This is a genomic window from Streptomyces eurythermus (genome assembly GCF_014649115.1).
Taxonomy (GTDB): domain Bacteria; phylum Actinomycetota; class Actinomycetes; order Streptomycetales; family Streptomycetaceae; genus Streptomyces; species Streptomyces eurythermus.
Window position 1 is genome coordinate 39,367 of record NZ_BMSK01000006.1, and the last position, 56,251, is coordinate 95,617.

The following is a 56,251-nucleotide window of genomic DNA, read 5'->3' on the forward strand; positions in this document are numbered from 1 at the left end:
CGTCGCACCCGACAGCGCCCTGGGACAGGCGATGCTGAACACCCGCCGCGCGTGGGTCAACCGCCTCCTGGGCGGCTGACACCGGCAGCTCCGGTTCCGGGCGGCCGACCCCTGCGGCCGTCCGGAACCGGCATCAAGCCCGCACTGCCACCCGCCGAGGTGTCCGCCGAATCCGCGATCACGCGCACACCGGGCACCGCCGGCCGAATCCACGTCATAACAGCCATCGCCCGCATCGTGATCGCGGATGCCAGTGCCAGTGCCAGTGCCAGTGCCAGTGCCAGTGCTGGGCAGGGCGGACTGGCGGCGCCGGTACCGCCCTGCCGGCCCGCGACCACCAGGGTCTTGGCTGATCGGCCGAGTGCTGATCCGCCCCGTCGCCGCCCTGTCCGGGCCACGGATCCGACCGGTTGCTCCTGGAAGAGCGCGCCCCCTGCCCCCACGCCGGCGGCCCCCGCCAGGCGGCCCGGCCGGCCGGCAGACCGCGGGGGGCCACGACCACCGTGCGCGTCCACCCCGACGGACACCTCGGACCGCACCGCCACGGCGCCCAGGACCGGCCCTGCACCACCGCCGACGACTACCTCGGCCACCTCACCAACCGCTGCACCGATCCGCGTCGGCTGTCCTGCCCCCTGCCCCTCCCACTCCGGGTGCCCGGTCGGTGCTCCGCGAACGTGGCGGCGGAGGCTGTTTGTTAGGCTTGCCTCGCCTCCCGTGGGGGAAGTCCGGTGAGAGTCCGGCGCTGACCCGCAACGGTGTGCACGGCACCGCGATTCAGGGGTGCCGTGCGAGCCCGATCGCCTGCGGGGGCGTGTCGACCCGTTGACTGCTCGCCGTGGACTGCGAGAGAGGATCGCCCGGCCGGGTACGGCCGCGCGGGCTGCTCCTGCTCGACGTTCAGCAGGCGGCCCGTGTGAAGGACGGCCCACCCGTGCGCCGAAGGACGGCCCCCAGCCGCATCCCCGTGCTGCCGCTCAGTCTGTCCCTGCTGCTGTTGCTCCTTGTGTCGCTCGTCGGCGGTGTGGCGCTGGGCGCCGCCGGGGTCGGCTGGGCGGAGGTGCCGCGCTTCCTGTGGGCCGGGCTCACCGGCGGCACCGTACGCGCGGGCGACGCGGCCGCCTACACCATCGTCTGGGAGATCCGGCTGCCACGGGTGCTGATCGGCGCCACGGTCGGAGCGGGTCTCGCGGCCGTAGGTGTCGCCGTGCAGGCCCTGGTGCGCAACGCGCTGGCCGACCCGTTCGTCCTCGGCATCTCCTCGGGCGCGGCGGTGGGCGCCAACGCCGTGATCCTCCTCGGCGCGTTCGCCGGGCTCGGGGTCTGGGCGCTGTCGGCCTCGGCCTTCGTGTCGGCACTCGCGGCCATGGCGCTCGTGTACGCCGTGGCCCGCTCCCCGCAGGGCCTGACACCGCTGCGGCTGATCCTGACCGGCACGGCACTGGCGTACGGCTTCCAGGCTGTCACCACCGTCATGGTGTTCGGCGCGGCCCGGGGCGAGGCGGCCAGGTCGGCGATGATGTGGCTGCTCGGCAGCCTGGGCGGCGCCACGTGGGCCCAGGTGCCGCTCGCCGCCGTCACCGTGGCGGCCGGATGGGCCTGGCTGCGCCGACGGGCCGAGGCGCTCAACGCGCTCGCCATGGGAGACGAGACCGCGGCCGCCCTGGGCGTGGGGCCGGCCCGGCTGCGCCGGGAGTTGTTCGTCGTCACCGCGGCCGTGACCGGGACGGTGGTGGCGGTCAGCGGTGCCATCGGATTCGTCGGGCTGATGGTGCCGCACGTCGCACGGATGCTGGTCGGCGCCGACCACCGGCGTGTGCTGGCCGTCGCCCCGCTCGCCGGGGCCGTACTGCTGGTGTGGGCCGACGTGCTGTCCCGGCTGGTTCTCGCCCCGGCCGAGCTGCCGGTCGGAGTGATCACCGCGGTGGTCGGCGTGCCCGCGTTCCTGCTGCTGATGCGGCGGGGCGGCTACGCGTTCGGAGGGCGCTGAGCATGCGACTCGACATCGACGACGTCACGATCGAGACCGCCGGAACCCGCCTGGTCGAACACGTCGACCTCACCGTGGGCAGCGGGGCGTTCGTCGGACTCGTCGGCCCCAACGGCAGCGGCAAGACGACCCTGTTGCGCTCCCTCTACCGGGCCCTGCGGCCGTCCGGGGGAGTGGTACGCCTGGACGGCGGTGACCTGCACGCCATGGACCCCCGGGCCGCCGCCCGGGTACTGGCCGCGCTGCCGCAGGAATCCTCGGCCGAGTTCGACTTCACCGTCACCGAGGTGGTCGCCATGGGACGGCTGCCGCACCAGGGCCGCACGGCCGCCTCGGACCGGGAGATCTGCACCCGGGCGATGGAACGCACCGGCGTCGACCACCTCGCCGACCGCGGGTTCCTCGGCCTGTCGGGCGGCGAGAAGCAACGCGTCCTCCTCGCCCGCGCCCTCGCCCAGCAGCCCCGCGTCCTGATTCTCGACGAACCCACCAACCACCTCGACATCGCCCACCAGTTGGACGTCCTGTCCCTGGTCCGCGGCAGCGGCCTGACCGTACTGGCCGCCCTCCACGACCTCAACCTGGCGGCAGCCCACTGCGATGTCCTGTACGTCCTCGACGGTGGCCGGATCGTCGCCTCCGGGCCACCCCACGACATCCTCGAACCCCCGCTGCTGGCGAAGGTGTTCGGCGTCCGTGCCCACACCGTGCGTCATCCCGCGACGGGCGCCCGCCAGTTGCTCTTCGACCTGCTTCCGCCCACCACCTGAAGGACGCCCATGCGCAAGCGGTTCCTCGCCGCCACCCTCTGTCTCGCCGTGACCGCAACCGGATGCGGCGCCACGGTGGAGTCCTCCCGGGACGCGAAGTCCTCGGCGTCGGTCACCCTGACCAACTGCGGTCGCCGGGTGACGTACGACAAGGTCCCCGAGCGGGTCGTCACCAATGACGTCGGCATCACGGAGCTGATGTTCGCCCTGGGCCTGGAGGACCGCATGGCCGGCTTCGCCATGCCCGATGAAAAGGGAGACCTGCGCGGTGTGCCGTGGAAGGACGGCTACGAGAAGACGACATGGCTGTCCAAGGACCAGCTCACCAAGGAGATCGTCCTCGATGCCCGGGCCGACCTCGTCTTCGCCGGCTGGAACTACGGCTTCCGAGAGGACGGCGGCTTCACCCCCGACGCCCTGGAGAAGCTCGGCATCCCGTCGTACATCCTCACCGAGTCCTGCCACAACGGCCGTTCGAAGTCCTCCCGCGGCATCATGCCACCGCTGGACGCCCTGTACGCCGACCTCACCAATCTGGGCAGGCTCTTCGGCGTCGAGAAGCGTGCGGCCGCGCTCATCGCCGACTTCAAAAGGCAGATCGCACAGGTGCGGGCCGAGGCGCCCCAGGAGGCCGCCCGTCCCTCGGTCTTCCTCTACGACAGCGGCCGGGACGCCCCTTTCACCTCCGGCCGTTACGCCGCCCCGGAACAGATCATCACCGAGGCCGGCGGTGTCAACGTCATGCACGATCTGGCGGACTCGTGGGCCGTGGTCGGCTGGGAGACCGTCGTGCAGCGTGACCCGGAGGTCATCGTCATCTGCGACTACGGCGATGTCAGTGCCGAGCGGAAGAAGGAGTTCCTGCTCTCCTACGCCCCGCTGCGGAACGTCTCCGCCGTCAAGCACCGCAGGATCGTCTCCCTCGACTACGCCGACCTGGTCGAGAGCCCCCGCAACCCGTCGGCCATCGCCCGGCTGGGTGCCTACCTGCGGACGGTACCGACCGGCCTGTGAGCAGCCGTTCGCCGAGTAACCCGAGGCGGGTCGCACGAGTGGCGCTGTTCGGTGGGCGGGCTCATGTGATCCGCGTAGGAACCGTATGGCAACAGTAAGGGCAGGGACGCGGGGGAGCGGGGTGGCACCACGGTCTCCCGGGACCCGGCTCGCCGAGCGGTACGGGCCGGGTCAGGTGACCGGGCTGACGTAGTTGCCCGGGCGGCTGGCGGCCTCCTGCCGGGTGACGCTGCCCCAACGCCACGTGAGGGTCTTCACGGTACCGCCGGGCAGGGTGACCACGGCCTGGTCGGGACGGATGATCTCGTTCCCGTTCTTCCCGGTGTCGCCGAGGAAGGTGATGGTGAACGTCGCGGTCTTGCCGGGAGCGAGATCCAGGCTGGCCCCTCCCCGCTGTTGGAGCAGCGTTTCCGGCACGCCGTCCGTGGTGAGCTCGACCGACGGCGCGCCGAGCAGGGAGCAGGCACGGTCCCCGGTGTTCTTCACCTGGACGCGGGCCGTCTCCTGCCGGTCGCTGCCGCCGCCCTGCTTGGCCGTACCACCTGCCCAGGTCAGGGTGACGTGATCGCAGGCAGGTGAGCCGGGGGCGGCCGCGGCCGGGACGGCGACGGAAAGGGAAGAGACCAGGGCGCCGGCTGCGACCCAGCGTGCGAGGTTCTGGACGCGCTGCATCAGGGCCTCCGATGAGTGTGACGGCAGTGGCTGGCAGGTATCCGGTACCGCGTACGGGACGACAGACCCCTCTTGAACCGCCAACCACTGAACGTTGAACCGCTGAGCGCCGAACTGCTGTGCCCGCTGAGCGAGGGGCTAGGGCCCGGGACCGGCGTCCTCGTTCCAAAGTCCCTGTCGCGGCAGGTCCATCGGCCGATGGACGCCCCGCCCAAGGGGGTGATCATGAGATCCGTCCGCTCGAGCCGAGGAGGAGCCGTGCAGGTGGAGCAAGTGGACTGGGTCGACATCCCGGCCGGGGTGGTGCGCCGGGGAACGCCGGTCGACGAGGTGGCGGTGGTGGCCCGCCGTTACGCGGACACGGGTGTGCCGATGGAGTGGTACCTGAAGGAAGCCCCGCGCGCGGAGATCCACGTCCCGGCGTTCCGGATCGCCCGCACCCCGGTCACGGTGGGCCAGTGGGCATGCTTCGCGGCGGCCACGGGGCGACCGGTCCCCCAGGGGCCGACGGACCATCCGGTCATCGGGGTCGCCTGGGAGGCGGCGACGGCCTACTGCCGGTGGCTCGGGGAGCGGCTCGGCGGCCTCGCGGTACGGCTGCCCACCGAGGACGAGTGGGAGCGCGCGGCACGGGGGGACGACGACCGTGAGTTCCCCTGGGGCGACGAGTACCGCACCGGCCTGGCCAATCTGGTGGACCTCGGCATCGGCACCACGACACCCGTGGGCTCGTTCCCCGAGGGTGCCAGCCCGTTCGGGGTGCTGGACATGGCGGGCAACGCCGACGAGTGGACCTCCACCCGGTACGCCCCTTACCCCGGCGCGCCCGCCGACGTACCGAACACCGAGGGGTGGGCGTTCGACCCGCACGTCACCCGAGGCGGCGCCTTCCGCCACGACCGCGACCTCGCCCGCTGCGCCCGCAGGCACGGCGCCTACGAGCCGGATCTCGAAGCGATCGGTGTGGGCTTCCGCCTGGCGGCCCCGGCCGCGTAGGACCAGGTGCTGGGCACCCCCAAAGGCGGTGGACTCGTCGGAAGCGCAAGGCCTTCACATGCCGGCGGTCACATAGGGCACACAGGGGCTACGCGGGTCAGCGCGATGCGCGCTTCGACGGGGGGCGGCGGGTGCGCACCGGGCAAGGCGGCGCACCCTTCGCCAAGCCGCGCGACGCGGCGGCGGGCACCCCGCGCGCCAAGGACCGCGCGTACACGGTCGAGATGACGTTCGCCTACGGACTGCTGCCGCTGCCCGGCACCGGCGAGGCACTCACCACGGAGCAGACCGAGGCGGTGCACAGCGCGCTCATCGACCGCGCGGCCGGGCGCGGCGTCCACACGCCCGCCGGTACGCGCGTCGCGGGCCCGCTCCGCCCGCCCCGGAAGGGGAAGAGACGGGGGCGACGGGGCCGCGGGCCCGTCGGCCCAGATGAAGGTCGTGGTCACCGGCGCGATGACCGGCCCTCTCGCGGACCTCTCCCGCAGCCGGATGAACGAGCTGATCGAGCGCGCCGGCGGCAAGTCGTCGGGCAGCGTCTCGAAGGACACCGGCCCGGTCGTCGCGGGCGAGGGAGCGGCTCCAAGCATGCGCAGGCCGAGTCCCTCGGCGTCCGCCTCGCCACCCCCGGCGAGTTCGCCGCAATGGCCGCGGAGCCGCTCGGCTGACGGGTCCTCAGGCCGCCGCCACGTCGTCGGCGATCGTGCGCTCCTCGCCCGCCGGGTGCGTCACGTGATGGACGAGCGCCGCGAGCAGACCGCCGACCAGTGGCGCGACGATGAACAGCCACAGCTGCGACAGCGCGGAACCACCGGCGAACAGGGCCGGGCCGAGGCTGCGCGCCGGATTGACCGACGTGCCGGTCAGCGGGATGCCGAGGAGGTGGATGACGGCGAGGGCGATGCCGATGGGCAGGCCGTCGAAGCCGACGACCGCGACCCGGTGCGTCACCCCGAGCACCACGAACACGAGGAGGAAGGTGAGGACGACCTCGGCGAGGAACGCGCCGCCGGTATTGATGTGCACCGCGGACCGGTCCCCGTAGCCGTTGCTGCCGAAGGCACCGTCGGTCTGGACGCCGGGCACCTGCTTGGTGAGCAGGAAGAGCAGGGCCGCCCCGGCGATACCGCCGACGAACTGCGCGACCCAGTAGCCGATCGCGGTGGCCACGTCGATGCGGCGGGCGCACAGCATGCCCAGGGTCACCGCCGGATTGACGTGGCACCCGGAGATCGGCCCGAGCGCGTAGGCGAGGGCGAGCAGCACGAAGCCGAAGGCCAGCGCGATCCCCAGGGTGCCGATGAACTCGACCCCGAGCACCGCGCAGCCCACGGCGAAGAAGACCAGAAGCAGAGTCCCGAGGAACTCCGACGCCAACGCCCGCGTACGCATCGCCATCGCCACCACCCTCACCTACGTCCTTTTCAGTCGTGTCGTAAGGAAGCCTCGGCCGGACGGGGTACGCGCGCCCGTCGGAGGGCCGTGATACGGGGCCGGACGAGTGACGGACGGACCTCGCCGGCCCTGCCGGCCGCCTCGCGACGGCAGCGCGTGCGGCTTCGGCGGGCCGCCCCGTCCAGAGGCGCGGGCGGCTTCGCGGCGGGGCCGCCGGGGCGCCGGGGTGTCCTCCTTCCCATGGCGACGGTCAATAGCGTTGGTGATACCTTCTAACCATCGGTGCCGAGAGAGCGGGGAGACGGCCGTGAGCAAGCCGGAGGCGAGCACGCCCAGGGAGCGCTACCGCGCCCAGGTGCGCGAGGAGATCAAGAAGCACGCCTGGGAGCAGATCGCGTCCGCGGGGGCCTCCGCGCTCTCCCTCAACGCCATCGCCAAGCGGATGGGCATGAGCGGACCGGCCCTGTACCGCTACTTCGCCGGCCGCGACGAGCTGATCACCGAACTGATCAGGGACGCCTACCGCAGCCTGGCCGACACCTTCCGCGCCCGCGCCGAGGCCGGCCCCGACCTCCGGGACCTCGCGCACGCCCTGCGCGAGTGGGCCCTGGCCGACCCCCAGCGCTACTTCCTCGTCTACGGCACTCCGGTCCCCGGCTACCAGGCGCCCGACGACACCACCCGGATCGCCTCGGAGATCATGGCCGTCATCCTCGACGCCTGCACCGCCGGACAGGTCCCCGACGAGCCGGCGTCACCCCTGGAGGAACATCTGCACGCCCACCGGGACTGGGCCGGCCGGCACCCGGCACCCCCGTCCGCCCTCCGGCGCGCCCTCACCTTCTGGACCCGGCTGCACGGCGTGCTGTCCCTCGAACTCGCGGGCCAGTTCACGGGCATGCGCTTCGACCCGGCCCACCTGTACACCGCCGAGGCGGAGTCCGTCGCCCGCGACTGACCGGGGTCGCACACCCCCGCCGTGGTTCGGTGCGTGCCGGAGGCCTCGTGTCACGATGAGCGCATGAGCGATGAACGGCGAAGCCTGCTCGCGGAGAAGACACCCTTCCCCGACGACCTCGATGAAAGACTGCGCGCCCAACTCACCTTCCTGGTGGAGGTGGATCAGCTCAAGACCATCCTCCGGCAGTCCCCCCTGGCCGCCGCGGACCGGCGCGAGAACGACGCGGAGCATTCGTGGCACCTGGCGATGATGGTGGTGATCCTCGCCGAACACTCCGACCGGCCCATCGACGTCGGGCACACCGTCCAGCTCGTCCTGCTGCACGATCTGGTGGAGATCTACGCCGGCGACACCCCGCTGTACGACAGTGCCGCGGGCACCGGTCAGCAGGAGCGTGAAGCCGCCGCGGCCGACGAGCTGTTCGGCCTGCTGCCACCGGACCAGGCCCGGCGGATGCGCTCCCTGTGGGACGAGTTCGAGGAACGCCGCACCCCCGAGGCGAAGTTCGCCAAGGCGATGGACCGGCTCCAGCCGCTCCTGCTCAACTGGATGGCCCGTGGCGGCACATGGCGTACCCCGGGCATCACCGCGGACGACGTCCGCGCCCGCAAGGCCGTGATCGGGGAGGCGTCCTCCTCGCTGTGGCTGGCCGGGCGGCGCCTCATCGACGAGGGGGAGGCGCGGGGCTGGTCGAGAAGCGGCGTGCCCCGGCCCTGACGCAGGGTGTCGTGCCGCCGGCCCGGAGCCGTGCGTCCGGCACACCCGTGGACGCCCCGGTGTTCGACTGCGGGCTGTCGCGGCACCGGATGATCCGCCACCCGCAGCCCTCCGGCCGGAGCACCGGTGGTTCACTCGGCCCGCTGCCCGTGGCCGGTGAAGAAGTCGACAAGGCTGTACGGGGCGTTGTCGTCCAGGAGCAGGTCGTGGATGCGGACAGCCATGGTGGCAGCGGTGGCGCTGCGGGGGAAGAGGGCCTCCTCGTACGAGGCGAGTGCCGCCTCGGTGTCGTGCGGGTGCGCGGCGAGGGCGTTGCCGAGTTCGGCGCCGTCGTACATGGCGAGGTTGGCTCCCTCGCCGGACGGGTGCATCAGGTGGGCGGCGTCGCCGAGCAGCGTGACGCCGGGCACCCGGTCCCAGCGGTGTCCGGTCGGCAGGGCGTGGAGGGGGCGCGGCACCGGCGGAGTCTCTCCGTCCGTGATCAGGGAGGTGAGTTCCGGGGCCCAGTCGTGGAACTCGGCGGCGATACGGGCGGTGACGCCCGCGGTGTCGCGGAAGTCGAGGGAGTCCAGCCACTCCCGCGGCTTGCGGAGCGTCACGTAGGTGTGCAGGACGCCGTCCGGCTCGCGGTGCGCGGAGATGCCCCTGCCGGGGGCGAGCGCGAAGAGCGAGCCGTCGCCCACGGCCCGGGCGGCGGCCGGATGGCGGGTGTCGCTGTCGTACAAGTAGGTCTCGAGCAGGCACGTTCCGACGTACTCGGGCGTGGCCTCGGACAGCAGTGGACGGACCCGCGACCATGCTCCGTCCGCGCCGACGAGCAGGCCGGCCGTCACGGTGGCCCCGTCCGCGAACGTCACCTCGTGCCGGCCGTCGCCGAGGGCCCGTACCGACGTGACCTTGCGCCCCCACCGGACCGTACCGGCGGGCAGCGAGTCGAGCAGGATGCGCCGCAGCTCGCCGCGGGGCACCTCCGGGCGCTCGCCGGTACCGTCGTCCGGCTCGTCCAGCAGGACCTTCCCCTTCTTGTCGAGGACCCGGGAGGCTTCGGCGCCCTGGTGGATGACGCCGAGGAACTCCTCGTGCAGCCCGGCGGCCTTGAGGGCGAGCTGCCCGTTGTGGTCGTGGATGTCGAGCAGGCCGCCCTGGGTGCGGGCCGTCGGTGAGGACTCCGCCTCGTAGACCGTCGCCGGGATGCCGTGCACGTGGAGGACGCGGGCGAGCGTGAGTCCGCCGAGTCCCGCTCCGATGATCGTGACAGGAGTGGTCATGGGTGTTTCCCTCCGGATCGCGGACCGTCGGGCGGACGCCCGGCGGATCGGCGGAGCACCGCTCGAGCGATGCCCCACAGGCCGACTGGAACGCTGTTCCAGAAGGCTCAGACTGGAACGGCGTTCCATGCCTTGTCAAGCTGGAATGGTGTTCCAGTGCGCCTAGACTGAAGACATGGCAAGCAGGAAGAGTCGTCCGGAGCGACGGCAGGAACCACTCTCCCGGAAGCGCATCGTCACCGCCGCGGTCGAACTCCTCGACACCGTCGGCGAGGGCGGTCTCACGTTCCGCGCACTGGCCGAGCGCCTCGCGACCGGCCCCGGAGCGATCTACTGGCACGTCACGGGCAAGACCGAACTCCTCCTCGCCGCCATAGACGCCGTCATCGCCCCCACCCTCGCCGGCGACGACACCGGCAAGACGCCGCAGGAGGCGATCCGCGCGCTCGCGCTCGGGGTGTTCGACGCGATCGACGCCCACCCGTGGGTCGGCGCCACGCTCGCCCGGCTTCCCCGCACGCCGGGGAAGTCACCGATGCTGCGGGTCTTCGAGCGCATCGGGCGCCAGGTCCAGGCGTTGCGGGTGCCCGAAGCCGCCCAGTTCACCGCGGCGTCCGCGCTGTTGAGCTACATCCTCGGCGTGGCGGGCCAGAACGCCGCCAACACGCTGGCGGCCCGGGCGAACACGGACCGGGCCGCGTTCCTCGACGCCGTGGCGGCCGCGTGGCGGGAACTGGACCCCGACCAGTACCCGTTCACCCGCGACGTCGCCGGACAACTGCGCGAACACGACGACCGGGCGGAGTTCCTCGCGGGCATCGACCTCATCCTCGCGGGCATCACCGCCGGCCGGGCCGACGGCCGGACACGGCCCTGAGGCGGCCGTAAGGTGAGGGCATGCCGGATGACGAGCACCACGTGGGCGTGGAGGACGACGAGCACCGAGTGACCGTGGACGACGACGTCGAGTTCCCCGTTCCCGCCCCTGACGAGGCGTGGACGGTCGGTGCGGTCGTCCTCGACCGGGACGGCCGGGCCTTCGCCCAGAGACGCGGTCCCCACCGGCGGCTCTTCCCCGACTGCTGGGACATCGTCGGCGGGCACGTCGAGCCCGGCGAGTCGCTGCTGGACACCCTCGCCCGCGAGATCGAGGAGGAGACCGGCTGGTGCCTGCGCCGCGTCCGGCGCCTGCTCGGGATCACCACCTGGACCGGTGACGACGGGGCCGGACCGCGGCACGAGGCCGACTACCTCGTCGAGGTCCACGGCGATCTCGCCCGCCCCGCCCTGGAGTGGCCGAAACACACCGCCTACCGCTGGGTCGGCCCCGACGACCTTCCCGTCCTCAAGGAGAACCGGGCCCCCGGCGAACACCTCATCCACGACCTGATCGCCAAGGCCCTGCGGGAGCACTCCTCCCCGGCCGGGTAATTCGGTCGCGCAGGGTGATCCGCCCCCGCAGACTGAGAAGCGTGGAGCGCTTGACGGAGATCGCGGACCGGCTGGCCGGTGTCGGCGGCGTCGTCGGGGTGTGCCTGGGCGGCAGCCGGGCGAGCGGCACCCATGGCCCCGACTCCGACTTCGACCTGGGCCTGTACTACCGGCCGCCGCTCGACACCGCCGCCCTGCGCCTGCTCGCGGCCGAGCTGACCGGCGGGCCGGTGGAGGTGACCGAGCCGGGCGGCTGGGGGCCATGGGTGGACGGCGGCGCCTGGCTGACCATCGACGGCCACCGAGTCGACTGGATCTACCGGGACCTGGACCGGGTGCACCGCGTCTGGCGGCAGTGCCGCGCCGGGCGGTTCGAGATCGGCGCCCAGCCCGGCCACCCCCTGGGTGTGTACTCCCACTCCTACGCCGGTGAGGTGGCCCTCGGCCGCGTCCTCGCCGACCCCGGCGGTGAGCTGCGTGCCCTGCGGGAGCAGACGCGCCACTACCCCGAGCCACTGCGCGAGGCGCTCATCGGCAACGCCCGCTGGGAGGCACCGTTCATCCTGGCCGGCGCCCGCAAGGGGGCAGCCCGCGGTGACGCCTTCTTCGTCGCCGGCTGTCTCTTCCGCGCGGTCGGACTCCTCGTACACGCCCTCCACGCCCACGCCCGCCGCTGGGTCCTCAACGAGAAGGGAGCGGTACGCGCCGCCGGACAACTCGCCATCGCCCCTGACCACTTCGCCGAGCGGGCACACAACCTGTTCTCCGCCCTCGGCACGACTGCGCGCACCCTCACCACCACACTCGACACCGCCGACCGCCTGACCGCCGAAACATGCGAGAGGCTCACGGAGTGACCGGGGCTGCCCATGGCGCGGAGATCGGGTGCGTGGGCGTCGTGGGTCAGCCCCGGTCGGCGCATGCCTCCGCCTCTGTCAGGTAGCGCGCCACCGGGCCCAGCGTCAGCATTCCGCTCCCGCCGCCCGCGTGTTCGGCGCGGGCGGGGCGCAGGGCCGTCGCGGCGCGGGCGGCGATCAAGGGCTCGCCGAGGCGGGCGGCGGCGTGAGCGGTCAGGCACCACAGTGCCTCCTGCATGTGATCGAAAGGTGGTTCGGGCGCCGCGGACAGGGCGGCACGGGCCTCCTCGACCCGGTCCCGGGCGAGCAGTACCAAGGGCTGCGCCCAGGGACGGTACGGACCCCAGTCGAGGGCGGGATCGGTGGGCGCGGGACGGCCGTGCAGCAGGCGCAGGCCCAGGAGGGCGAGGGCGAACAGGCCCCGGTGCAGCCCCGGCATGCTCGCCGTCCCGGCGAGGGCGTCCTCCGCGGCGCGGTACCGCGCCGCGGCCGTGGCGGCGGTCGGCCCACCGGGTTCCGCGCTGCGGGCGGCCGTGGCCCGGGCCCGGAACCAGCCGGTCAGGACGGGGACCAGAGAGGCCTCGGTGCTGACGGCGAGCCGCTCGGCGGCCCGGGCGTGTGCGGTCGCGGCATCGAGGTCGCCCATGGCGGAGGCGGACTGCAGGCGGATGAGCAGGCCCAGCACGGCGAAGTTCGGCAGCTCGTGCCGGGTGGCCAGGCCCAGGATCTCGGCGCCGGTCGCATCCCGCGCCGCCGCGAGCCCGGGGCGGGTGAAGGACTGGAGGAACACACCGTTGAGGGCGAACACCAGCAGCGCGGGATCGCCCAGTTCCCGGGCCAGCGCCTCGGCCTCGCGCGCCGCCCGCCCGGCGCGCTCCCGTTCGGTGCCGGACAGATCGGCGCTGCGGCTCTCGACCGCGACGGTGGCCAGCAGGCGGGCGCGCAGTTCGGCGGGGCCGTCGGCGCCGAGCGCGGTGAGCGTACGCTCGGCCGCCGCGACGACGGCACGGGACTGCTCGGGGTCGTCCGCCCGGCTCCACAGGGCGGGCACGTCGTAGGCGCCGATGACCCGGGCGGTCAGGGCGATGTCTCCGGTGCGCTCCGCCGCCTGGACTGCGGCGAGGCGGTCGCGCCGCGAGTGGACGAGGGCGTCGCCGCCCGCCAGGGCCAGGGTGCGCGCCAGTTCCACGGTGGTGCGCGGCCCGAGCCGTACCCCGGCGGTCCACACGGTACGCGCGGGCTGGAGCGTCGTGGCTCCCTGGAGGATGTCCGCCTCCAGGCGCTGGAGGTCGGCACCGGGGTCCAGCCCGAGCTGCTCCACGAGCATCGTGCGGGCCCGGCGGAGGGTGGCCAGCGCGTCCGCCTGACGGCCCGCCCGGTGCAGCGCGCGGGCCAGCAGTCCCCAGGCCGGCTCGCGCCAGGGGTGTTCGGTGACGTGCGCGCCCAGTTCGGCGACGAGCTCGGCCCCCGAACCGGAGTCGAGGAGGAGGCGGGCGCGCAGTTCCAGCCCCTCCAGCCGCAGCTCCTCCAGCCGGGCCCGCTCGCGCCGCGCCCACAGGGAGCCGGTCACGTCGGCGTAGGCCGGGCCGCGCCAGGCCGCGAGGGCCGCGTCGAGGTCGGCCAGCGCATCGGGGGTCCGCCGGGCGCGGGCCAGGGCGTCCTCGAACCGGTGGGCGTCCACCTGGGCGCGCGGCAGGCGCAGCGCGTAGCCGGGGCCCTCCGTGACGAGTACGCGCGGCGGGGTGCGGGGCGGCCGGTCGGGCTCGATGGCCCGGCGCAGCGCGGCGACGAACGTACGCAGCGCACCCACGGCGCGCACCGGTGGCTCGGCCCACAGGTCGTCCACGAGGGTGTCGGTGGAGACCATCCGTCCCCCGGCGGCGACGAGCCGGGCGAGCACCTCGCGATGGCGGGGTCCGCCCAGGTCAACCGGGGTGCCGTCATCGCGGAGGGCCCGCACGGCACCGAGCACGTCGATTCGCATGCCCTCCATCCTCCGTGCCGCGGGCCGGCGGTGTCGAAGCGTACTGATCGGCTGCTGATCGCCCTCGCCCACGCTGGTCCGGTCAGTCCCCCGACCTCGAGCAAAGGGCCTTTCATGACGCTCACGATTCCCGGTTTCGACCACGTCCGCCTGCCCGGCACGGACGGAGTGGAGCTGGCCGCCGCCGTCGGCGGCAGCGGCAGCCCGGTCGTGCTGCTGCACGGCTTTCCCCAGACCCACCTGATGTGGCGGCACGTCGCCGAGCGGCTCGCCGGCGAGCACACGGTGATCTGTCCCGACCTGCGCGGCTACGGCGCCAGCGACAAGCCGGCCGCCACCGGCCCCGAGGTGTACTCCAAGCGCACCATGGCCGCGGACGTCGTCGCCCTGGCGGCGGCGCTCGGCCACGAGCGCTTCGCCCTGGCCGGCCACGACCGGGGTGCCCTGGTCGCCTTCCGGGCGGGGCTGGACCACCCCGAGACCCTCACCCACCTGGGCATCCTGGATGTGGTGCCGACGCTGGACATGTGGGACGTGCTGCACGGCGTACGGGCGGCGGTCGGCTACCACCTGTTCCTCATGGCGCAGCCGCCGGGGCTGCCGGAGACGATGATCGCCAACAGCGCGGACGCCTACTTCGGCTCCTTCCTCGACGCCTGGGCCGCCGACCCGGCCGCCCTGCCGGAACCGGTCCGGGCCGAGTACCTGCGGGCGAGCGCCGCGGCCGTGCCGTCGATCGTCGCGGACTACCGGGCCTCGGCGGGCATCGACGTCACACACGACCAGGCGGACCGGGACGCAGGCTCCCAGCTGGCCATGCCCGTGACGGTCGTCCAGCAGGACTGGGGCACGCAACTGGGCTACGACGCCGCCGCCGTCTGGCGCGCGTGGGCGCCGGACCTGGACCACCGGCTGACCGGCGCGGGGCACTTCATGGCGGAGGAGGCGCCCGACGAGATCGCGGGCGCGATCCGCGACCTGCTGCTGCGCTGAGCCGGCCGGCACCCGGGCCACGGGCGGCGGCGGGGGAGCCTCGCGCCGGTCCACCGCCGCCTCTCACCCGCGGGCAGGCCGGGGCGAGCCGGCCGGGGGAGGGGAAGCGGGGGCACCCGGCACCCGTACCGAGCAGCGGGCCGTCCAGATGACGGTACGGACCGGGCCGGCGTGATCGGCCGGGGCGGCGAGGACGGCCGGCGCCCCTCGGGGAGCCGGCCGCCCTCACCCGGCGCCGTTCAGGCCATTTCGATGTAGCGGTGGACCCGGTCGAAGCGCCGGGCCGCCAGGTCCCCGCGCCGGATCACCCAGTGGGCCACGCCGGAGTCCAGTTCCGTGACGTCGTCGCCGAACCTCCAGGTGGCCAGGAGAGCCCAGTCGCCGGCGCCCTCTCCGTCGGCCGGGGGGTCCGCCTCCCCGGGATCGCGCGCGTAGTGGACGGGGTCGTTCTGGGGCGACACCGGATGACCGCCGATCTGCAAGGACCAGCGAGGCCGGTGGCCGCCGACGTGTGCCCAGGCGTCGCTCAGTTCGTCGGCGAGTTCGAACTGCTCGTCGTCGGCGAGGTCGCCCCATCTGTCGACGGCGAAGCTCTCCGGCATCTGATCGCTCAACTGATGCCAGGCCGTACGGAGTTCACACGCCCGGTACGGCTTGCGCCAGCTGTGTTCGAGGGGACTCGGGGCCGTCGGGGTCCCGGCGGGTACGTACATCACCGCGCCGGGCGCCTGCCCCTCGATGCTCACCTCGCTGTCGGCGAAGAAGAGCAGGTGGCCGTCGGCGGGGAGGGGAAGGCCGGCGGCGCCCGGCGGGAGGGCCGCGAGGTCGACGGAGGCCACGAAGGGATCGGACGGCTTCGGCGCACCGTGCGGCAGCAGGGGGTCGCCGCCGGCCCGGGCCCCGAGGGGACCGTCACCGCCCTCGGCCATGTACACCGCCGGCAGGGCGGTACGTATCCACTCCTCCACCTCCTGCGGCGGCAGTCCCCGGGCTGCCGCCTCGGCCCGGAAGCGGTTCGGTCTGTCCACGGTCTCGTCGGTCACGGGGTCACCCTAACGGGCTCGTGGGCGAGCTGTGGCAGCCCCCAATTCGCGTGTGGTGAAAGGTGACTTCGTGGTGCGGGTAGCCTCGATCCCGGTCAACATTCTCGCGGTCTGGAGGAAGTACCCATGACGAAGGGTCCGTTCGTCGCCATGTCCGTCGCCACCGCGGCGCTCGGCACCGCGCTCGGCTCCCTCGCGCTGGAACTGCGCGCACAGGGTCACGAGCAGTACGTTGAATCCGTCAGCACCTTCAGCGTCCTGATGTACATCACCGCGGCTCTCGTGGTGATGACCTGGGTGCGGGACGGCCGGCCGCACTCGAACTGAGCCGGACCGCCCACCGCGCACCGGACACCTGCCCTTTCCCGGCTCGGCCGGGCAGGGCAGGCGTACGGTGCGCACCGCGTATTGCGGGTCCCGATCCTCCCTCCTGTACAGGCGTTGACACGGCGTCACACCGCTCCCATCATGGGAGCGCTCCCATAGATGGGATCCGGCCGCCCCGTACCGCCCCGCACGCGCACCATCGCTCCGCCCGCTCCGTTTCCCCTGTCACCGGCGCGGAACGTCCTGCTGCCGCGCCGGCACTTCGCCTGTCCGGCGGTCCTGTCCGGCATCCGCCGTGCCGCCGGACCCATGAGGGAGGACCCCATGCCACCACTGCACAGACCCGGCCGGCCGGCCGGCGCCGGGGGCCCTGGCGCCCTCGCGCGCGGCGCGTTCGTGCTGGCCGCCGCGCTCGCCCTGCTGACCCCGCTGGCCGGTGTCGCGCCCGGGGCTCCGCGGACGGCGGCCGTCGGGGACGTGGACGTCCGGGTCAACGCCCAGGCGGCCCTGGGCCGGCTGTCCGACACCGCCCGGGGCGTCAACACCGCCATCTGGGACTCGCACATGAACGACCCCGAGGTCACCCGCCTGATGAAGGCGGCCGACGTCGGGATGATGCGCTACCCCGGCGGCTCGTACGCGGACATCTACCACTGGGAGACGCACACGGCGCCCGGCGGATACGTCGCCCCCGGCACCGGCTTCGACGCCTTCATGGGCACCGTCCGCGCCACCGGCGCACAGCCCGTCCTGATCGCCAACTACGGCTCCGGAACGCCCGAGGAGGCCGCCGGCTGGGTCAGGTACGCGAACATCACCAAGAACTATGGCGCGAAGTACTGGGAGATCGGCAACGAGATCTACGGCAACGGCCATTACGGCAGCGGCTGGGAGCACGACGACCACGCCGACAAGAGCCCCCGGGAGTACGCCCGCCAGGTCCGCGCGTACGCCGAGGCCATGAAGGCCGTCGACCCGACGGTCAAGATCGGCGCGGTCCTCACCTCGCCGGGCGAGTGGCCGGACGGCGTGGTCGGCGAGGGCGATCCCGGCGACTGGAACAACACCGTGCTCGCCGAAGTCACCGACGTGATCGACTTCGTGAGTGTCCACTGGTACGCGGGCGGGTCCGACACCACCGCCCAGGACGCCATGGCCCGGCTGGCCCGGCTGCCCGGTGAGCTGCGGGAGGTGCGCGCCCAGCTCGACCGGTACGCGGGCGCGGACTCGCCGCGCATCGGCATCGCCCTCACCGAGATCAACACCAACACCGGCGGCGCCCGGCTGACCGCCCGCCCCAACGGCCTGTTCGCCGCCGACGCCTTCATGACGGCACTGGAGAACGGCGTGTTCAACGTCGACTGGTGGGACACCCACAACGGCGCCGGCCAGATCACCACCGTCGACGGCGAGACCGACTACGGCGACATGGGGATGCTCTCCAGCGGCGCCTGCACCGGCGACGTCTGCGAGCCGGCGCCGAACACGCCGTTCCACCCCTACTACGGCATGAAGATGACCAGCGAACTGGGCACCGCGGGCGACACCATGGTCGCCGCCCAGTCCTCCGCGCAGGACGTCTCGGCGCACGCCGTGCTCCGTCGCGACGGCCGCCTGAGCGTCCTGCTCGTCAACAAGGACCCGGACGCCGCACACACCGTAGACCTGGACTACGCGGGCTTCACCCCGTCCGCCGGCACACCCGTGGTGCACCGCTACGCGCGCGGTGACAGCGACATCACCGAGGCCGGCGCCGGGGCGGCGACCGCGTCCCAGGTCACCGTGCCACCGTACGCGCTGCTCACGGTCACGCTCGACCCACGCACCGGCACCGGGCCCGGCGCCTCCGCCGCGGGAACCCCGGGCACCCCGAGGCTGGAAGCGGTGACCGACACCACCGCACGCCTGTCGTGGGCGGGTGCAACGGGCGCGGCCCGCTACCTGGTCCAGGAGCGCGACGGCACGTACACCCGTCTGGTCGGCGAGACCACCGGCACCTCCGTGACCCTGCGCAACCTGCCCCCGGGCAGCAGCCACACGGTCAACGTGCTCGCGGCCGACGCCTCGGGACGGCTCTCCGCCCCGTCCTCCCCGCTGACCTTCACCACCGGCACCCCGTCGAACGCCACCTGCGCGGTGACATACCACCGTGACTCCGGCTGGGGCAACGGCTTCGTCGCCACGGTCACCGTCCGCAACCTGTCGGACACGCCGATCACCGGCTGGACCGTGGACTGGGACTGGCCGACCGGAGGCCAGTCGGTGTCCTCCGGCTGGAACGCCACGTTCCACCAGACCGGCTCCCATGTACGGGTGACCGCCCCCGAGGGTGCCGGGCCGCTGGCCCCGGACGGGGCGTCGACGGCCTCCTTCGGATTCGTCGGCGCCAACGACGGCCCGAACCCGGACCCGACGGTCTTCCGTCTCAACGGCGCGGTCTGCTCCGGCGGTTGAGGGTTCGGCCCGTCCGGGGCAGGGGACAGCCGTCCTGCCCCGGGCGGGCCCGGTCAGGCCTCCACCGTCTCCGTCAGCCCGGAGATCGCCTCCGGCCAGGGGGCAGGCGTGGCGATCAGGGCGCGCAGGGACCGGGTCTGACGCGGCGGCAGGCCGATCGTCAGGATTCCGGTGGCCCGGCCGGCGGTGCCGTACAGCGCGGCCAGCCGCAGCGGGTCCTTGCCCAGGGTACGGACCTCGATCCGGTCGGCACCGGCCAGTACACCGTGGGCCTGGAGCTTCAGGTCGTACTGATCGGACCAGAAGTACGGCACCGGGGTGAACGGGCGCCGCTCGCCGAAGCGTTCCGGGTCCAGCTCGGCCAGGAGGTTGCGGGCGGCGGCGAGGCCCTGCTCGCTGGCGTTCATCCGGTGCTCGATCCGCAGTTCCCGGCCCAGGCCGGGGTGGTACCAGCGGGCGACGTCACCGGCGCCGTAGAGCCCGGGGGCCGCGGCGCAGAACTCGTCGCAGCGCAGCCCGTCCGACAGGTCCAGGCCCGCCGCCTCGGCGCCGGGGCCGCGCAGCCAGCCGACGGCCGGGACGGAGCCGACGGCCAGCAGCACGTCGTCGGCCTCCACCACCGTGCCGTCGGCGAGCACGGCACCGGTCGCCCGTCCGGCCTCGGCGCGGATGCCGGTGACCGCCTGCCCCGAGCGCAGGGTCACCCCGTGGGCGCGGTGGACGTCGGCGAGGAGCCGGCCGACCTCCGGGCCCAGCACCCGCCCCATCACCGTGTCCTCGGTGCCGATGAGCGTGACCTGGTGGCCGAGGGCACGCGCCACGGCGGCGGCCTCGGCGCCGAGCACGCCACCACCGACCACGGCCAGCCGCCGGCCGGGCGTGGCGAGGCGCCGGCGCAGGGCGAGCGCGTCGTCCAGGGTGCGCAGCACGTGCACCCCCTCGACCGCGTCGCCGCCGGGCAGGGTGCGGGGCACGACACCGGTGGCGGCGATGACACCGGCGCAGCGCAGCACGGTCCGCCCGGCGTCGCCGAGCGTGAGCGCGCGCCGCGCCGGGTCGTAGGCGACGGCACGGGTGCCCAGCCTCAGGTCCAGGTCGAGCTCCGCCAGCCGGTCGGCGTCCCGCAGCGCGGTGCGCTCGGGCTCCCAGGCGCCGGACAGGACGTGCTTGGACAGCGGCGGCCGGTCGTAGGGCGGGTGGGGTTCGTCGCCGATGAGGGTGATCTCCCCGTCCCAGCCCAGGCGGCGCAGCCCCTCGGCGGCGGCCAGCCCGGCCGCCGCCGCGCCGACGACGGCGATACGCGGGCGGGGGGTGCCCGGGGCGCTCATTCCCGCACCTGGATGGCCGCGGCGGGACAGATGGTGGCGGCCTCGCGCACGGCGGCGTGCAGACCGGCGTCCGGGGTGGCGTCCAGCAGGACGACGATGCCGTCCTCGTCACGCTGGTCGAAGACCTCGGGGGCGACCAGCACGCACTGGCCGGCGCCGCAGCACTTCGCCTCGTCGATGGTGATCTGCATCAGGATTCCTCCAGGGGTGGGGTGGGGTCGGTCAGGGGGCGACGGGTCACCAGGTGACCGGGAGGGCGTGGCAGCCGTAGATCACCATGTCCGTGCGGAAGGGGATCTCCTCGACCGGTACGGCGGGGCGCATGCCCGGGAAGCGGCGCAGCAGCGTGGTGATCACGACCTGGAGCTCGGCGCGGGCCAGCGCCTGGCCGAGGCACTGGTGGATGCCGTAACCGAAGGCCACGTGGTGCTGGGCGTTGGGGCGGCGGATGTCGAGCCGGTCGGCGTCGGGGAAGGTGTCCTCGTCGCGGTTGGCGGAGGGCACGGCGACGATGACGCCTTCCCCGCGGCGGATGAGCTGTCCGCCGACCTCGACGTCCGCGAGGGCCGCGCGCCGGGGGCCGTTGCGGATGATGCTGTGGAAACGCAGCAGTTCCTCCACGGCGCCGCGGACCAGGGAGGGGTCCTCGCGCAGCCGGCCGGCGGTCTCCTGGTCGAGCATGAGGGACAGGGCGCTCAGGCCGATCATGTTGGCCGTCGTCTCGTGCCCGGCGACCAGCAGCAGCACGGCGAACGCCACGAGGTCCTCGTGGGTCAGCTCGCCCCGCGCGTACTGCTCGGTGACGAGCCGGCTGATGATGTCGTCGCCCGGCTCGGCCTTCTTGGCGTTCACCAACTGGTCGATGTAGGCGAGGAGTTCGGCGCGGGCGGGTTCGCGCTGCTCTTCGGTGAGGTCACGGGAGAGCAGGGTACCGGTGAGCCGCTGGAAGGTGTCGTGGTCCTCGTAGGGCACGCCCAGCAGCAGGCTGATGGCCAGCGAGGGCAGCGGCAGCGCCAGTGCCTGGACCAGGTCGACGGGGTGCTCGGAACGGTCCACGCGCTCCATCGCGTCGCACAGTTCGTCGGTGAGCCGCTGCAGGGTGGGGCGCAGCGCCTCCACCCGCTTGACCATGAAGTCCCGGGTGACCATGCGGCGCAGCCGGGTGTGCTCCGGCGGGTCCATGCGGATGAAGCCCCGGGTGGCGCCGGGACGCGGGCTGCCGCCGGTCATGCCGCTGACCGGGTAGCCGGGGGCGGAGGTGTCGGAGCTGAAGCGCGTGTCACCGAGGATCGCCCGGACGTCCGCGTAGCGGGTGGCGAGCCAAGCCCAGCCGCCGTCGTCCAGGGCGACCTTGGACAGGGGCTCTTCCAGGCGCAGTCGGGTAAGACCCTCGGGCGGATCGAAGGGGCACCCGGACGGCGGCCGGGCAGGCAGCGGCGGAAGCGGTGCGGTGGTGGTCATGCCACTCCTTGTGGGGGAAGACCTTCGACTAACACCTGTTAGCTTACGACCGTTTCCTTAGGGTGGAGGGCGGCCTGGGCCGCAGGAGAGGTGAAGGAAATCGGGTGATGTGGTGGAGGGGCGCTTCGGGTGCGACGCCGACGGCAACCCGAAGGGACCGGACGCATGCCGGCGGCAGTCAGAAGGGAGGGGAGCGGGGGAACGGGCGCCGGGTGAAGGTGAGAAGAGGGAACCGAGGACGCGTCAGCGTTCCAGCAGCAGGCCGAGCAGTTCGTCCACGAAGCGGTTCAGCCGGGCGGTGTCCTTGCGGCGCGGCATGACCTGCCACAGCGCGACCCGGCCGTGCAGGGCGCACCACAGCAGGTACGGCGCTTCCGCGCGGGTGCCGCGTACCCGCCAGCCGGCCTCCTCGCAGTGGGTGAGCGCCTCGTGGAGCCCGCGCAGGAGCAGTCCGGCCGGGTGACCGTGCAGCCGCTCCTCGTCCACCGGGGTCTGCCAGGTCTCGCACATCAGGCGGTACCTGGCCGGGTTGGCCACCGCGAAACGGCAGTACGCGCGCAACTGGTGCCGCAGCCGTTCCAGCGGGTCGTCCGCGGGCGCGGAGGCGTCGGCCTCGGCCATCAGCGCGGCCAGCCGCTCGTAGTGCTCCGCCAGCACCGCCCACACCAGCTCGGTCTTGTCGGCGAAGTGCCGGTAGATGCTCGGGGTGGCGATGCCGACCTCCCGGGCCACCGCCCGCAGCGAGAGGGCGTCCTCGCTGCCCACCTGCTCCAGCAGGCCCCCGGCGGCGCGCAGGATCTCCTCACGCAGCCGTTCGCCCTGCCCGCGGGGGTTGCGCACCCGCGCCGTCCGCTCCGCGGGAGCCCCGGCGGAGTCGTCTCCGCGCCGCTTCGCCTCGTCCACCGCCGTACACCTCCTTCACCCCGGGACGTCCGCACCCGACCGCCGGAACCGGTGGTCATCCGTTGATCACCGCAGGGCAGCCGCCCCGAACCGTACACGACACCGGGCGCCACACCGGCACACGCTCACCAGGCCTTGTGTCGCGGAGCGGGGGTGGAGGCGGCCGGCCGCGCGACGACGGTGAGTGCCCCGGTCACGGCCGGGGCCGCGTGGGGCGGCCGGTGTGACGTCCTCCTGGCGTGCCGGAGGTTCCGCCGCGTCCCCGGCCTCGGTGTGGTGGTCGGCGGGAGACGACACGTGGGTGCCCGGGCGGAAACCGACGAGCCGTGCCGCCTCCCGAGGGCTGGAGCCCTTGGCAGGCGGCACGGGCGGGTCACGGTCCGGCTTGTCCCGGGCCCCGCCGGTCAGGGCCGGCAGGGCGGTCCGGGGGTCAGACGGACGCGGTGTGCCCGGTGATGGGGCAGGTCGCGGCGGCCGCCGCCGCGCCGAAGGCGGCGGTCTTCGCGGCCGGAGCCGTTCCGCCGACCTGCTTGAGGATCTCGTCCGACAGCAGGTCCTCCTTGCCCTTGAGGGCGTCGGCGACCTTGAGGTCGGTGTTGAACACCATCTCGGCCGCGACGTTGTCCTGGACGATGCGGGCCAGGTTGTCCAGGGCCACGGCGATCGGGTCCGAGGGGGTCTCCACGGTGGGCAGGTCGATCAGGTGGGTGTCCACCTTCGCCTGGTTCATGGTGCGGCGGATGATGATGGACGCCTGGTTGAGATCGGACGTCGTCCAGATCGACAGCACCGTGACGTACAGGTCGCTCCACGCCGCCTCACCGAGCAGCGTGCGCCACCGCTTCATCAGCGTCTCGATGCCGGTGATCTGCGCGGTGGCGGCGAAGGTCATGTTGACGCGGATCGACGGGTAGACGGTCGCGGCGAACCGGTTGTACGCGACCATGTCGAAGGACTGCGCCTTGACGATGGTGTCGATGAACTTCATGGCCTCCGACAGGATCGTGGTGCAGGAGTTCTCCAGATCCAGCGGGAGGTTCGCGGTGGGCAGCTTCGTGTACGCCGAGTTCAGCGTGGTCCGGAAGCTGTTCAGCGGAGTGATCCAGCCCTTGTCGCCCGGGGTCTTGAACGCGACCATGTCCAGGTCGTGCGGGTCGATGCGGTCCGCGTTGGGGATGTTCGGCACCTGGTCGCTGAGGTAGGCGGCGATCACCGAGTAGATGCCCAGCGGAACGTGCGCGATGGACTTGGCCAGTTCGAAGTACTCCGGGACCGGGTCGACGGTCTCGACCTGGACTCCGTTGTTGATGAGAGTGAAGCGTCCGCCGACCGCGTTGTTCTGGACGACGATGACCGGGCTGAGGTGCTTGACCAGCTCGGCCTTGAGGGACGCGTAGTTGGCGCGCATCCCGGCGTTGACGTTGCGGATCGCGTCCCGAGCCGCCTTCTCGTCGGTCGCCGCCGGTGCGGCCGACGCGCTGGTGGCCGCCTGCGTCTGGGTGAGGAAGGTGGCTGCCCCTGCTGCCGAAACGGTACCCAGAAATCCTCTACGAGTTGCCATGCCCCGTCTTTCCATAGTGAGTTCGGTGTTCCGTGGGGTTGGGGGGAAAGGCGTGGGGGGAGTTCAGGTGGGGGGCGTGGGGGGAGTTCAGGGCGGGGGGATCGAGTGTGGGAAGAGGTCCAATAGGGGGAAGATGCGGTGAAGGCCAGCGTGTTGGGTGCGTTGACCTGCGCCTATGACGCTACGGCCCGGCACACGCGTCGGCAATGTCATCTAGCATGCAGAAACAGACATCGACGTTGCCGGCTGGGGGAGCTCGTGCACACCGTTGAACGACTGATCGTCATCGTCCTGTTCGAAGGCGTCGACCTGCTCGATGTCACGGGACCACCGGAGGTGTTCTCCCTCGCCCGGCGCGAGACGGAGGACGCGGCGGGCTACCGCGTGGTCCTCGCCGCCGAGACCATGGACCCCACCGTCACCGCCGCCGGGGTCCGGATCCTGCCCGACGTCACCTTCGACGAGCTGACGCGACGGAGCATCGACACGCTGGTCGTGCCGGGCGCGGTCGAGGTCGACGGACACCGGCGCGTGCACGCGCTGGTCGATCCGGCCGTGGTGGAACGGGTCAGACAGCTCGCTCCCCGGACCCGGAGGGTCACCTCCGTCTGCGTCGGGGCCCACATCCTCGCCGCGTCCGGACTCCTCGACGGCAAGCGCGCCACCACCCACTGGTCGACCGCCCAGCAACTCGCCGCCGACCATCCCGCGATCGAGGTCGACTCCGATCCCATCTTCATCCGCGAGGGCAACGTATGGACCGGCGCGGGCATCAGCGCCTGCCTCGACCTGTCACTCGCGCTCATCGCCGAGGACCTCGGCGAGGCCGTCGCGCTGCGCGTCGCCCGGCAACTGGTGATGTACCTGAAACGGCCGGGCGGGCAGAGCCAGTTCAGCGTCCCGCTGGAACAGGTCGCCGCGACCCGGCGCATCGAGGTGCTCCGGCACTACATCCTGCGCCACATCACCGAACCGCTCACCGTCGCGCAGCTCGCCGAGCACGCCCACGTCAGCGAGCGGCAGCTCACCCGGATCTTCAAGAACGAGCTGGGCATGACACCGCACGCCTACATCGAATCGGTGCGTGTCGAACGGGCCCGCAACCAGCTGGAGACCACCGACGCCACCCTCGAACGCGTCGCGACCGCCTGCGGGTTCGGCACCGTCGACACCCTGGTCAGAGCCTTCCGGCGCCGGCTCGACACCACACCCACCGACTACCGGCGCCGGTTCCGGACCACCCCCGGCTGAGCGCCGCGGCCTCGGGGCAGAGGGGTCACTCGTCGGCGAGCGTCAGGTTCGGCACCCGCCAGGCCGCTATCAGGAAGGCGACCAGGGCCACCGCCGCACCGGCGAGGAAGACGAGCCGCATCGAGGCGATGTAGCCCTCCAGGAACGGCAGCGCCGCGCCCCGGTCGAGAGACCGCAGGAAAGCCGAGTCCTCCAGGTCGACACCGCCGCCGGGACGCAGCACACCCGTCAGGGCGTGGGCGTTGTCCGGCTGGGTGAGCAGACGGCGGTAGGCCGGGTCGCGGCGGGCCTCGGCCAGCCGCTCGGCGATGCGGCCGCCCGCCGTGGAGAACAGGATGGACAGGAAGGCCGCGGTGCCCACCGTGCCGCCGTTGGAACGGAAGAAGTTGACCGACGCCGTCGCCGCGCCCATGTCCGTACGGGGCACCTCGGCCTGCGCGAGCGTGGTGAGCGTCTGCATCGACGCGCCGAGCCCCGCGCCCATCAGGGCCATGCCGAGGGCCGCCTGCCACAGCGGGCTGTCCACGCGCAGGGTCGCGAACACGAGCATCGCGGCGGTGAACGAGCCGATGCCGGCGACGAGATGGACCTTGAAGCGCCCGGTGCGCGCGATCAGCCGGCCCACCAGCAACGTCACGGCGAGGTTCGCGGCGACCGTGGGAAGGGTGGCGAGCCCCGCCTCCATGGGGCTCATGCCGCGGACGAGCTGGAGATAGAGCGGCAGGGTCGTCATCGCGCCGAACATGCCGATGCCGACGACGAAGTGCAGCCCGACACCCAGCCGGAAGGCACGGATGCGGAACAGTCGGGGTGGCAGCAGCGCGGCCGCGCCCATCCGGCGCTCCACCACGACGAAGGCGACGAGTCCCAGCGTGCCGACGGCGTACATCAGCAGCGCCGGGGGCGAGCCCCAGCCCCAGGTGCGGCCCTGCTCGGCGACGGTCAGCAGCGGCACGATCCCCACGGCCAGCGCAAGGGCCCCGCGGTAGTCGAGCCGGTGCCGCACCCGCCGGTGCGGGAACCGCAGGACGCGGACGATCGCCACGGCCGCCACGGCCGCGAGCGGCACGTTGAGCAGGAAGATCCAGCGCCAGCCGTCGATGCCCAGCAGCGTCTCCCGGTCCGCGAGGGCCCCGCCCGCCAGTGGGCCCACGATGCTGGCGCCGCCGAACACGGCCATGAAGTAGCCCTGGTAGCGGCCCCGTTCGCGCGGGGTGGTGATGTCGGCGACGATCGTCATGGCCAACGACATCAGCCCGCCGCCACCGAGCCCCTGCACGGCCCGGAACGCCGCCAGTTCGTAGATGGACGTGGCGCAGCCGCACAGCAGCGAGCCGGCCGTGAACAGGCCGATCGCGGCGAGGTACACGGGCCGCCGGCCGTGGATGTCGGAGAGCTTGCCGTACAGCGGGGTCGCGAGGGTGGCGGTGATGAGGTACGCGGTGGTCGCCCAGGCCTGGGCCGTCAGCCCGTGCAGGTCGTCGGCGATGGTCCGCAGCGCGGACGCGACCACCGTCTGGTCCAGCGCCCCCAGGAACATGCCCAGTACCAGTCCGGACATCACCGTGGTGATCTGCCGGTGGCCGAGCCGTACGGGCGCGTCCCCGGCCGCGTTCTGCCGTTGGGTTTCGGAGGAGGTCACACATCGTCCTAGAGGAGTGGGTGCCGGGGGAGAGGTGTCGGGGGCCGCGCCCGTGCCGTGGGAGCGGCCCCCGTGCGCTGTGACCCGGGGAGCTACCCGGCGATCGCCTCCAGGTCGGCGACCGCCTGCTCGATGTCGGGCAGCGTCAGCATCGCCAGCCGGGCCGCCCGCATCCGCGCCCTGGGCGCCGGGTCGGCGAGCAGCGTCCGGCACATGCCGGCGATGCCGCGCACGCTGCGGTCGGTGATGTGTCCGCCCAGCCCCAGCTCCACCACGCGCTCCGCGTTGATGTGCTGATCCCCGAAGTGCGGCAGCACCGCGAGCGGAGTGCCGGTGCGCAGGGCCTCGCGGACGCTGTTGAAGCCGCCGTGGGTGAGGAACAGGTCCACCGACTCCAGCAGCAGCGGCTGCGGCACCCGCTCGGTGACGCGGACGTGCCCGGGCAGCCCCTCGGTGTCCACCGGAACCCCGGAGGTCGACACGATCACAGTGCAGTCGTCCAGCTCGGCCGCCGCGCCCAGGATCGCCTCCAGGCTCTCGGCGACGTCGGGGAGTTCCACCGGCAACGGGTTGGCCCCGGCCCCCATCTGCTCGCGCACCACCGGCAGGGCGGTGCCGATCGCCGCGTACACCAGGGGCCGGTCCGTGGGCAGTTCGACGACCCACCCGGGCAGCACCTGGTGCCGTTCGACGTCCACCGTCTGCCGGTACGCCAGGGCCGGCGGCAGGTGCCGGCAGAAGGAGTGGGAGGGCGGTACGTAGTCGACACGGCCGTGTGCCACGAGGGACAGCGGATCGTCCCGCTCGGGCAGGCCCAGCTCCCGGCGCCGTTCGTTGAGCCGGGGCAGTACCTCTTCGGGCTCGATGGTGTTGGAGAACCCGGAGGGTGTCGGCAGCTGCGGCACGCCCAGTTGCTCGGCGATGAGCACCGCGGCCATGTCCATGCCGTCCCGCAGGACCAGATCGGGCCGGAACTCCCGGGTGACGGGGGCGAGGATGTCCAGGTGCTGCTTGACGCTCGGCCCGGCCAGGGCCCGCATCAGCAGGCGCGGCAGTACCGGCGAGGACAGGGACAGCCCGGCGCTGTCCTGGAGTTCGGCGAGGTGCGGGCCGAGCATGGCGACGGGGTCGAACTGCGGTAAGACGGCGCGGACTTCCACGTCGTCGCCGTGGAACACGGGGGCCAGGGCCTCGGTGGTGACCACCAGGACCTGATGCCCGGCTTTGGAGAGGGCGCGCAGCAGGGGCAGTTGAGCACGCCCGTGCGAGGGACTGCCGAGCGTGGTGCACAGGACTCGCATGGGGGGTGGGCCTTTCTCTCGTGGAGTTTCGGCGGTGGCAGGCGAAGGGAGCCGGGGTCGGCCGGAGCACGCGGGAGACCCGGACGGAGCGGCAGACGTGGCTGAGCGGCGTGCGGCGCTCGGTTTCGGCGTACGCGGTGTCGAGCGGCGCGTCAGGCGCGGACGGCCACAGCGCGGTTCGTCCGCTCCCGGCTCATGCCACCGGCGCCGGTGCGCTCGCGCGTCCGATGCCCTGCCAGCTCAGTCCGGCCCGGGCGAGCCGGTCCGGGTCCAGCAGGTTGCGGAAGTCATGGACCTCGTGGCCCGTCATGCGCGCGGCGATCGCCGCCCAGTCGAGGTCGCGCAGCTGTGGCCACTCGGTGAGGACGATGCAGGCCGCGGCCCCCTCCGCCGCCCGCACCGGGTCGTCGGCGAGCTCGGCCAGATCGCTCAGGTCGGGCTGCTCCTCGCACAACGCCGGGTCGTATGCGGTGAGTTCGGCGCCCCGCTCGCGCAGCAGCCGGGCGACGGCGAGTGCGGGCGAGTCGCGCAGGTCGGAGGTGCCGGCCTTGAACGTCAGCCCGTACAGGGCGAGCCGTACGCCGTGCAGCGAGCCGTCCGGGCCGCGCCCGCACGCGGCGGCGATCCGCTCGACGAGCCGGCGCTGATGGGTGACGTTGGTGTCGATCGTGGCGCGCAGCAGCGGGAAGTCGACCCCGGCCTGCTCGCACACGGTGAGCAGGGCGTGGGTGTCCTTCGGCAGGCAGGAGCCGCCCCAGCCGGGGCCGGGCAGCAGGAAGGAGGAGCCGATGCGCGGGTCCCGGCCGATGCCCTCCGTGACATCGCCGATGTCGGCGCCGAACCGCTCGCAGGCGGTGGCGAGGTTGTTGGCGAAGGACAGTTTCATCGCGAGGAAGAAGTTCGCCGCGTACTTGGTCAGTTCGGCGCTCGCCGGGTCGGTGAGCACCAGCGGCGCGTCCAGCGCGGCGTACAGGTCGGCCACCCGCCGGGCGGCGTCCCGCCGGGCGGCGCCGATCACGATCCGGTCGGGGTGCAGGAAGTCGTGGACGGCGCGTCCCTCGCGCAGGAACTCGGGGTTGCTCACGACGGACACGTCCGCCCGCCCGAGCAGTGCGGCGACGCGCTCGCTGGTACCCACCGGCACGGTCGACTTGTTGACGACCACACAGCCGGGCGGCAGTACGTCACGTATCTGCTCCGCGACGGCCTCCACGGCGGCGAGATCGGCGGCGCCGCCCGCGCCCATGGGGGTGGGCAGGCACAGGAAGACCACCTCGGCCTGAGCGACGGCTGCCGCGGTGTCCTCGGTGAACTCCAGCCGGCCCGCCTCCAGGGCGTCCCGGACGGTCTCGGGCAGGCCGGGCTCCAGGATGTCCACCCGGGCCGCGCGCAGCCGTTCCACCTTTTGGGGGTCGGCGTCCGCGCACACCACCGCATGGCCGAGGGAGGCGAGACAGGCACCGGTGGTCAGTCCGACGTAACCGGTACCGACCACGGCGACGCGTTGAGCAGGCACAGAAGATCACCATTTCCGGTCGATGGGGCCCGTGGGACGGCCTCGGCGGCGCGCGGGAAGGGCGCACGCCGCCGCGTCGTGCGGGCGACCTGGAACGGGCCGACTCCGTCGTACGGCCCTGGGACAGAGAGGAACTGAAGTCATCAATCGTTGACCCGTTCCAGGTATGGCATGCGGAGCGAACACAAGTCAACGTTTGATGACAACGATCGGTGACTTTGAGCCAGCAGCCACAGGCTGGAACATGGGCCGTTGGCGGGCGGGCCGCCTGACGATGGAGGTTTGGTGACGTGACGGGAGTACAGAACGGCGAGGCGTCGGAAGCGGTGGCCGACCGGCCCGCCCGGAGGCGTTCGGCGACGGCCACGCGCGCGGCGCTCAGGACCGCCGCGGCCTTCCGGTTCGGCAAGTACGGATACGAGGGCACCAGCGTGCGCGACATCGCGGGTGACGTGGGTGTGGACGCGGCTCTCGTCTACCGCTACTTCGGCTCGAAGGAAGCGCTGTTCAACGATGTGACGGGCGCCGGCAAGATATTCGAACCCCTGCTGCAGGAGCCGGTGGAGGCGATACCCGACTGGCTCTGCGCCATGCTCCTGGGGGCGCCGAAGGACGGGGAGTTCACCCACCCGGTGCTCTCGGTACTGCGGTCCTCCGGCAAGAGCGAGGCGGTCGCGCGGCTGCGGGCGGATTTCAGCGAGGTGTTCTCCACCCGTCTGGCGGCCCGCCTCGGCGGTCCCGACGCCGAGTTGAGGGCGGAGCTCCTGGCGGCCTGGATGCTCGGCACCAGCCTCGTCCTCACGGAGATCCGCCCCCCGGCGCTCCAGTCGGCACCGGACGCCAAGCTGGAGAAATATCTCCGGTCGGTCATCACGACGCTCCTCGGCCCGGCGGCACTTGACGGAGGGGCGCCCGAGACGGGGGACGGCTGCCGGGCGGGGGGTGATCACTGAGAAACCGATTGAAGTAAGCATGCGGTCGTACGTATTCTTTGTGGGGCTCGGAGTCGCTGAGCCAGTTGCGCCCTGCCGCGAAAGGGATGCCCCACGTGTCGAATGCCAGCCCCACCATCAAGACCGCGCCCGGCGCGCGGCCGGGTCCAGAGGACGCGGTGCCCTGGGTCACGCTGTCGACCGTCATGATCGGAATGTTCATGGCGATCCTGGACTCGTTCATCGTCGTCGTGGCCGGTCCGGCCATCCGGACCGAACTCAGGGCGACCGCGAGCGAGCTGCAATGGGTCCTCGCGGGCTACCAGTTGAGCTACGCCGTCGTCCTGATCACCGGAGGCCGGCTCGCGGACCTCTACGGGCGCAGACGCGTCTTCGTCATCGGGACGGCGGTCTTCACGGTCTCGTCCCTCGCCTGTGCCGTGGCCGGCGGTCCGGGCATGCTCATCGGCGCCCGCATCGTCCAGGGCCTCGGCGCGGCCCTGATGGTGCCACAGGTCTTCACCGTCATCACGCTGACCGTCCCGGCGCGAAGCCGGCACCGTGTCTTCGGCGTCCTCGGGGTCGTCATGGGGATGGCCTCGGTCAGCGGTCAGGTGGTCGGCGGCCTCCTGATCGGCGCGGATCTCTTCGGCTCCGGCTGGCGCTCGGTGTTCTGGGTGAACATCCCCATCGGCATCGCCACCATTCTGCTGGCCCTCGCGCACGTACCGGAGTCGCGGGCGGAGCGGACCCGCAAGCTCGACGTGCCCGGTGTCCTGGTCCTCAGCGCGGCCCTGCTGCTGCTCACCTACCCGCTCATCCAGGGCCGGGACGCGGGTTGGCCCTGGTGGACATGGGCCTGCTTCGCGGCGAGCGCCCTGGCGTTCGCGCTCTTCGTCGCGCTGGAGCGAGCGGTCGACCGGCGCGGTGGTGAGCCGCTGGTCAAGCTGTCACTCTTCGCCCAGCGCTCGTTCTCGCTCGGCATCGTCCTGGTCCTCGCCGTGTACGCGCTGCTGACCTCGTACTATCTGGCGCTGTCCGTCTCGATGCAGGAAGGGCTGGGCATGTCGGCCCTCGGCGCGGGGCTGGTCTACGCGCCGGCGGCGGTGACCTTCTTCGTCTGCGGTCTGATCGCCGGGCGGCTCGTGCCCAAGTACGGCCGCCGCGTGCTGGAGATGGGTGCGGTCGTCCTCTCGGCCGGCTATCTGACGACCGCCGTGGTCCTGCTGTCCGGGCCGCGGCTGACGCCCCTGCTCGTCATCCCGACCCTGATGCTGCAGAGCGTGGGGGGCGGCTTGCTGATCACCCCGCTGCTCAATACGGTCCTGGCGCGGATCGATCCGCAGACCGCGGGGATGGCCTCCGGATCGCTGTCCACGGCTCAGCAGGTCGGTGCCGCGCTGGGCGTGGCGGTCGTCGGGGCGGTGTTCTTCCACACCTTCCATGCCGGTGCCGCCTCGGGGGACCGGGTGCACGCGGCGGGGCACGCGTTCGCGCTGACGTCCCTGACGGCCTGCGCCGTCGCGGCGCTCGCGGCCCTGCTGGTGTTCCTCCTGCCGAAGGCGCCGCCGGCGAAGCGGTGACGGCACGGGGTGGGAGGGCCGGCGCCTTGGGTGAGCGATTCCCCCGAGGCGCCGACCCGTTGTCGCGTACGGCCCGGCGCGAGGAACGCTCAGACCGCCTTCAGGAGGTCTTCCACGGTGCGGCGGACCTTGGCGACGACATCCCCGTCTCCCAGTCGCAGGGCCGTGTTGGCCGCGCAGAGCACGGAATCGATCTGGAAGACCGCGAGGTCGATGTCGAGCTCCGCGATCTCGTGGGACTCGACGGCGGTCCGCAGTTCCGCCCCGATGGTGTCGAGCCATTCCCGCTGATGGCGAAGGAGGGTGTCGCGGACCGGTCCGGGCCTGCTGTCGAATCGGGCCATGTTCGCGACGCGGAAGCAGCCGCCCTCGAACAGCGGTGCCCTCGCGTACTCGATCCAGTGCTCGATCAGGGAGCGCAGCCGGGCGGCTCCGGGAGTCGCGTCGCGTGCCGGGCGGACGACCGCGTCGATGAACATGTCGCGCGCGTACTCGACGGTCGCGAGCTGGAGCACCTCCTTGGACCTGAAGAGGGTCTGGATGCCCGCCTTGCTCATGCCCGTATCGGTCGCGAGACGGCCGAAGCTCACGTCGTCCAGTCCGTCGACCGAGGCGATGTCGACCGCGCGGCGCAGCGCGGCCTCACGCGTCCGCGCCCCTTTGAGCAGGCGTTTGTCGGTGACCGACACCGTGTCCGCCCGCGTGGCGAACGTACGTGCCCCAGTGTCCATACGGTCGATCGTACTCGGGTGCGGGCGCGCGGCGTGAACGGGCCTTCAGGGCGTGCGGTGCGCCAGGGCGGCGGCCAGCGCCCGGACCATCTCGCCGGCCATGACGGCCTGGCCCGACGTGGAGAAGTGGACGCGGTCCGCGCTCAGCAGGTTCTCCCGGGAGTTGACGGGGTGGTCCCACATGTCGACGACCACCGCGCCGTACTCGCCGGCGAGGGCGCGGACGAGGTCGTTGAGGGAGAGCACGCGCTCCGTCCAGTCGGGGAAGACCGGCACGACGTAGGAGCGCCCCAGGGTGAAGGTCGTCAGCAGCGCACCCGTGGCCGCCGCCAGGTCGTACAGCGTGCGCAGGTTCCGCTCGATCTCCCCGAAATCCGGTGCGCGGCGCAGGAGATCGTTGGCGCCGCAGGGGAGGTGCAGCAGGTCCGGGGCGAACTCCCGCATCGCGTCGGCCTGATGGGCGAGGGTGGCGGCCGTCGTCGCGCCGTTCACCGCCGTGTTCAGGTAGGCCAGCGCGGGCCGCACCTGCCGCAGGATGTGCGCGACGCGATCGGACCAGCCCTGGTCGCCGTAGCCGACGCTCTTGTCCCCGGTCCCTGCCGAGAGGCTGTCCCCGATCACGGCGTACCGCTGCCAGGGGGCGTCGAACAGCATCGCCGCGGCGTCGAGCGTGGCGAGGCAGAAGGGATCGGTCTCCTCGGTGAGGGTCGTAGTCATAACCAAAGAGTGCGGTCGACCGTATGTATTGTCAATGTGGCGGGGAGTCCCGGAAGCGGGCATCGAGAGATCCGCCGATGGCCGCGCAGTGCCGGCCTGGGCGCGCCCGCGCTGCCGACGCGCCTTCCGGGAGCCGGCCTTGCGGCCCCCGGCCGGGCTCAGTGGAACTGCGTCGTGTACAGCCGCGCCTTGTAGATCTGGGCGCCGGGGCGGGTGCGGTCGCCGCCCGCGGAGAAGTGGACGGTGGGGCCGCCCCACACGGAATCCTCCGCATTGGGGTCTGTGGTCCACATGGCCTGACCGTTCGCGTGGCGTACGTAGGACTTGGGGTGGGGCAGCGAGACGACGGTGGTGAGGGCGCGGGTCGCCTTGTGGAGGGAGTAGACGTGGCGGCTGTCGGCGACCAGCAGGGTGCCGGGCCGGCTGTAGTCCGGCTGGAGATCGTGGCCGTTGCCGGCGATCTTGATGTCCGGTCCGTGCTTGACCAGCCGGGAGTCACGCATCGAACCGGTCACGCGGTAGCTGCGCACGACGGTGCCGCCGGTCACCCACAGCAGCTTGTTCTGGTCGTCCCACAGAACGGCGTGGGCCTTGGTGAACTCGAGGGTCTGCACCTCCTTCAGGGTCGCCGGGTCACTGCTGGACGGCCCGAAGACGTGCAGCCGGTCCCGTGACCCCGCGACCACGACCGTGCCGGCGTCGGGCACGCGCTCGATGCAGTGCGGGTAGCTGGTGATGCGCGCCGACCACAGCAGGTCGGCCCGGGTCAGGTGCGCCTTCGAGGTCACGTTGACGATCGCGGCCCGGCCCTCGCCGGGCCGGCCGAACGTCATCAGCGCGATCATGCCGTAGCGCCGGGTGTCCCGGAAGCGGATCTCGAAGGGATGGTCCCAGCCGGGGGCGTTGCCCGTGCTGAAGCTCCATCGGACATTGGCGTCGGTCCACTGGGCGTCGCGGTCGAAGAGCAGGATCCGGCCGGTGCGCTGTTCGGTGATCGCCACCTTGTAGGCCGCCGCCGCGGCCGTACCGGAGGTGTCCTGGGAGGTGCTCATCTGCGGTTCTCCTGGTCCGTGAGGGGAGAGGTTCTCCTGGTCCGTGAGGGAAGAGGCGGGGTGGGGGCAGACGGAAGGGGACGGGCGATGCCCGTCCCCACCGCGCGGTACCGGAAGGCCGTCCCCCGTGGCGGCCCTCCGGTCCGCGTGCCGGCCGGTCAGAACGAGCCGGCGTTCAGGGCCTTCTGCAGGGCGCGGGTGGTCTCCGCGTCCCACTCGCCGCCCGCCGGCGTGGCCAGGCGGTTCTGCAGGGCGCTGACCGTCTTGGGCCCCACGATGCCGTCCGCCGTGACCTTCAGATGGCGCTGGAGCGCGGCGATGGTGAGCGGGCCGAACGCCCCGTCGACCTCCAGGCCCGCCTTGTCACGGCTGTTGAGGGCGCGCTGGAGCGCCGCGCAGGTCGCCGGGCCGAAGACCCCGTCGACCTCCAGCACCGCCGGAGCGGCGACGAGGGCCTTCGGGCGGATCGGCGCCTTCTTCCCGGCCAGCGCGGCCTTCATCATCGCCGCCGACTGCGGACCGTACTCGCCGTCCGCCTTCAGGTGGTGGTTGGTCTGGAAGGTCTTCACCGCCTTCTGCGTGGCCGGCCCGAACTGGCCGTCCGCGGTGAGCCCGGCCTTCTGCACGGTGTTGAGGTTCTTCTGCAGGGTCTTGACGGCCTGCCCCTTCGAGCCCAGCCGCAGGATGCCGTCCCCGGACGGCAACGGCGCGCTGCCCCCCTTGTAGGCGGGGCGGCCGTAGCCCACTATGCAGGCGGAGCTGCGCCGCCTGCGGCGGAAGGCGTTGGAGGTGTTGCCCTCCAAGGTGGTGATGGTGCGGTTGGAGTGCACCGCCTCGACGATGCCGACGTGGTCGATGGCACCGATGGAGCGGGAGCCGGACCAGTCGAAGAAGACGATGTCGCCCGGGCGGATCCCGCCGATGCCGTAGTGCCAGCGGCCCTTCTTCTGGAAGGCGCGGGCGTGGGCGGTGGTGAGGGCGAACTTGCCGCCGACCGCCTGGAGGTTGTCGGAGTGGGCGGCGGCGTAGCTGACGGCCATGTCGCACCACGGGCCGGTGAAGCCGTACCACTTGGTGATCAGGTTGCGGTTGGAACCGGGCGGGTGCTCGGTGGTGCCCAGCAGCTTGCGGGCGGCGGCGAGCATGCCCTGAACGTTGCCCATGTCAGAACTCCACGTCTTCGGGAAGGGACTGGATGTCTCCGGTCACCGCGTCATCGGGGTTCTGGCTGACGCCGGCCTGGTCGGGGTCGACGTCGAAGATCCCCGCACCGCCCACCGGATAGGGCGGCGTTTCCACGGGCTCGGTCATGAGCGCTCCTTCGTGTGCGAGATGTGCGGATCGAGGGCGGCGCGGACGGTCCGGCGTACGGCCGGCCGGCGCTGTGCGGTGTGCCGCAGCGGTGCCGCCGGACACCGATTCCAGTCGCCGCGGAGTTGGTTAGCAGCCCCTGTCCGCGCAGGTAATCAATGTGCGCGCGCCGACGCGCCGCCTGGCCGCCGTACGGGACGGGCCCTACCTTGGGAGCGCGGCGCAAGGGGAGGGCGCCGATGCGGTGGAGGGGGACAAGGGGGGACAGGGGAGATGGGACGTCCGGAGAACCCGATCGATCCGGAGGCGGGACCGGTCCAGCGGTTCGCGGTGGAGTTACGGGCCCTGCGGACGGAGGCCGGCGGTCCGACGTACCGCTCCATGGCACAGCGCACCCCGTATTCGGCGGCGGCGCTGTCCCAGGCGGCGGCGGGCGAGCGGCTGCCGTCGGCGGAGGTGACACGGGCGTACGTCACGGCGTGCGGCGGGGACCCGGACGCGTGGGAGAAGCGCCGGCAGGCCGCCGCCGACGAACTGGCCGCCCTGCCCCCCGGGGACCAGGACGCCCGGGACTCCCCGTACCGGGGGCTGGCCCGGTTCGAGCCGGGCGACGCGGCCGTCTTCTTCGGCCGCGACCAGCTCGTGGCGGACCTGACGGAACTGGTGCGCGGGCACCGGTGCGCGGTGGTGCTCGGGCCGTCGGGCAGCGGCAAGTCCTCCCTGCTGCGCGCCGGGCTGATACCCCGGCTGCGCGGGACGGCCGACGCCGGCACACCCCTCGCCGCGATCCGCGTCCTCACCCCCGGCCCGCACCCGGCGCGCTCCCACGCGGACAAGCTGCGGCCCGCCGGGGAAACCGGCGACACCCTGGTCGTGGTCGACCAGTTCGAAGAGGTCTTCACGCTGTGCCCGGACCCGCGGGAACGCGCCCGCTTCATCGAGGCGCTGCTCGCGGCCCGGGAGCCGGGCAGCCGGCTGCGCGTGGTCCTGGGCGTGCGCGCCGACTTCTACGGCCGCTGCCTGGAACACCCCGAACTGGCCCGAGTGCTGCGGGACGCCGCGGTGCCGGTGCCGGCCATGGGCCGCGAGGAACTGCGCGAGGCCGTGGTCAGGCCGGCCATGGCGCGCGGCCTCACCGTCGAACGGGCGCTGACCGCGCAGTTGGTGGAGGAGGTGGCCGGCGAGCCCGGCGGCCTGCCCCTGCTGTCGCACGCGCTGCTGGAGACCTGGCGGCGCCGCTCCGGCCGCACCCTGACCCTGCGCGCCTACGAGGCGGCCGGCGGAGTGCGCGGCGCCATCGCCCAGACGGCGGAAGACCTGTACGCCGGGCTGTCCAGCGGCCAGGCCGACCTCGTACGACGGGTGCTGCTGCGCCTGATCACGCCCGGCGAGGGCACCGCCGACACCTGCCGGCCGGTGCGGCGCGCCGAACTGCGCGCCACCGGCCCGCACTCGGCCGGCACCGTCGACACGGTCCTCGAACGCCTGGCCCGCGCCCGGCTGATCACCCTGGACGGGGAGACCGTGCATCTCGCGCACGAGGCACTGATCACCGCCTGGCCACGGCTGTGGGGCTGGATCGAGGACGACCGGCACCGGCTGCGGGTACTGCGCCGGCTCACCGAGGCCGCCGAATCATGGCGGGAACTGGGCCGCGACCCGGGCGCGTTGTACCGGGGCACCCGGCTGGCCGAGGCCGTCGAGGCATTCGACCCCGCCGACCGGAACCGTGAACTGAGCGCCGGGGAACGGGAGTTCCTCCACGCCAGCACGGCAGCGCACTCCCGCGAACGCAGACGGCTGCGCGGGCTGACCGGGTCGGTGTCCGTACTGCTGGTGCTCGCCCTGGTGGCCGGTGCCGTGGCCTGGCAGCAGCACCGTACGAACGAACGCCGGCACCTGGCCGCCACCGCCCGCCGCGCGGCCACCGCCGCCGACGGTCTGCGCACCACCGACCCGGGGACGGCGCTGCGGCTCGGGGTCGCGGCCTGGCGGCTCAGCCGGACCCCGGAGACCCGGTCCGCCCTCATCGGCGCACTCGCCCAGCGCGACCTGCCCACGTTCACCGTGCCCGGCCCCACGGACACCCAGCTGCTCAGTCCGGACGGGCGGACCCTCTTCGGCCTGGGCGACGGCAGGTTCGTCCGCCGGGACCTGGTGACGCACCGGGTGACCGACAGCAGACGGCTGCCCGCCGGCATGGAGGACCTCGCCATGGGCGACCTGAGCCCCGACGGGCGTTACGTGTCCGTGCCGGCCGGCGAGGACGGCCTGCGCGTCCGCATGTGGGACACCCGCACCGGCCGGTACCACGGCCCGGTCCTGGGGCCCGACGACGACGGCTCCGGCGCGCTGGAAGAGCCGCCGGAAGGAGACCCCGAGGATGCCGGCGGGGAGGGCGGCGCACTGGTCGGCGCGGCGAGCGGCACCCGGGCGGAGTTCGGCTTCAGCTCCAGCGGGCACGCCTACCTCTTCCTCACCGGCAACCGCCTGGAGGTGTGGGACACCGACAGCGGGCACCGCCTGTTCACCCACACCGCCAAGGCGCTGGAGACGGCCGGCGGCGGCGACATCAGCCCCGACAACCGGCTGGTCGCGATGTGTGTGCAGGGCGGCGTCAGGGTCTGGGACATCCCGGCCCGGCGCCGTGCCGACACGGGCTGGCGCAAGCGGTTCGCCTGCGGACCGGAGGCCAGGCTTCAGTTCTCGCCCGACGGCCGCACCCTGACGACGACGGACACGACGGGGATACGGCGGGTCACCGTCCGGACCGGAAGCCAACCGCCCCGGCTCGCTCAAGTGGCGCCGCTGAGCTACGTGTTCAGCGCGGACGGCACACTCCTGGCCGGGGTGGGCGGCAACGACCTCCTGCTGTGGCGGCTCGACCACCCCCAAGCGCCCGTGGTCCGCTACCCGCTGACCGACATCCAGCCGGACGACGTCCGCATCGACACCACCGCCCGCGTCCTGCGCTACACCGCCGCCGGTGCGGACGGGGTGACCGTCGTCCACGGTGTCGACATCGGCAGCGCCCTGTCGCCGCACTGGAGCACGCGCCCCGCCGCCGCGGCGGCCCTGAGTGCCGACGGCTCGGTCCTGGCCGTTCTGGACAGCGGCGGCAAGGGCCCGGCCCGGCTGCGGATCCACGACGGGCGGACCGGCCGGCCGCGGTACACGATCAGCGTTCCCGGGGTGCCCGCGGAGTCCGACGCCATGAGCGAGGGCGGCGGGACGGCGCTGTTCCTCAGCGCCGACGGCCGACGCCTCGCCTTCGGTTCGGGCCCGGCCGACCCGATGGGGCCGACGCGCATCACCGTGTGGGACACCGTCCGCAACCGGAAGCTCACCGAACTGAAGCCCTACGACGACGACATGCCCTTGGCCGGGTGGGTGCTCAGCCCGGACGGCCGGTCACTGCTGACCACCGGCATCGACGACGCGACGGTGACCGTGTGGGACGCCGGCAGCGGCCGGAAGACCGGGGACATCCGCTCCCGGGACTCGGCGAGCGGGCAGGACGACGACGGTGCCGGGGACTCCGTCATCTCCATGTCCTACGACGGCGCTGTCCTGTTGATGAGCGACGGAACCCTGCTGCCGGCCGACGGCCACGGCCGGCCACGGAAGACGATGGACTGCGCCTGTGCGAGTGTCCTGAGCCCCGACGGCAAGCGCGCCGCCTTCGCGGACATCGACGGCGGCATCACGGTGTGGGACGTCGAGCGGGCCACCTCGCTGGGCACGCTGCCCGGCGGCTACTTCAGGGGCGCCACGGGTGAACAGGAGGAGACGACCGCGCTGGTGTTCTCCCCGGACGGCAGCGTGCTGGCCGCGGCCGGGGCGCAGGGCACCGTACGGCTGTGGGACGTCGACTCCCGCCGCCGGCTGGGCACCGACCTGCCCACGGCCGGCGACCGCGTCCTCGCCCTCGCCTTCACCGACGACGGCGGCGGCCTGCACGTCGCGGGCGAACACGTGCCGCTTCAGCGCGTCACCCTCGACCCGGACCGCGTGGCCGAGACGGTGTGCCGCCGCGCCGGAGGCGGGCTGTCCCGCGCGGAATGGCGGGTGTATGTGGCGGACGTTCCCTACCACAGGGTCTGTTAGCGGCCGTGAGCACGGTGGGCTGCCGGCGGATACGGGCCGGGAGGGCTGACGGCGGGCGGGTCCGGACGGTGCTCGGCCCTGGGTGGTGTGTGCGCCCGTCGGACGCAAGCGCACGCGCATGACGGTGACCTGGAGTCGCCGGGTGATTGCCCGCCTGGCTGCCGCGCCGGCCACCTTGGCCGCCAGTGTGGCCACGGCCGGCGTCGTCGCACCCTCCGCCCGGGCCGGCGATGGGCCCGGCGCCATCTGGTACACCGGGATCATCCGCGGTCGGGCACAAGGGCGGTGGGCAGCGAAGTCACGTCACACCCGACCGCTGGTCCCCCCCTCGTCCACGGAACGTACGGACGCAACGGGAAGGTACCGTGATGACCAAGAGGAAAGCATCGGCTCGGGCCCGGGGCACGTCGGCCCTCATGCCTCTTTGCACCACGTCCGGGACCACGGTGGCGGTGGTCGCCGCAGCCCTGCTGCTCACCACTCCGGCCGGTGCGGCGGCGGCACCTCCGGCTCCGCCCGCCCGGCACACGACGGCCGGCTCGTGCGGCCCCAGCGTCGATCCCAACGCGTACATCCCCGGCAGCAGGCGGCGCAACGGCCCGGCAGTGGAGATCGGCGACACCAGGATCCAGCTGCGCCACGGCAACAGGCCCGGAGGACCGCGCCACTGACGATGATTTCGCCGCCCTGCACCGGGACCCGGCCGGACAGCGGGCGCCCCGCAGGACACCACCCTCGCCACGGGCGTGTACTACCTGACGTCCTTGTCTCAGGAGATTTCCAGGAAGCGCGCGCCCGGCCCGGGTGTGCGGCAGACGTCTTCCGGGGCGAGGTGGCTGTGCCCCGCAGCGCACTCGAGGACGACCTTGACCGGCTCGTCGCAGGAACCCGCGTCGTCGACGGGGCGATGCCGGACGATGACCGACGGACCCTGCGGGTCGGCGAGGTACGTGTCACCCCATTCCAGGAGCGCCACGAGCGTGGGCCGCAACGCCCGGCCCTGCTCGGTGAGCTCGTAGGCGAAGCGCTGCCGGTCCCCGGGCTCCTGATAGGGCACGCGACGCATCACTCCCGCGGTCACCAAGGTCTCGAGCCGGGTCGCCAGGAGATTTCTGGCGATCCCGAGGCGGGAGTGGAACTCTCCGAACCGGCGCGCGCCGTCCAGCGCTTCACGCACGATCAGCAACGACCAGCGCTCTCCCACCACCGAGAGGGCGCGCGCCACCGAGCAGTTCACCGGGTCGATTCGCCGCGTCTCCATGGGGCGAGTGTACCCCTCTGGGTTTACAAGCTGAACTCAGCCCTCATAGGCTCCGACCTGAGTTGAAGAACTAAACTCACGAAGGAGAGCGACCATGCCCATGCTCGACGTGTACATTCCCGACGGCGCGCTCCAGCCGGACGCCGAGGCGGCGCTGCTGAACCGCATCACCGAGATCCTCGTCCGCAACGAGGGATTCGACCCCGCCGACCCGGTGAGCCGTTCCGTCTCCTGGCTCTGGCTGCACCGACCGGCCGGCGTATACGTCGGCGGAGAACCCGCGGACGCGCCTCGCTACAAGGTCGTCCCGTCCGTCCCCGAGGGCCAGCTCGACGAGCGGAAGCGCGCGAGCGTCATCGCCGAGGTCACCGAGGCGATCCTCGACGCGGAGAACGGCGCCTGGCCGCGTGACGCCAGCCGGATCTGGGTGTTCCCCACCGAGATACCCGAGGGTCACTGGGGCGGCTGGGGCCAGATCAGGCCGCTCGCGACGATCCTCGCCCGACTCACCGGCGGCGACACCAAGCGGGCCCGTACGCTCGCGCGTGAGCGGATCGCCGCCACCCGAGCCGAACACGCCCGCCTGCCCTGAACGAGCGGCGGACGAAGTGGGGATCGACGCGGCCGGTGACACAGTCGGGGTCCTTGTGCCGGCCCACCGTGCTCGGCCCACTGCCGCCCAGGGTGAGGCCGGAGGTCGAGGAGCGTAACTCGCCCGGACAGAGGGCGATTTCATGCTCACCCTCCTCCGGCATGACCTCGCCGTCGGCGATCGCAGGCCGTGCTCGGGCGGCGTGAACGTCCCGGGCCGCCCGCCCATGTGCCTCTGGTGGAGCGCCTGCGCGGACAGCAGCACCATCCGGGCCCGCCGCCAGGTCACCACCGACCCGGTGCCTCTGCGGACAGTCCGCAGCAGGCGCCGGCCCTCGTGGTCATCGGTCTCGCGGACGCTTTGATCTGTGCGGCGGGGCGTGGGCGGCCGGCTTCTTCGTCCGCCGTTGCGTCGGCTGTGATGTGCGGGTTGCGTGCGCGTCGTGGCGGGATGCGGGTCAGGTGTTCCTTCGGCCCGGTGGTCACCCGCCCGAGGTGCCGACCCGGTCCAAGGCGGGAGACGTTCCCGCACCGCTGGATCACACCGTACGGACAAGTTAGATTTCCGCACCTCAGAGGGATTGATGGTGCTATGAACAGCTCTAGTCCATCCGGAGTCCTCTCCCGGCGTTTTCCTCCGGAGACGCGCAGTGCGCCGCTGGCCCGGCGGTTCGTGCGGTCGGCGTTGCGCGGTGTCGCGCAGGAGGTGGTGGACACCGCCGAGTTGCTGACCAGCGAGCTGGTGACCAACGCGGTGCTGCACGCGCGAACCGATGTGGAGGTGCGGATCTGGTCGCACGAGGGACAAGTGCGGGTGCGAGTCGGCGACGGACGGCCGGATCGTCCGCTCGTGCCGCGGGAGTCCAGGCCGTATGCCGGTACGGGGCGGGGCCTTGCCGTGGTCGAGGAGCTGGCCTCCAGCCACGGGGCACACGTCGGGGAGGGCCGCAAGACGGTCTGGTTCGAGCTGTGGCCCAAGGCCCCGGTGCCGCCGACGTCCGGGTGGGAGTCCGTGCCCATGTGCGGGCGGACCGCGACCGTGACGCTGATCGACATGCCGTACATCCTGTTCCGCGCGGCACAGCAGCACGGTGACGAGATGCTGCGCGAACTGATGTCGACCACACGCGTCGAGGAACATACCGGAGTGTCGGGCCCCGAGCTGCTCGTCGCCAACGATGTGGCCAACGTGATCAGCGCGTGCATGACATCCGCACTGGAGGAGACGGTCACCAGCGGCGCCACGGTGACCCTGGACATCGCGTTCCCGTTGGACGCCGCGCCCGCCGTGGACACGTTGCGGCACGTCTTCGAACAAGGCGACGCGGCGGCACAGCTGGGGTCCCTGCTCACCCTCCCGGCTCCGCCGCACGTGCGGAGCCACTACGAATGGGTGCTCGACCAGCTGGTCACCCAACTCTCCGGAGGACCGCCCACCGCCTGGACACTGCTGCCCGGTGTACCGGACGCGACCTCCGTCGAACTGGCGCCGTGGGACGCCGGCGACGTGGAGGACAGCAATGTCCCGACGGTCGCCGCCGACGACGACGGCCGGATCATCGCGGCCAACGCCGCTCTGGCCGACCTGCTGGGATGGCAGACGGACGAACTGATCGGCAGACCGCTGACCGTGCTGATCCCCGCGCATCTGCGCGAGCGGCATCGCGCCGGGTTCACCGCGCTGCGGCTGACCGGCCGGTCCCGCATCATGGGCCGGTCCATCCCCCTGCCGGCGTTGCACCGCGACGGCAGCCTGGTCCCGGTGCGTCTGCACGTCCGCAGTCAGGAGGCGGTGGACGGCCGCACGGTACGGATCGGCCAGTTCATGCCCAGAGCGACGGCTCCCGGGGAGGACCGGCCGGTGTCGCGTCCCGGTGCCGGGCCCTCGGTGCGGCCGCATACCGGCGCGGCAGCGGCGCCGCGGGGCGGTGGTGAAAAGGCGACACGGTCCTGGGAGCGGTTGAGCCTGCTGGCCGACACCACCAGTGCGCTGTCGAGCACACTCGACTTGCGCGAGGGACTGCGCCGGGTGTGCCACGTCCTCACCCGGCAGATGGCCGCCTGGTGCGTGGTCGACCTGCTCGGCGAGCACGGGGACGTCGAGCGGGTCTGCGTCGTCCACCGCGAGCCTCGGGCACTGAGCGCCGGGGTGGACCTCGGCAGGCTGCCCCCGGTGTCCGAGAACGCGCGAGGACCGCTGGCCCGGGTACTGAATGGCGCGGGACCCCTGCTGATCACCGACATCCCCTCACCGGACCAGGCGGAAAGCGCCCTGGACGCCCGGCAGCTGAGGCTGTTCGAGCAGCTGGACGCCGGCAGCACGATCATGGCGCCGCTGCGGGCCCGGCGCGAGGTGCTGGGCGCCCTGATCGTCGTACGTACCGGCCACGACGACCCCTTCACCGAACAGGACGCGCTCCTCGTCGCCGACCTTGTGAAAGGCATCTCGCTGAGCGTCGACAACGCCCGCCTGCACCAGCACACCCGCAACGCGGCCGAGCAGCTTCAACGTTCCCTTCTGCCCCGCCTCCCGCACATCCCGTCCATGGAGATCACCGCCCGCTACGCCCCGTCCAGTACCACCGCCCAGGTCGGCGGCGACTGGTTCGACGCCTTCACCCTGCCCGACGGCGACACCGCCTTGGTCATCGGAGACGTGTCCGGGCATGATCTGAACGCCGCCGTGACGATGAGCCAACTGCGCAACATGCTCCGCGGCATCGCCGTCGACTGCCAGGACCGGCCCGCGGAGGTACTGCGCCGCCTCGACCTCGCGACCCTCACCCTGTACCCGCACTCCACCGCGACCTGCGCCTACGCCGTCGTCAAAGGCCCCGAGAACGGCCCATGGGAAGTGCACCACTCATCCGCCGGCCACCTCCCTCTGATCCTGACGTGTCCCGACGGCGACACCCACTACCTGGAATCCGCCTCGGGTCTCCTGATCGGCGTGGACAGCACCCTTCCCAGAACCACCGCCCGCGACCCGCTGCCGGCCCACTCCACCCTGCTCATGTTCACCGACGGCCTGATCGAACGCCCGGGAGAATCCCTCAGCGATGCCTTGGGCCGGCTGCGCCGGCACACCGCCGCCCTCGCCCAGGCACCCCTCGACGTCTTCTGCGACGAACTGGTCCTCAGCCTCGGCGCCGGTAGCACCGACGACATCGCCCTCCTCGCCCTGCGCCCCACCCCGCCGGGCGCCTGACCGGCAGCCGACCCGTGGCGGAGCCCTCGCACGCCGTTCCCACCGGGAAGCTGGTCGTGGACGCCCGCAAGGACCGCCGTTCGCGTCACGTGCCCTCGCGGCGATCGTGCACCCGTCCGAGCCTGCGGCCCAGCAGCAGGTAACCGGCCAATGCCCCGGAGGTGTTGAGGATGACATCGTCCACGTCGAAGACCCGTCCGGTGACCAGGGAACCCTGGGCCATCTCGACCAGCAGCATCACCGTGGCGGTCGACAGCATCACCCGCCAGAACCCCCGGGCCCCCGGGGCGAGCACCGGCAGCAGTATCCCGAACGGCACGCCCAGCAGGAGGTTGCCCCCTATCTGCTTGACGGCGTCCCGCAGGTCAGGCTGGTCCAGATAGGCTTTGAGGGAGCGGCCGGGGTGCAGATTGCTGTGCGCCAGGGAAGCCGAGGCCGGGGACGGCTCCAGGGTGATCTTGGCCAGTACGGCGGCGAAGGCGACCATGAAGACGAAGGCGCAGAGCATCGCCAATGCCCGTACCGGCCACGGGAGCACGTGCCGACGGCGGGAGCGGCGGGCCGTCGTTTCCTCGACGGCCCTCGCCGCGGAGGCCGCACGGGCGTCGCCCGCCCTGCCCGCCCTCGTGCCCCGGGCACGGCCGCCCCACCGCCGTGCCCACACCCTCGGGAACAGTCCGCCGTTCCCGGTCGCCTTCGTCAGCGGATTTCTGTCGGTGACCTCAGGAACATGTGCCTCCGACCTGGTCCGGCCCCGCAGGCCGAACCTGGCAAGGGGACTCGTTCGGGGCGCGCGGCCGCGAGAGGCCGCGCGTGAGGACGAGGCGAGGCGGGTCATTCGGTCCTCCAGTCGTCAAGGACCCTGCGTCGTAAGGTGGTTGTCCGCGGGGCCGGCGGCTCGTGCCGGCGGTCGTCATCTGGAGAGTTGCGCACCCCCTCGGATCCGGGGGGAATGCAGCGGGCTCGTCGGCGTACAGGGTGCGGGTGCCGTGCGGGGCGTCCGGCGGGCACTCGGCGGCCTTCTCCGGGTCGACGACGACCTCGAACGTGCGGTTCGGCTGCGGCGAACAGCAGTACTCGCGCCGGTCCCGAGGCGGTCACCGTCGTCGCCCATCGGGGCACGAACGGACGGGAAGCGGTCATCCGGCAGCCCCTCCTTCCTGTCCTCCGGATGCCCCGATTCCGTACCGGACACGCGGCACGGAGGAACTGATGCGGAGGAGGCTCCGCGGCCTGTGACGATGCCGACGACACCCGGCCGTTCACGGCAAGAAGGCCGTCGGTACGCCTGCGGCGCTGGACCGACGTGCCGTGCCCGGCGGCCCCGCGCCGGTGTCAGGGTTTCCGGGTGACCACCGAAGTCACCGGACGGGCCGTCATGCCGCGTCCGGCGTCTCCGCCGGACGACAACACCGTGTCGGCAGACCAGGGATCCGGCCTGCCGACACGGCGTGGGGAGCCGGTCAGCGGCGACCGGTCTCCTTGAGCGACTCCTTGTTCTCGCGGGCCTTTCCCACGGCCTCGGCGGCGCCGCCCTTGGCGACCAGCTTGTTGTTTCCGATGGCCCGTCCGGCCGCCTGCGCGATCTTGCCGACGGCCTGCTCGGCCTTGGCCCGCGCCTTCTCACTGGCGGTCATGGTCAACCCTTCTTCCGTCTCGGCAAGTCGTTCCGGCTGGCGTATGACCCCGCACGGCGCAGGCAAACCCGAATCGCGGATCCGCGACCGCGTGATCGGCAGGGTGCCGCTGTGGTGCGGCGACTGCCCGGAAGGGGGAACCGCGCGCGGCGTGCGTATGCCCCGTCCACGCGTGAAGTTAACTCGCTTTCTGTGTGCTTGTAGTGGTGAGGTAAGGGCATCCGGTGGCCAGGAGGTTGATAACGATGGTTCCCCTGCTTCTGGTTCTTCTGCTGGCCCTGATCCTCTTCGGCGCGGGTTTCGCGCTGAAGGCGCTCTGGTGGATCGCGGTGATCGTGCTGGTGCTGTGGCTCCTGGGCTTCGTCGTGCGGTCCGCGGACAGTACGGGCCGCAAGGGACGCTGGTACCGCTGGTAGGTACCGGCGCACGGCGCGAGAAGCGCGGTTCACAGTGAACGACGGGGTCCGGCCGGTGACGGCCGGACCCCGCGTCGTGCGAGAGGGCCCGCCCTGCCCGACGACCGGGCGCATGCGGCGTGTCAAACGCCCCACGGGGTACGTGTGTACTACACCGGCCCCGCGGAAGCAGCGGTGGGAACCCTGCGCCTCCTGGCTCAGCGGGGCCGGTTCCTGCCGCAGTCGGCTCGGGGGTTCCGCGTCCAGGGCAGCGTCGACCGCTTGTGTGACGCCCAGCGGCCTCGGCGCCGGACTGGGCAAGCAGCGCGGTGAAGACCTTCTCCCACGTGCCGTCGACGGCCCACTTCCGCAGCCCTAGGCAGTTTCGTTTGGATCGGTTGGTCGTTGGGTCCGGGTGTGCCGTTAACAGATGCGCAGTGGGCGCGGATCGAGCCGTTGCTCCCGGACCGCACGCCGAAGCGGGGTGGTCGGTGGCGGGACCACCGTGAGGTGATCGACGCCATCGCCTTCAAGTTCCAGACCGGAACGCAGTGGGTCCACTTGCCGGAGAAGTACGGCAACTGGCGAGGCGTCTACAACCGGCTGCGGATGTGGGCCGTCGACGGCACCTGGGAGCGGGTGTTCACCACCCTGATGGCCCAGGCCGACGCCGATGAAGACCTCGGCTGGGCCGTGTCCGTCGACTCCACGATCGTGCGAGCTCACCAGCACGCGGCGGGGGCCCGCAAAAAGGGGCCCCGGCCGGCGAACCGGCCGACCACGCCATCGGCCGGTCCCGCGGTGGGCTGACGACCAAGATCCACTTGGCCGCCGATGCCCGCTGCCGGCCCCTCGCGTTCGTTCTCACCGCCGGACAGGCAGGCGATGCACCGGCCTTCACCGACGTCATGGCCCACCTGCGTGTTCCCCGCCGGCGCGGACGCCCTCGCACCAGGCCGGACATGGTCCTGGCGGACAAGGCCTATTCCTCCCGCGCGATCCGCAGCCACCTGCGCAAACGCGGCATTCGGGCAGTGATCCCGACCCCGGCGGATCAGCGTGACCACCGGCTGCGGCGAGGCAGCCGGGGCGGCAGACCGCCAGCCTTCGACCGTGAGGCCTACAAGCAGCGCAATACCGTCGAGCGGTGCATCAACCGCCTCAAGCAGTGGCGCGGCATCGCCACCCGCTATGAGAAGACAGCCACCATCTACCTGGCCGGACTCCACATCGCAGGCATCTTCCTGTGGTCCGCCCGCTGATCCAAACGAAACCGCCTAGGTGTCGTCGGGCCGCGCGCCGCGGGTGGCGCCCGCCGAGGCGGCCACCACGCACAGCACCGCGATCCACTGCGTCCAGTGCAGCGACTCCTGGAGGACGACCAGGCCGATGAGGGCCGCCATCGCCGGTTCCAGGCTCATCAGGATCCCGAACACATGCGGCGGGACCTTGCGGAGTGCTTCCAGGTCGAGCGAGTACGGGATCACCGACGACAGCAGTGCCACACCGAGGCCCGCTGCCAGGATCCAGGGCCGTGCCAGCGCCGTTCCGCTGTCGGCCACGCCGAACGGCACGGCCACCAGGGCCGCGACGGCCATGCCCAGAGCCAGGCCGTGGCCCTCCGTGGTGTGGCGGCCCAGCGCCGCGCCGACCAGGATGTACAGGCCCCAGCACGTTCCCGCCGCGAGGGCGAACAGCAGACCGACGAGATCGAGGTCGCCGCCTCCCTCCATCAGCAGGACCACACCGCCCGCCGCGAGCAGGGCCCACAGCGCGTCCAGCCAGCGCCTGGACCCGGCCAGCGCCACCGCCAGTGGTCCGAGGAACTCGGTGGTGACCGCGATCCCCAGGGGAACGCGGGCCAGCGCCAGGTAGAAGCACAGGTTCATCAGGCCGAGCGTCACGCCGTAGCCGAGTACCACCGCCCAGGTGCGGCGAGGGAGGCGCAGCGACGGCCGCCACAGCAGCATCAGCACCGCCGCCGCGAAGAACAGGCGCAACGCGACCGTTCCGAAGCTGCCCACCGCGTCGAACAGGTGCTTGGCCAGGGCCGAGCCCACCTGAACGCTGACTACACCGAGCAGCACCAGGGCGGTTGGCGGGATCGCGCCGAAGCCGCGTCCGGCCAGTGCCGTCAAGGAGGACCGGGGGGACGGGCGGCGTTCCGCCCCGTCGACGCTCATGGTGGCCACGCGTGGATTATGGACGCCCCGGTGTCGCGCGGCACCTGATTTTCCCGGTGCCGGATCGCCGCGGCACGATGGCGGCCCTCCCTGCCGATTCCCGTCAGTTTCCTTCCCGTTGGTCCGCCGACGGAGCGCACGGCGCCCGGTGCCGCTGGTCTCCGGCCGCTTCGAACGCGAGGTACTTCGCGGACTTCTCGGCCAGTACGGCGGCGAAGAACGCGGGCGCCTCCTCGCCCAGCATCCGGTACAGCGACACCAGGCTGGTGATCGCGGTGTCCGCGACTTCCTCCTGCACCTGCCGCCATGTGTGGCTCCGGCCTTTTCTGGGGTTGGTGCCCCAGGCGCCGATCACCGCCTGCGCGGTCTCGCCGGCCTCCTCGGAGATCTTGAGCGCTTGCAGCGTCCACTGCTGCTCCGGCGTCATCCCGCGCTCGGTGTCCAGGCTGGTGAAGAGCGCGGCCAGGCGGCCGATGTCGTCCCATGGCGGTGAGTCCGAGGGAAGGGGTCCTTCGGGGATGCTCATAGGGTTTCGCACTCCTTGGAGTTCCGCCGGCTCGGGGCCGGACACGCGGTCATGATGGCAGGCTGCCACTGCCGCCACGATTCGATGCGCGGCGCACACCTCTGCCGCCTCACCACCGCCCCGAGGGCGTGGCCCGGAGTGGGCGACGGCCCCCGCGCACGCGGCCGGTGCGATCGGTCAGCGGACGCGGCGCAGGGCCTCCGGCGTGAGATCGGCGAGGGTGGGATAGCCGTCGACGGCCATGAGGAGGTCGGTCTCGGCGAGCAAGGCGCGCAGGACGTGGACGATGCCGTCGGTGCCGCCGAGGGCCGCGCCGTAGGCGCACGGGCGGCCGATGCCCACGGCCGTGGCGCCCAGGGCGATGGCCTTGACGACGTCGGCGCCGGTACGCACCCCGGAGTCGAACAGCACGGGCAAGCCGTCGGCGGCCTCGACCACGGCGGGCAGGGCGTCGAGCGCGGGCAGGCCGCCATTGGCCTGTCGGCCACCGTGGTTGGAACAGTAGACGCCGTCCACACCGCCGTCCTTCGCGCGGCGGACGTCGTCGGGGTGGCAGATTCCCTTGAGAATCAGCGGCAGATCGGTCATCGACCGCAGCCAGGGCAGGTCGGCCCAGGTGAGCGGGTTGCCGAAGAGCCGCACCCAGTGCATGACGGCGGCCGCCGGATCGTCCTCGGGGGACTTGGCGAGCCGGGAGCGGAACACCGGGTCGGATAAGTAGTTGGCCAGGCAGTGACCGCGTAGCTGGGGGAAGTTGGCGGCCGCCAGATCGCGCGGTCGCCACCCGGGGATCCAGGTGTCGAGGGTGACCACGATGCCCCGGAACCCGGCGGCCTCCGCCCGGCGCACCAGGCTCTCGGCCACCTCCCGGTCGGTGGGCGTGTAGAGCTGGAAGAAGCCCGGGGTGTCGCCGAACTCGGGGGCCACCTCCTCCATCGGGTCGACCGTGAGGGTGGAGGCGACCATGGGCACGCCGGTACGGGCGGCGGCCCGCGCGGCGGCGAGATCGCCGTGGCCGTCCTGGGCGCACAGCCCGATCACCCCGACCGGCGCCATGAACAGCGGCGTGGCCAGCCGCATGCCGAACAGGTCCACCGACAGGTCGCGTCGGGTGGGGCTCACCATCATCCGCGGCACGAGTCCCCACCCCTCGAACGCGGTGACGTTCGCCCGCTGGGTGTGCTCGTCGCCGGCGCCGCCGGCCACGTACGAGCGCACCGACGGCGACATCGCCGCCTGGGCCCGTGCTTCGAGGTCCGCGTAGGTCATCGGCAGGCTGGGCACCTCTCCGCGCAGCCCGTCGAGGTAGATCTCGTACTGGTAGTCGGCGTAGGACATGTATCCGGCTCCCCGGTGCTTCGCTGTTTCCGGTACGACCCGTCGGCACGGGCCTCGAGCCCCACAGCGGAAGCAACGGCCCCACAGACCCACGGAACGCAGAATTCCCGCCCAACATATGCTCCGCACGCGGGAATCGGCGAAGCCTCTCGGCGAGGACGACCTGACGCCGGTCCACGTCCTCCAGCTCCGGCCCCGGACTTTCCACGACGGTTGATCGCGCCGGCGGCGCATGCCAGGCTCGTGCCTCGTGACCGGTGATGCCGCGAAGGAATACCTGCACAATGATCTGCGCCTGGCGCGGGAGGTGATGCTCCGCAAGCTCGACGGACTCGGCGAGTACGACGTGCGCCGCCCCCTGACCTCGACGGGGACCAACCTTCTCGGTCTGGTCAAGCACCTGTCGGTCTGGGAGTCCCGGTACTTCGGGGAGGTCTTCGACCGGCCGTTTCCCGAGCCGCTGCCCCGATGGGACGACCTGGGGGAGCGCGGCACCGACCTGTGGGTCACCGAGCACGAGACGCGTGAGGAGATCACCGGCCGTTACCGCCGCGTGTGGCAGCACTCGGACGCCACGATCGACACGCTTTCCCTCGACTCCCCGGGCCATGTGCCCTGGTGGCCCCGCCCCCGCGTGACGCTGTTCAACATCCTGGTCCACATGCTCACCGAGACCAGCCGGCACGCCGGGCACGCCGACATCCTGCGTGAGCAACTGGACGGGTCGACAGGTACCACAGTCCCCTCGGCGGCTCCCCAGCAGGACGCGGCCCACTGGGAAGCCCATCGCGCGAGGATAGAGCGAGCCGCCCGAGCAGCCGCCGCCGGCCCGGTCGCCAGTACGAGCTGATGTAGTGTCAGATACCCATGCCGCAGCCTCCATTGCGGCCCCCTTGACCCCCGGATAGATTCCCTGCTCGCCAAGTCGTTCGGGGCGAGTGGTGCCGGGGCCGGTCAAGAACCGAACGTGCCGGTTCCGGTGGTGGCGAGGAGGGGGCACGTGAGCGGACATCACGACGAAGGCCACACGGTGGCAGGATGGGCCGGCTGCGCCGTGGCGACCATGGGCACCGCGGTCGTCGGTCTCGGCGTCTGCGGCTGGCGCCCGGGAATCTGGCTGGGCCTGGCCCTCACGGCGGCGGCGGTGGTCGTCACCTGGGTCCTCCACCTCGCCGGCTGGGGCAAGCCGCCCGGGGTACGGCCGGCCGACCAGCACCCCCTGGGTGTGCGGGACCGGTCCGCCCGGCAGGGCCACGCGGGCTGTGCCGCCTGCCGGCTCGCCGGACGACGCGCGGCCTGGGCCCCCGCGAAGGCGGTACCCGAACCCGCCCCCGAAACGGCGGGCATCGAGACGGCGGGCGCCGGGGCGGACATACCCGCCTGAGCGTCCGAGGGGCACCTGCGCCAGGCCCGGACCACCGGCGGCCGCACGCGGCGACCGGTGGTCCGGGCCCGACCTCTCCTGCGGACACGTCCTCGGCGCGCGTACCTCGCCCGTACCCGTGTTCCCGCCTGACTTGAGAGCGTACGTCGCCTCAGCCCGTACCCACTCGCGCGCACGCATCGTCTGATCCCCCGGCCCTGCCGCCGCGCGCCCGGCGGCCCGTCCGTGTGCGGCACGGCTGTGACGGCCTACTCGCCTGCCACGGCGTCCAGCGCCGGCGCGATGACCGTGAAGCATCCGTCGGTCAGTACGGCGGGATCCTTCGTGCCGTCGCTCTCGCTCCACTGTTGCAGCACCGTGTGGAAGGCGGTCAGCGCCATCCCCGCGGCCAGGCGCGGGTACAGCTCCGTCGCCGGATCGAGGCCGAGGCGTTCGGCCACCACGGCCGCGAGCTCCTCGCGCCACTGGGCCTGGCGTTCGAGGAAGCGGGCGAGCAGTGCAGGGGTTCCGAGGATCAACTGCACGACACGCAGGGTCCGTTCGGTCTGACCCGCGCAGGCGTCGATGGACCGCCACACCGTGTGCCGCAGGGCGGTGGACGGCGGTTCCGACGCCGGACGGCTCGCCAGTTCCTCCCGCATGGCCGCGCCCAGCCCGGTCAGGAACTGGACGACCACGTCCTCCTTGGAGGCGAAGTACCGGAAGAAGGTCCGCTTGGACACCCCCGCGGCGGCGGCGATCTCGTCCACCGTGACCGCGTCGAACCCGCCGCGCGCCAGCAGTCCCAGCGCCGCCTGGGTCAACTCGTCGGCGACGAGCTGCCGCTTGCGCTGGGCCAGGGTTTCCGCGGGACGGGATGTCATCCCTCCATCGTATCCTTCGTGCCTCCTCTGGCTCACAGTGTCATGCTTGACACTCGGTGACACATGGGGCACGGTGAGCCGTATGACGAGTCAGAAGAGCTGGACCGCCGACCGGATTCCGGACCAGGAGGGGCGGGTGTTCGTCGTGACGGGCGCGAACAGCGGCCTCGGTCTGGCGACCACCCGGGCACTCGCGCGCAAGGGCGCCCAGGTGATCCTCGCCGTCCGTGACGAGGAGAAGGGGCGGCGAGCGGTCGCGCAGGTGACGGCCGAAGGGTCCGGGGCCCGGCTGGAGGTGCGGCGGCTGGACCTGTCCGACCCGGACTCGGTCCGCGCGTTCGCCGACCGGCTGCGCGCCGACGGCGTGCGTCCCGACGTGCTCGTCAACAACGCCGGCCTGATGGCGCCGCCCAGGACGCTCACCGCCCAGGGCCAGGAAGTCCAGTTCGCCGCCAACCACCTCGGCCACTTCGCCCTCACCGGCCTGCTGCTCGACCTGCTGGCCCGGGGCGAGGACCCCCGCGTGGTCACGGTGACCTCCGCCAACCACCGCATGGGCAGGATCTTCTTCGACGATCCGACGGGTGAGCGCACGTACTCGCCGATGGCGTACTACAACCAGTCCAAGCTCGCCAACGCCGTGTTCGGCCGGGAACTCCACCGGCGGCTGAGCGCGGCCGGCAGCCCGGTCCGCAGCGTGCTCGCCCACCCCGGCTACACGGCCACCGGGCTGCAGACGGCCGCCCCGGTCGGCTTGGTGAAGTTCCTCTTCGGCCGTCTGCTGCTGCCGCTCGCCCAGACCCCGGACCGGGGGGCCCTGCCCCAGCTGTACGCGGCCACCGCCGAGGAGGTGCGCGGCGGCGAGCTGTACGGACCGGACGGCATGGGCGAACTGCGGGGCGCGCCGAAGCGGGTGGAGCTGGCGCCCCGGGCCGCCGACCCGGCCACCGCCGCCCGGCTGTGGGAACTGTCGGAGGAACTGACCGGCGTGCGCTACGCGCTCCCGGCCGCGGCCTGACCCTGGGCCGCCGGGAACAGTGCGCTGGTGCCGGCCCCGGCAGTGGGCGTGACGTTGTCGCTGGTCCTGCTGTTCGCGGCGGCCGCACCGGTGCGGACCGTGGTGCCGCTGTGCGCCTCCGCGCCCAAGCGGCTCGGCTGGGCGACCCGGCCTTCGTCCTCGGCACACTCGGCGTCCTGGCGGGTCCGGCCGCCTACGACGAGGGCGTCTCCCTGGGAAGCGCGGACATCCGCGTCGCGCTGACCGGAGTACCGTACGCGGTGGCCGCCGCGTTCTTCGTGCCGAACCGATGGGTGCGGCTCGGCGCGACGGCCGCCCTCGCCGCGGCGGTGGCCTACGGAGCCTTCATCGGCCCGGGCCGGGCGCGGCAGCGCCGGCACACGGCGGAGGTCGCGCGGTACCGGGAGCACCAGGAACTCCTGTACACGACCGACACGCCCCCCGGTGTGCGAGTGACCCGCGCCCGGGCCGACTCCGCCTCCTTCAGCGTCGAGTACCACTCCGCCCGCCGGGACGGCTACGTGGCCCTCGGCGTCCGCAAGCCGCTCGACCCGCGCCCCTCATGCCCCACGCCCCCGGAGAAGGACGTGACCTGCGCGGTGTACGAGCGCGGCGACATGCGCGTGGTCCGGGTCTCGTGAGCGTCCAAGGGGATGGGTCAGACGGTCTTGACCATGCCGCCGTTGATGACGTAGTCGGCGCCGGTGATGTTGCCGGCCGCGCCGGAGAGCAGGAACACGATCAGAGCCGCCACCTCTTCGGGTTCGGTGATCCGGCCGGTGGTGATGCCGAAGGCGTCCGGGACCCGCTCGAGGAAGGCCGCGTGCTCCGCGCCGGCCCCGGCCGCCACCTTGGCGCCGAAACCGTCGGGGTCGTCCCAGACGGAGGTGCGGGTCACTCCGGGGGAGACGGTGTTCACGCGCACGCCCTGGGGACCGAACTCCTCGGCCAGCGACTTGCCCAGTGCGTTGAGGGCCGCCTTGGCCGCGCCGTAGGCGGCCGGGCCGGTGCCGGGCATCCGGGCGGAGACGGACGAGACGTTGACGATCGAGCCGCGGCGCTCGATCAGGCTGGGCAGGGCCGCGCGGCTGATACGGTCGGCGGGACCCGGCCCATCCGCCGCACCCCCGCCGGCTCGCCGAACGCTACCCGCCGGCCACCACCGCCCAGCTCGTCCGCGTCTACGTCTGCCCCCGGCACCGCCGTCACGGACTGGCGCGGACGCTGGTGCGGCAGGCGTGCGACTTCGTCGCCGAGACCCCCGGTTACGACAGCATCTATCTCCACACCAACGTCGACGTGGAGGGCGCGGAGGACTTCTGGCGCGGCATCGCGAAGGAGGTGTTCGACGCGCGCACCACGGGGGAGCACGGTCCGGGCGTCGGCACCGTGCACTTCGAGATCCCCCTGCACCGCTGGCGGAGGGTTGGCACACCGGTACCGGCCTGTGGTTCCAGGCCGGTTCGGCGGCCGGGGTCAGGGGACGAGCGGCAGCCAGGTGCCATGGGGCGCGACCCGGAGCAGTGCGGAGAGACCGGCCTCGTGGAAGGCCAGCTCGATCTCCGGCAGGCCCTCGGAG

Annotated in this window: 50 protein-coding genes and 3 pseudogenes (1 of these 53 cut by a window edge); 26 read left to right on the top strand and 27 right to left on the bottom strand. The window is 72.5% G+C overall.

What is annotated here, in order from left to right:
- The first annotated feature begins 934 nt into the window (after window positions 1–934).
- The 3 genes from IE251_RS12645 to IE251_RS12655 are packed head-to-tail and all read left to right on the top strand — an operon-like array spanning window position 935 to window position 3,774.
- A complete protein-coding gene (locus tag IE251_RS12645; protein WP_229896718.1) occupies window positions 935–1,990 on the top strand; it encodes a FecCD family ABC transporter permease in 1,056 nt (351 codons plus the stop codon).
- Between the two features lie 2 nt (window positions 1,991–1,992).
- On the top strand, window positions 1,993–2,760 hold the full coding sequence (locus IE251_RS12650) for an ABC transporter ATP-binding protein (RefSeq protein WP_189752994.1): 768 nt from the start codon (window positions 1,993–1,995) through the stop codon (window positions 2,758–2,760).
- A gap of 9 nt (window positions 2,761–2,769) precedes the next feature.
- On the top strand, window positions 2,770–3,774 hold the full coding sequence (locus tag IE251_RS12655) for an ABC transporter substrate-binding protein (RefSeq protein ID WP_189752995.1): 1,005 nt from the start codon (window positions 2,770–2,772) through the stop codon (window positions 3,772–3,774).
- Window positions 3,775–3,945: 171 nt separating this feature from the next.
- Here IE251_RS12655 and IE251_RS12660 read toward each other — a convergent pair whose 3' ends face one another.
- Window positions 3,946–4,446 (bottom strand): DUF4232 domain-containing protein, encoded by a 501-nt coding sequence (locus IE251_RS12660; RefSeq protein WP_189752996.1) that lies wholly within the window; start codon window positions 4,444–4,446, stop codon window positions 3,946–3,948.
- A gap of 225 nt (window positions 4,447–4,671) precedes the next feature.
- Between IE251_RS12660 and IE251_RS12665 the strand changes: the two genes are divergently transcribed.
- On the top strand, window positions 4,672–5,442 hold the full coding sequence (locus IE251_RS12665) for a formylglycine-generating enzyme family protein (protein WP_189752997.1): 771 nt from the start codon (window positions 4,672–4,674) through the stop codon (window positions 5,440–5,442).
- A 675-nt stretch (window positions 5,443–6,117) separates the two neighbouring features.
- On the opposite strand, the gene IE251_RS12670 is transcribed toward IE251_RS12665, so the two are convergent.
- Entirely contained in the window at window positions 6,118–6,834 is a 717-nt protein-coding gene (locus tag IE251_RS12670; protein ID WP_189753344.1) for an MIP family channel protein, read from the bottom strand.
- 310 nt (window positions 6,835–7,144) lie between these two features.
- On the opposite strand from IE251_RS12670, the gene IE251_RS12675 reads away from it, so the two are divergent.
- Window positions 7,145–7,795 (top strand): TetR/AcrR family transcriptional regulator, encoded by a 651-nt coding sequence (locus IE251_RS12675; protein ID WP_189752998.1) that lies wholly within the window; start codon window positions 7,145–7,147, stop codon window positions 7,793–7,795.
- 63 nt (window positions 7,796–7,858) lie between these two features.
- Window positions 7,859–8,515 (top strand): HD domain-containing protein, encoded by a 657-nt coding sequence (locus IE251_RS12680; RefSeq protein ID WP_189752999.1) that lies wholly within the window; start codon window positions 7,859–7,861, stop codon window positions 8,513–8,515.
- A 131-nt stretch (window positions 8,516–8,646) separates the two neighbouring features.
- Here the strand turns inward: IE251_RS12680 and IE251_RS12685 are convergent, their stop codons facing one another.
- Window positions 8,647–9,783: an FAD-dependent oxidoreductase gene (locus tag IE251_RS12685; protein ID WP_189753000.1), complete on the bottom strand. Its 1,137-nt coding sequence runs from the start codon at window positions 9,781–9,783 to the stop codon at window positions 8,647–8,649.
- A 175-nt stretch (window positions 9,784–9,958) separates the two neighbouring features.
- Between IE251_RS12685 and IE251_RS12690 the strand changes: the two genes are divergently transcribed.
- From IE251_RS12690 to IE251_RS12700, 3 genes are read left to right on the top strand one after another with little or no spacing between them, the layout of a single operon-like run.
- Entirely contained in the window at window positions 9,959–10,660 is a 702-nt protein-coding gene (locus tag IE251_RS12690) for a TetR/AcrR family transcriptional regulator (protein WP_189753001.1), read from the top strand.
- 20 nt (window positions 10,661–10,680) lie between these two features.
- Window positions 10,681–11,214: an NUDIX hydrolase gene (locus IE251_RS12695; protein ID WP_189753002.1), complete on the top strand. Its 534-nt coding sequence runs from the start codon at window positions 10,681–10,683 to the stop codon at window positions 11,212–11,214.
- Window positions 11,215–11,255: 41 nt separating this feature from the next.
- Window positions 11,256–12,071 (top strand): nucleotidyltransferase domain-containing protein, encoded by an 816-nt coding sequence (locus tag IE251_RS12700; protein WP_189753003.1) that lies wholly within the window; start codon window positions 11,256–11,258, stop codon window positions 12,069–12,071.
- A gap of 46 nt (window positions 12,072–12,117) precedes the next feature.
- On the opposite strand, the gene IE251_RS12705 is transcribed toward IE251_RS12700, so the two are convergent.
- Window positions 12,118–14,055: an AfsR/SARP family transcriptional regulator gene (locus IE251_RS12705; RefSeq protein ID WP_189753004.1), complete on the bottom strand. Its 1,938-nt coding sequence runs from the start codon at window positions 14,053–14,055 to the stop codon at window positions 12,118–12,120.
- Between the two features lie 114 nt (window positions 14,056–14,169).
- Between IE251_RS12705 and IE251_RS12710 the strand changes: the two genes are divergently transcribed.
- Window positions 14,170–15,048: an alpha/beta fold hydrolase gene (locus tag IE251_RS12710; protein WP_189753005.1), complete on the top strand. Its 879-nt coding sequence runs from the start codon at window positions 14,170–14,172 to the stop codon at window positions 15,046–15,048.
- Between the two features lie 239 nt (window positions 15,049–15,287).
- Here the strand turns inward: IE251_RS12710 and IE251_RS12715 are convergent, their stop codons facing one another.
- Window positions 15,288–16,091, bottom strand: coding sequence for a DUF1963 domain-containing protein (locus tag IE251_RS12715; RefSeq protein WP_189753006.1), 804 nt, complete (start codon window positions 16,089–16,091; stop codon window positions 15,288–15,290).
- A 126-nt stretch (window positions 16,092–16,217) separates the two neighbouring features.
- Here IE251_RS12715 and IE251_RS12720 point away from each other — a divergent pair, with 126 nt between their 5' ends.
- Both IE251_RS12720 and IE251_RS12725 read left to right on the top strand, forming a co-directional pair.
- Window positions 16,218–16,418: an SCO3870 family protein gene (locus IE251_RS12720; protein ID WP_189753007.1), complete on the top strand. Its 201-nt coding sequence runs from the start codon at window positions 16,218–16,220 to the stop codon at window positions 16,416–16,418.
- 324 nt (window positions 16,419–16,742) lie between these two features.
- Window positions 16,743–18,872 (top strand): cellulose binding domain-containing protein, encoded by a 2,130-nt coding sequence (locus IE251_RS12725; RefSeq protein ID WP_189753008.1) that lies wholly within the window; start codon window positions 16,743–16,745, stop codon window positions 18,870–18,872.
- Between the two features lie 53 nt (window positions 18,873–18,925).
- Here IE251_RS12725 and IE251_RS12730 read toward each other — a convergent pair whose 3' ends face one another.
- The 5 genes from IE251_RS12730 to IE251_RS12750 all read right to left on the bottom strand — a co-directional run bounded on the left by IE251_RS12730 (window position 18,926) and on the right by IE251_RS12750 (window position 24,125).
- Entirely contained in the window at window positions 18,926–20,200 is a 1,275-nt protein-coding gene (locus tag IE251_RS12730) for an NAD(P)/FAD-dependent oxidoreductase (RefSeq protein ID WP_189753009.1), read from the bottom strand.
- The gene (locus IE251_RS12735; RefSeq protein WP_189753010.1) at window positions 20,197–20,391 is read right to left on the bottom strand and encodes a ferredoxin; all 195 of its coding nucleotides are present in this window, start codon (window positions 20,389–20,391) and stop codon (window positions 20,197–20,199) included. Before IE251_RS12735 ends, IE251_RS12730 begins: the two co-directional genes overlap by 4 nt.
- A 46-nt stretch (window positions 20,392–20,437) precedes the next feature.
- A complete protein-coding gene (locus IE251_RS12740) occupies window positions 20,438–21,661 on the bottom strand; it encodes a cytochrome P450 (protein WP_189753011.1) in 1,224 nt (407 codons plus the stop codon).
- Between the two features lie 243 nt (window positions 21,662–21,904).
- Window positions 21,905–22,564: a TetR/AcrR family transcriptional regulator gene (locus tag IE251_RS12745; RefSeq protein ID WP_189753012.1), complete on the bottom strand. Its 660-nt coding sequence runs from the start codon at window positions 22,562–22,564 to the stop codon at window positions 21,905–21,907.
- Window positions 22,565–22,994: 430 nt separating this feature from the next.
- Entirely contained in the window at window positions 22,995–24,125 is a 1,131-nt protein-coding gene (locus tag IE251_RS12750) for a hypothetical protein (protein WP_229896719.1), read from the bottom strand.
- A gap of 258 nt (window positions 24,126–24,383) precedes the next feature.
- Between IE251_RS12750 and IE251_RS12755 the strand changes: the two genes are divergently transcribed.
- A complete protein-coding gene (locus tag IE251_RS12755; protein ID WP_189753013.1) occupies window positions 24,384–25,376 on the top strand; it encodes a GlxA family transcriptional regulator in 993 nt (330 codons plus the stop codon).
- Between the two features lie 25 nt (window positions 25,377–25,401).
- On the opposite strand, the gene IE251_RS12760 is transcribed toward IE251_RS12755, so the two are convergent.
- The 3 genes from IE251_RS12760 to IE251_RS12770 all read right to left on the bottom strand — a co-directional run bounded on the left by IE251_RS12760 (window position 25,402) and on the right by IE251_RS12770 (window position 29,835).
- Entirely contained in the window at window positions 25,402–27,018 is a 1,617-nt protein-coding gene (locus IE251_RS12760) for an MDR family MFS transporter (RefSeq protein ID WP_189753014.1), read from the bottom strand.
- Between the two features lie 92 nt (window positions 27,019–27,110).
- On the bottom strand, window positions 27,111–28,319 hold the full coding sequence (locus IE251_RS12765; protein ID WP_189753015.1) for a glycosyltransferase: 1,209 nt from the start codon (window positions 28,317–28,319) through the stop codon (window positions 27,111–27,113).
- A gap of 193 nt (window positions 28,320–28,512) precedes the next feature.
- Window positions 28,513–29,835 (bottom strand): UDP-glucose dehydrogenase family protein, encoded by a 1,323-nt coding sequence (locus IE251_RS12770; RefSeq protein ID WP_189753016.1) that lies wholly within the window; start codon window positions 29,833–29,835, stop codon window positions 28,513–28,515.
- 290 nt (window positions 29,836–30,125) lie between these two features.
- On the opposite strand from IE251_RS12770, the gene IE251_RS12775 reads away from it, so the two are divergent.
- Window positions 30,126–30,788, top strand: coding sequence for a TetR/AcrR family transcriptional regulator (locus IE251_RS12775; protein WP_189753017.1), 663 nt, complete (start codon window positions 30,126–30,128; stop codon window positions 30,786–30,788).
- 95 nt (window positions 30,789–30,883) lie between these two features.
- Window positions 30,884–32,350 (top strand): MFS transporter, encoded by a 1,467-nt coding sequence (locus IE251_RS12780; protein WP_229896720.1) that lies wholly within the window; start codon window positions 30,884–30,886, stop codon window positions 32,348–32,350.
- An 89-nt stretch (window positions 32,351–32,439) separates the two neighbouring features.
- Here IE251_RS12780 and IE251_RS12785 read toward each other — a convergent pair whose 3' ends face one another.
- The 5 genes from IE251_RS12785 to IE251_RS12805 form a co-directional block, all read right to left on the bottom strand.
- Window positions 32,440–33,081 (bottom strand): TetR/AcrR family transcriptional regulator, encoded by a 642-nt coding sequence (locus IE251_RS12785; RefSeq protein ID WP_189753019.1) that lies wholly within the window; start codon window positions 33,079–33,081, stop codon window positions 32,440–32,442.
- A gap of 45 nt (window positions 33,082–33,126) precedes the next feature.
- Window positions 33,127–33,798 carry an SGNH/GDSL hydrolase family protein gene (locus IE251_RS12790; RefSeq protein WP_189753020.1) on the bottom strand — a complete coding sequence of 224 codons (672 nt, stop codon included), beginning with the start codon at window positions 33,796–33,798 and terminating at the stop codon, window positions 33,127–33,129.
- Window positions 33,799–33,956: 158 nt separating this feature from the next.
- Window positions 33,957–34,850, bottom strand: a complete 894-nt coding sequence (locus IE251_RS12795) for a DUF6528 family protein (protein WP_189753021.1) — start codon at window positions 34,848–34,850, stop codon at window positions 33,957–33,959.
- Between the two features lie 158 nt (window positions 34,851–35,008).
- Complete coding sequence (locus IE251_RS12800; protein WP_189753022.1) at window positions 35,009–36,013, bottom strand: peptidoglycan-binding protein; 1,005 nt, start codon at window positions 36,011–36,013, stop codon at window positions 35,009–35,011.
- A gap of 1 nt (window position 36,014) precedes the next feature.
- Window positions 36,015–36,161, bottom strand: coding sequence for a hypothetical protein (locus IE251_RS12805; RefSeq protein ID WP_189753023.1), 147 nt, complete (start codon window positions 36,159–36,161; stop codon window positions 36,015–36,017).
- Window positions 36,162–36,434: 273 nt separating this feature from the next.
- On the opposite strand from IE251_RS12805, the gene IE251_RS12810 reads away from it, so the two are divergent.
- The gene (locus tag IE251_RS12810; RefSeq protein WP_189753024.1) at window positions 36,435–40,268 is read left to right on the top strand and encodes an nSTAND1 domain-containing NTPase; all 3,834 of its coding nucleotides are present in this window, start codon (window positions 36,435–36,437) and stop codon (window positions 40,266–40,268) included.
- 416 nt (window positions 40,269–40,684) lie between these two features.
- Window positions 40,685–40,939, top strand: a complete 255-nt coding sequence (locus IE251_RS12815; protein ID WP_189753025.1) for a hypothetical protein — start codon at window positions 40,685–40,687, stop codon at window positions 40,937–40,939.
- 98 nt (window positions 40,940–41,037) lie between these two features.
- Here IE251_RS12815 and IE251_RS12820 read toward each other — a convergent pair whose 3' ends face one another.
- Window positions 41,038–41,529 carry a winged helix-turn-helix transcriptional regulator gene (locus IE251_RS12820; RefSeq protein WP_189753026.1) on the bottom strand — a complete coding sequence of 164 codons (492 nt, stop codon included), beginning with the start codon at window positions 41,527–41,529 and terminating at the stop codon, window positions 41,038–41,040.
- A gap of 94 nt (window positions 41,530–41,623) precedes the next feature.
- Here IE251_RS12820 and IE251_RS12825 point away from each other — a divergent pair, with 94 nt between their 5' ends.
- The gene (locus IE251_RS12825; protein ID WP_189753027.1) at window positions 41,624–42,121 is read left to right on the top strand and encodes a tautomerase family protein; all 498 of its coding nucleotides are present in this window, start codon (window positions 41,624–41,626) and stop codon (window positions 42,119–42,121) included.
- Window positions 42,122–42,712: 591 nt separating this feature from the next.
- Window positions 42,713–45,328 carry a SpoIIE family protein phosphatase gene (locus IE251_RS12830; RefSeq protein WP_189753028.1) on the top strand — a complete coding sequence of 872 codons (2,616 nt, stop codon included), beginning with the start codon at window positions 42,713–42,715 and terminating at the stop codon, window positions 45,326–45,328.
- An 85-nt stretch (window positions 45,329–45,413) separates the two neighbouring features.
- Here the strand turns inward: IE251_RS12830 and IE251_RS40930 are convergent, their stop codons facing one another.
- Entirely contained in the window at window positions 45,414–45,992 is a 579-nt protein-coding gene (locus IE251_RS40930) for a VanZ family protein (RefSeq protein ID WP_373301990.1), read from the bottom strand.
- Between the two features lie 799 nt (window positions 45,993–46,791).
- Window positions 46,792–46,965, bottom strand: coding sequence for a CsbD family protein (locus IE251_RS12840; protein WP_189753030.1), 174 nt, complete (start codon window positions 46,963–46,965; stop codon window positions 46,792–46,794).
- A 245-nt stretch (window positions 46,966–47,210) separates the two neighbouring features.
- On the opposite strand from IE251_RS12840, the gene IE251_RS12845 reads away from it, so the two are divergent.
- Both IE251_RS12845 and IE251_RS12850 read left to right on the top strand, forming a co-directional pair.
- Window positions 47,211–47,381 carry a DUF5670 family protein gene (locus IE251_RS12845; RefSeq protein WP_030775946.1) on the top strand — a complete coding sequence of 57 codons (171 nt, stop codon included), beginning with the start codon at window positions 47,211–47,213 and terminating at the stop codon, window positions 47,379–47,381.
- Between the two features lie 384 nt (window positions 47,382–47,765).
- Window positions 47,766–48,622, top strand: a pseudogene (locus IE251_RS12850) (IS5 family transposase).
- A 15-nt stretch (window positions 48,623–48,637) separates the two neighbouring features.
- Here the strand turns inward: IE251_RS12850 and IE251_RS12855 are convergent.
- The 3 genes from IE251_RS12855 to IE251_RS12865 all read right to left on the bottom strand — a co-directional run bounded on the left by IE251_RS12855 (window position 48,638) and on the right by IE251_RS12865 (window position 51,407).
- A complete protein-coding gene (locus IE251_RS12855; RefSeq protein WP_189753346.1) occupies window positions 48,638–49,543 on the bottom strand; it encodes an EamA family transporter in 906 nt (301 codons plus the stop codon).
- Window positions 49,544–49,646: 103 nt separating this feature from the next.
- A complete protein-coding gene (locus IE251_RS12860; RefSeq protein ID WP_229896723.1) occupies window positions 49,647–50,069 on the bottom strand; it encodes a MazG-like family protein in 423 nt (140 codons plus the stop codon).
- 177 nt (window positions 50,070–50,246) lie between these two features.
- Window positions 50,247–51,407 (bottom strand): alpha-hydroxy-acid oxidizing protein, encoded by a 1,161-nt coding sequence (locus IE251_RS12865; RefSeq protein ID WP_189753031.1) that lies wholly within the window; start codon window positions 51,405–51,407, stop codon window positions 50,247–50,249.
- A gap of 250 nt (window positions 51,408–51,657) precedes the next feature.
- Between IE251_RS12865 and IE251_RS12870 the strand changes: the two genes are divergently transcribed.
- Together IE251_RS12870 and IE251_RS12875 are read left to right on the top strand one after the other, a co-directional pair.
- Complete coding sequence (locus IE251_RS12870; protein WP_189753032.1) at window positions 51,658–52,257, top strand: DinB family protein; 600 nt, start codon at window positions 51,658–51,660, stop codon at window positions 52,255–52,257.
- A gap of 150 nt (window positions 52,258–52,407) precedes the next feature.
- Window positions 52,408–52,791 carry an HGxxPAAW family protein gene (locus tag IE251_RS12875; RefSeq protein WP_229896724.1) on the top strand — a complete coding sequence of 128 codons (384 nt, stop codon included), beginning with the start codon at window positions 52,408–52,410 and terminating at the stop codon, window positions 52,789–52,791.
- A 248-nt stretch (window positions 52,792–53,039) separates the two neighbouring features.
- Here IE251_RS12875 and IE251_RS12880 read toward each other — a convergent pair whose 3' ends face one another.
- Entirely contained in the window at window positions 53,040–53,654 is a 615-nt protein-coding gene (locus IE251_RS12880) for an acyl-CoA-like ligand-binding transcription factor (protein ID WP_189753033.1), read from the bottom strand.
- Window positions 53,655–53,736: 82 nt separating this feature from the next.
- Between IE251_RS12880 and IE251_RS12885 the strand changes: the two genes are divergently transcribed.
- Both IE251_RS12885 and IE251_RS12890 read left to right on the top strand, forming a co-directional pair.
- On the top strand, window positions 53,737–54,672 hold the full coding sequence (locus IE251_RS12885; protein ID WP_189753034.1) for an oxidoreductase: 936 nt from the start codon (window positions 53,737–53,739) through the stop codon (window positions 54,670–54,672).
- Between the two features lie 110 nt (window positions 54,673–54,782).
- Window positions 54,783–55,313 carry a hypothetical protein gene (locus tag IE251_RS12890; RefSeq protein WP_189753035.1) on the top strand — a complete coding sequence of 177 codons (531 nt, stop codon included), beginning with the start codon at window positions 54,783–54,785 and terminating at the stop codon, window positions 55,311–55,313.
- Window positions 55,314–55,330: 17 nt separating this feature from the next.
- Here IE251_RS12890 and IE251_RS12895 read toward each other — a convergent pair.
- Window positions 55,331–55,774, bottom strand: a pseudogene (locus IE251_RS12895) (SDR family NAD(P)-dependent oxidoreductase); the annotation flags it as partial.
- A gap of 62 nt (window positions 55,775–55,836) precedes the next feature.
- Here IE251_RS12895 and IE251_RS42085 point away from each other — a divergent pair.
- Window positions 55,837–55,983, top strand: a pseudogene (locus tag IE251_RS42085) (GNAT family N-acetyltransferase); the annotation flags it as partial.
- 165 nt (window positions 55,984–56,148) lie between these two features.
- On the opposite strand, the gene IE251_RS12905 reads toward IE251_RS42085, so the two are convergent.
- Window positions 56,149–56,251, bottom strand: partial view of an MBL fold metallo-hydrolase gene (locus IE251_RS12905; RefSeq protein ID WP_189753036.1) — the 3' end only. The gene runs 716 nt beyond the window's last position; only the last 103 of its 819 coding nucleotides appear in the window; its start codon lies beyond the right edge, outside the window — the gene reads right to left on this strand; its stop codon occupies window positions 56,149–56,151.

What these genes read in the sequence shown, in the direction of transcription:
- IE251_RS12650 (WP_189752994.1), top strand. Translation starts at nt 1,993, where the DNA reads ATGCGACTCGACATCGACGACGTCACGATCGAGACCGCCGGAACCCGC.
- IE251_RS12885 (WP_189753034.1), top strand. Translation starts at nt 53,737, where the DNA reads ATGACGAGTCAGAAGAGCTGGACCGCCGACCGGATTCCGGACCAGGAG.
- IE251_RS12720 (WP_189753007.1), top strand. Translation starts at nt 16,218, where the DNA reads ATGACGAAGGGTCCGTTCGTCGCCATGTCCGTCGCCACCGCGGCGCTC.
- IE251_RS12845 (WP_030775946.1), top strand. Translation starts at nt 47,211, where the DNA reads ATGGTTCCCCTGCTTCTGGTTCTTCTGCTGGCCCTGATCCTCTTCGGC.
- IE251_RS12790 (WP_189753020.1), bottom strand. Translation starts at nt 33,798, where the DNA reads ATGACTACGACCCTCACCGAGGAGACCGATCCCTTCTGCCTCGCCACG.
- IE251_RS12725 (WP_189753008.1), top strand. Translation starts at nt 16,743, where the DNA reads ATGCCACCACTGCACAGACCCGGCCGGCCGGCCGGCGCCGGGGGCCCT.
- IE251_RS12735 (WP_189753010.1), bottom strand. Translation starts at nt 20,391, where the DNA reads ATGCAGATCACCATCGACGAGGCGAAGTGCTGCGGCGCCGGCCAGTGC.
- IE251_RS12730 (WP_189753009.1), bottom strand. Translation starts at nt 20,200, where the DNA reads ATGAGCGCCCCGGGCACCCCCCGCCCGCGTATCGCCGTCGTCGGCGCG.
- IE251_RS12820 (WP_189753026.1), bottom strand. Translation starts at nt 41,529, where the DNA reads ATGGAGACGCGGCGAATCGACCCGGTGAACTGCTCGGTGGCGCGCGCC.
- IE251_RS12750 (WP_229896719.1), bottom strand. Translation starts at nt 24,125, where the DNA reads ATGGCAACTCGTAGAGGATTTCTGGGTACCGTTTCGGCAGCAGGGGCA.
- IE251_RS12710 (WP_189753005.1), top strand. Translation starts at nt 14,170, where the DNA reads ATGACGCTCACGATTCCCGGTTTCGACCACGTCCGCCTGCCCGGCACG.
- IE251_RS12855 (WP_189753346.1), bottom strand. Translation starts at nt 49,543, where the DNA reads ATGAGCGTCGACGGGGCGGAACGCCGCCCGTCCCCCCGGTCCTCCTTG.
- IE251_RS12665 (WP_189752997.1), top strand. Translation starts at nt 4,672, where the DNA reads ATGAGATCCGTCCGCTCGAGCCGAGGAGGAGCCGTGCAGGTGGAGCAA.
- IE251_RS12705 (WP_189753004.1), bottom strand. Translation starts at nt 14,055, where the DNA reads ATGCGAATCGACGTGCTCGGTGCCGTGCGGGCCCTCCGCGATGACGGC.
- IE251_RS12695 (WP_189753002.1), top strand. Translation starts at nt 10,681, where the DNA reads ATGCCGGATGACGAGCACCACGTGGGCGTGGAGGACGACGAGCACCGA.
- IE251_RS12800 (WP_189753022.1), bottom strand. Translation starts at nt 36,013, where the DNA reads ATGGGCAACGTTCAGGGCATGCTCGCCGCCGCCCGCAAGCTGCTGGGC.
- IE251_RS12765 (WP_189753015.1), bottom strand. Translation starts at nt 28,319, where the DNA reads ATGCGAGTCCTGTGCACCACGCTCGGCAGTCCCTCGCACGGGCGTGCT.
- IE251_RS12815 (WP_189753025.1), top strand. Translation starts at nt 40,685, where the DNA reads ATGCCTCTTTGCACCACGTCCGGGACCACGGTGGCGGTGGTCGCCGCA.
- IE251_RS12810 (WP_189753024.1), top strand. Translation starts at nt 36,435, where the DNA reads ATGGGACGTCCGGAGAACCCGATCGATCCGGAGGCGGGACCGGTCCAG.
- IE251_RS12685 (WP_189753000.1), bottom strand. Translation starts at nt 9,783, where the DNA reads ATGACCACTCCTGTCACGATCATCGGAGCGGGACTCGGCGGACTCACG.
- IE251_RS12690 (WP_189753001.1), top strand. Translation starts at nt 9,959, where the DNA reads ATGGCAAGCAGGAAGAGTCGTCCGGAGCGACGGCAGGAACCACTCTCC.
- IE251_RS12660 (WP_189752996.1), bottom strand. Translation starts at nt 4,446, where the DNA reads ATGCAGCGCGTCCAGAACCTCGCACGCTGGGTCGCAGCCGGCGCCCTG.
- IE251_RS12805 (WP_189753023.1), bottom strand. Translation starts at nt 36,161, where the DNA reads ATGACCGAGCCCGTGGAAACGCCGCCCTATCCGGTGGGCGGTGCGGGG.
- IE251_RS12785 (WP_189753019.1), bottom strand. Translation starts at nt 33,081, where the DNA reads ATGGACACTGGGGCACGTACGTTCGCCACGCGGGCGGACACGGTGTCG.
- IE251_RS12865 (WP_189753031.1), bottom strand. Translation starts at nt 51,407, where the DNA reads ATGTCCTACGCCGACTACCAGTACGAGATCTACCTCGACGGGCTGCGC.
- IE251_RS12670 (WP_189753344.1), bottom strand. Translation starts at nt 6,834, where the DNA reads ATGCGTACGCGGGCGTTGGCGTCGGAGTTCCTCGGGACTCTGCTTCTG.
- IE251_RS12795 (WP_189753021.1), bottom strand. Translation starts at nt 34,850, where the DNA reads ATGAGCACCTCCCAGGACACCTCCGGTACGGCCGCGGCGGCGGCCTAC.
- IE251_RS12825 (WP_189753027.1), top strand. Translation starts at nt 41,624, where the DNA reads ATGCCCATGCTCGACGTGTACATTCCCGACGGCGCGCTCCAGCCGGAC.
- IE251_RS12655 (WP_189752995.1), top strand. Translation starts at nt 2,770, where the DNA reads ATGCGCAAGCGGTTCCTCGCCGCCACCCTCTGTCTCGCCGTGACCGCA.
- IE251_RS12740 (WP_189753011.1), bottom strand. Translation starts at nt 21,661, where the DNA reads ATGACCACCACCGCACCGCTTCCGCCGCTGCCTGCCCGGCCGCCGTCC.
- IE251_RS12680 (WP_189752999.1), top strand. Translation starts at nt 7,859, where the DNA reads ATGAGCGATGAACGGCGAAGCCTGCTCGCGGAGAAGACACCCTTCCCC.
- IE251_RS12880 (WP_189753033.1), bottom strand. Translation starts at nt 53,654, where the DNA reads ATGACATCCCGTCCCGCGGAAACCCTGGCCCAGCGCAAGCGGCAGCTC.
- IE251_RS12860 (WP_229896723.1), bottom strand. Translation starts at nt 50,069, where the DNA reads ATGAGCATCCCCGAAGGACCCCTTCCCTCGGACTCACCGCCATGGGAC.
- IE251_RS12840 (WP_189753030.1), bottom strand. Translation starts at nt 46,965, where the DNA reads ATGACCGCCAGTGAGAAGGCGCGGGCCAAGGCCGAGCAGGCCGTCGGC.
- IE251_RS12830 (WP_189753028.1), top strand. Translation starts at nt 42,713, where the DNA reads ATGAACAGCTCTAGTCCATCCGGAGTCCTCTCCCGGCGTTTTCCTCCG.